The organism is Streptomyces sp. CA-210063 (assembly GCF_024612015.1).
Classification (GTDB): Bacteria; Actinomycetota; Actinomycetes; order Streptomycetales; family Streptomycetaceae; genus Streptomyces.
In genome coordinates this window covers 173015-227563 of record NZ_CP102512.1, presented here as the reverse complement: position 1 = coordinate 227563, position 54549 = coordinate 173015, and the positions used below count along the sequence as shown (strand labels likewise).

Below are 54549 nucleotides of genomic sequence, written 5' to 3'. Positions count from 1 at the left end.
CCATCCGGGCGTTCGCGGCCGAGCGGCGGGAGGCCGGCGAACACCGCAGCCGTGTCGCGGATTCCCGGCGCCTGACGCTGAGGTCGTGGGACTACGGCAATCTGCGCGTCGACACCCTGATCGCCCCCATGTCCGTGCTGACCAACGTGCTGGGTCTGTTGGTCGCCATCGTCTTCGGTGGTTCGGGCCAGGGAGTGGAGGAGGTCGTCGTCGCTTTCACCTACTACTCCAACGCGACCCAGATCATGTTCGAGTTCAACCAGATCTACCGGCGTCTGGAAAGCTCGATGACCGAGGCCGCGCAGTTCACCGAGCTGCTGTTGGATCCGCCCACCGTGCTCGACCCGACGGATCCCGAACCGCTCGCACCGCGGGACACCGGCGTCTGCTTCGAGGCGGTGACCTTCGCTCACGGGGGCGCGAAGCCGATTTTCCAGGGACTCGACCTGGATGTGCCCGCAGGCGCACGTATCGGTCTGGTCGGCAGGTCCGGCGGCGGCAAGACCACACTCACCCGGCTCCTGCTGCGGATGTCGGACGTCGACGACGGACGCATCCTGATCGGTGGGCAGGACATCAGCCGGCTGCGCCAGACCGACCTGCGCTCACTGATCGCCTACGTCCCGCAGGAACCCGCCATGTTCCACCGCAGCCTGCGGGACAACATCGCCTTCGCCCGGCCCGGCGCCACCGACGAGGAGATCCACGCCGCGGCCGCGGCCGCGCACGTCACGGAGTTCGCCGACCAACTACCCGATGGCTTCGGCACTCTGGTGGGGGAGCGGGGAGTGAAACTCTCGGGCGGCCAGCGCCAACGCGTCGCCCTCGCCAGGGCCATCCTGCGCGACGCCCCGATCCTGCTGCTCGACGAGGCGACCAGCGCGCTGGACTCGGAGAGCGAGCTCCTCGTCCAGGACGCCCTGTGGCGGTTGATGGACGGACGTACGGCCCTCGTGGTCGCCCACCGTCTGAGCACCGTAGCCGGCATGGACCGTCTCGTCGTCCTCGACCGCGGAAGCGTCGTCGAGCAGGGCACTCACGAGGAGCTGCTCACGGCGAACGGTGCCTACGCCAAGCTGTGGCAGCACCAGTCGGGAGGCTTCCTCGGCGAGAGCACCGAGTCGGCCCTCGGACGCCCGGTCCCAGGAGCCGGTCCCAGCGGGTTGCCCGGACCGGCCGACCCGGCGCCGGACGAAGACCGCAGGACGTCGTCGCCCGCCCGTACGAGCACCGGGTCCACGTGACCGAGCCGACGAGCTCCTTCAGCGTGGCCACTGACCACCTGATCACCTGATCAGGTGACAGCGTCGGTGCCCGCAACGCAAAGGCTCCCGTCTGCCTGTGGCCCCTGCAGGAGATCGCCGACCGATACCACCCGCTCAGCCGCATCGCCCAGTCCCGCCTCGACCGCTCACCGGTTCTGCCGGACTCTCCCCGTCCGGGAGTCGTCTTACGGACGGCTCGACAAGAACCGGGCCCTCGGCCAGTCGCGCAAGACGCTGCGGGTGGCTGACGGCGGCGCCGTGCACCAGCCGGGCGGCCTGATCCGCCTCGCGATGCGGCTGACCGCTCACGGCCGCCGTCTGGTCGACACGGACCTGCTGTGCGCTCACACGCTGCGCAGCGGCGAGGTGATCGCCACCTTCGGCCGTCACCGGGCCACCCCCCTCGGCCCGGTGAAGCAGGCATTCCTCGAACGCCACCACCTCACCTCCCTCTTCGAGGCATCCGGCGAAGAGGCGTCGCTGAACCTGCGGCGGCTGCGCAAGACCTACAAGTCGTGCCGCTACCAGCAGACCGGAGGAGTGCTGGAGGACTTCACCGAGGGCCACAGCCCTCGGGTAGCGGCCAAGCACTGCGCCGACATCGAAGCGCACCGTCCGCTGCATGAGGAAGCCGTCGAGAAGGGCCTGCGCGAGGCGTTGGAAGCCGCGCTGGAAGCGCCCGTCGTTCTTGACGACCAAGGCCGCCGACTGGAATACCTCTGCGGCCGAACCGCCCCCCGAGGAGGTCGCGGTGGCCTTGTCCGGGGACAGCGACGTGTGGTTGGCGTCCTGCCGCCCAGCGCCCGCTCGACGCCCGGCATGGCTGTCCCGCCTCCAGACCGCCTCGCTGACCACCCACATCGCCGACCTCGACCACGCCATCGCAGAACTCACCGCCACCGGCAGCCTCGACGCATGAATGACCCCGCGGCATTGAGGCTGCGGCACGCCCTGGAACACGCCGGCATTCCCGTGCGGCCGGGCACTGACCAGGCTGTCGTGCACCCCTTCGAGCGGATCGTGACCGGCAGCCCCGAACACACCAGCAGCGCCCTGACTGTCTCCACGCTGTGCACGGAAGCCGGTATCTCGCGCGCCACCTACTGCCGCTCACCCCTGGCGAAGATCATTACCGGACTGCTCCGGACACCGGACGCGCCCGCCCGCATACGGACACCCTGACGGCGGACATCGCCCACCTCAAGAAGGCCGACCGAATGCTGCGCTCCCAACATGCGGCCGAGCAACGGGAGGCACGCGCCACCACCGCCGCCTACGCCGACCACATCCAGGCGCTGAGCCTGCGAAACGCCGAACTCGAAGCGGAGAATGCCACCCTGCGCGAAGCTCTCCACCACGGCGGCTGCGTGGCTTCCCTCCCCGTGACGCCTTGAATGCTGCCGCCGGAATGACTGCCGCGCCTCTGCTCCTGCGGTGGCTTCTATGCCCTTGATCAGGGAAAACAGGGTGGGGCTGCCTTGAGCCCGGGGACCTGGAGGGCTTCCGCGACCGGTACACCGACGGCCTGAATGAGCTGCTCGCGGCCAAGCGCGAGGGCCATGCGCTGCCCGAGTCCCCGGTGCCCGAGCAGGTCGCCGGGGCAGGTGGCGGACCTGATGGACGCCCTGCAGGAGACGGTCGCCCGCACTTGGGCATCCCGCGGCGAGGACACCGAGGCCGACGTGCACGAGATGCCGAAACCCAGGAACAAGGCGGTGCCCAGGATGACCGCGAACCTGGCAGCGAGGAAGCCGGCCGCCAAAGAGACGGCGGGGCGGAAGCCGAAACGCAGGGCCTGAGCCCTTCCGGAGTCCACTGATCCCAGCCATCTCACTGAGGTCGACGGCAGCTACGCGCTCACCGTGGGAGATGAGTCCGAGTACCACTTCCCGCCCGATCCCGTTGCCGCCGCCGTGGGGACGGAACCCTTCTCCGCGGTCTGCGTGTCCATCTGCCTTCATTTTCGGTCGGCACTCACAGCGCGCCCTTCAGCGCTCGTGCCTGCCGGCGCCAGAACTCCCGCGAGACCTCGGCCTTGGGAAACACCAGGTCGAAGCCGTGGAAAGCGCCGGGGACGACGTCGAGGTCGCAGAGGACGCCGCTGTCACTGAGTCGGCGCGCGTACTCGACGTCTTCGTCGTGGAAGAGATCGAGGGTGCCGACGCCGATCCAGGCCGGAGGAAGACCGGTGAGATCCTCGCGGCGGGCCGCGGCCGAGTACGGGGAGACGTGGGGGCCCGCGACGGCGTCGCCGAGGTAGGACGACCAGCCGTACCGGTTGCTCTTGGGCGTCCAGACGCGCACCTTGAGGGTGTCCAGGTCGGTTCTCGTCGTCGTGCGGTCGTCCAGCATGGAGTAGAGGAGCAGTTGGAACGCCGGGCGGATCTCGGCCCGGTCATGGGCGAGCAGGGCGAGGGCCGCGGCGATTCCGCCGCCGGCGCTGGCACCGCCGATCGCGATGCGTTCGATGTCGATGCGCAGGTCGCTCGCGCGCTCGACCAGGCCACGCAGCGCGGCGTAGGCGTCCTCGACCGCGGCGGGCGCGGGGTGGTCCGGCCCCAGTCGATAACGGACCGCGGCGACGGTGATGCCGAGCTCGCGGGCGAAGGCGATGTTCGTACGGTCGTCCTGCTCGGGTGCGCCGAAGATCAGCCCGCCTCCGTGTACCCAGAGCAGCGCCGGAGCCGCTGTCTTCAGGCCGGTCGGCTGGAAGACGCGAAGCGAGACGGACGGCGCGCCCTTCGGCCCGGGCACGACGATCTCCTGGACCGTGACGTCCGGCCCTGGATCGGTCGCGCGCCACTTCACGCTGCGCACGAGGCGCGACGACAGACGTCCGTAGGACACATTGGGGATGAAGCGACCTCGTTTGAGATCGGGGTGGAAGGTACTCATCGGGTCCTCGTTCTTTCCCCTCATCGAGGGTGTAGGGAATCGTCTGGCCACCCGGCGGGTGGTCGGCGTCGAGAGCGGGGACGGTTGTGAAGCCGGTGCGACACCGACGACGGGAAGGCCGGCGCACAGCTGCGTGAGACTCTCGCGGACCGGATCGGGCAGTGAGACGTCGGTATCACCCGTTGCCCGCATCTCGACGGGCGTCCGCAGCGCGGCGGATACCACGTCGGCCATCAGACGCGGAGCCGTGTCGCGTGCGGCGTCGGTGCGCTCGGCGACGAGTTCGGTGAGCTGCCGCGTCACGCGCCGAACTCTGGCGTCGCCTTCCGACCGCGATGTCGTCGGCGAGGCTGGCCCAGAACCTCCGGGCGACTTCGCCGGCCGGTCTCCGACCCACCGCAGCGAGCTTGGTCGCGCGGCGGTGCGCGCGTAGCTGAAGCCGCCGTCGTGGTCGGCCGTCCCGGCCACGCGCCTGCCGGATCGGGACGAGCTCGCGGGCGATGCGGACCTGCCCGCCACCGCAGGCCACGTTCGCGTCCGTTCCCCCCGTCCCGGTCCGGCAGGCGTGCGGCTCTTGCGCCTGCCGGACCGGGACCGCTCGGTCAGATCTTCGTCTTCTCGCGGACCCACGCGCCGATCTGTGCGATGGCGGCGTCGGTCTCCGGAATGCGGCCGGCGCCGTAGACGTACGAGTGCTGGCCGCCGGGGACCACGACGGTCGCCGTGTCGATTCCGGCGTCCTTGACGCGGGCGGCGAACTCCTCGTCCTCACCGGCCAGGACCTCGTACGTTCCCCAGGAGACGAGGGTCGGGGGAAGACCGCTCAGGTCCGCCCGATTCAGGTTGATCCGGGTGTCCGTGAACTCGATGCCCGTGCCGCCGATCCAGGACTCCCGGAAGAACTCCAGCAGACCCTTGCTGAGGATCTTGTCCGTCCCGGCGTTGGCCTCGATGGTCTCGTTGGCGATCTCGAGGTCGCACCAGGGGGAGATCGACACGATGGCGCCGGGCAGGGGCTGCTTCTTGTCGCGGAGGCGAAGCGCCAGGGCGACGGCGATGAACCCGCCGATCGAGTGGCCGATCGTGATGATGTTCCCCGGCTCGTACCCTTCGGACAGCAGCCAGTTGAAGGCCGCCTCCGCGTCGTCGACCTGGGCCGGGTACTTGTGTTCCGGTGCCCGCCGGAAGTCCATGACCAGTACAGGGGCCCCGGCGGCCTTGGCGATGTGGCCGGCGAGCTTTCGGTCGACGTGTGCCGACGCCACCACGGAGCCCCCGGCGTGACTGTGCAGGAGGACGTAGTCGGTGTTGGCGTCGACGGGTTCGCACCAGATTCCCAGAACGCCGCCCGCGTCCACCTCCCGATAGGTGACGCCTTCCGGTTCCCGGGCCGCGAGATGGACCTGCTCCGCCTGGATGCGCGCCGCATCCAACTCGGACGGGGGATTCGCCCCTGTGGCCAGCCATTCCGCGAATTGGATCGCTTCCGGGCTCAGTTCGACTGCAGTGCGCTCAGACATTTGTCACCTCCATGGGGCCAATTGGCATACCGGCCCGCCAAGACCGGTATGGCCGGGGTTTGTCAGGCGGTGTGGGTGGGGTGGTCGGTGTGGCCGATCTCGTCTGCCACGGCGGTGGCGATCTCGACGGCGAAGCGGATGCGGCTGTCGAGGGAGCCGCCGGCCTTGTTCGACCGGACCAGCTTCTGATCGGTACGCGGATGGCGTCTCAGTTGTGCTGCTCGGCATCCAGGAGTGCGAGGGCGTTGCGGATGCCCTGTTCGAGGAGCTGGTCGGCGAGTTGCCGGTCGGTGAGGGCGCGGGAGAGCTGCAGTGTCCCGGCCATCATGCCGAGGAGGCTGAGTGACTTCAGACGCGCCGAGGGCGGATCGTGGGGTGCCAGTCGGGCGGCGAAGTCGTCGATGAGGACGAGTACGCCGTTGGTGTATGCCTGCCTGGTGGGATCAGTGGACCGTGCGATCTCGTCGAGCAGGGCGGCGTTGGGGCAGCCGTCCTCGACGGTGTCGCGCTGTCCGGTGGAGAAGTACCAGCGCACGATCTGTTCGAGTCCGGCACGGCCGGGGGCCGCGTGCGCGACGATGTTCGCGTGCTGTGCGCGCATCTGGTCGGCGACCGCGGTGGCGACGAGTTCGTCCTTGGAGGCGAAGTAGGCGTAGAAGGTGCCGTTGGTCAGGCCCGCGTCCTTCATGAGGGTCGCGACTCCGGAGCCGTCGATGCCGTTGCGCTTGAGCCGGCGGCCGGCCGTCGTGATGATCCGCTGCCGTGTCTCCTGTTTGTGTTCTTTTGTGTACCGCACGATGTGTTCCTCCATCGCAGCCGGGGCCTGCGCCCTGGCTTCCGCTGGTCGGGTCAGTGGGCTGCGCCTGCAAGGAGAGCCGGGAAGTTGATCCTGGCGGTCTGCAGTTTCGGGTCGTGGGGCTCGGGGACCCCGCCGTCGGTGATGTACAACTGGTCGCCGCGGACCGCGGTGGCGGAGGGCGAGGTGAGGCCGTCCGCGCTGGTCAGGACGGGCTTGTAGGTGCCGTCCGGGTAGATCACCAGGACCCTGTCCGGACCGTTCTGCGAGGAGGATCCGTTCTGCGCGGCGAAGACCACATCGGAGCGGGGGGTCAGGAAGCTGAGGTCGTCGATGTTGGGCAGGCCGCCCGCGACCTGGCGGACGGGGCCGGGCGCGCCGGTGGTGGTGATCGGTACGCGCAGCAGGGTGCCCTTGTTGAAGTTGCTGACCCACAGAGCGCCGTTGTGGAACCTGAGCCCGTTGGCACCGATCGGCAGGGCCTCGGTCGGCACCGGCGCGAGCGCGGCATCGGTCAGCCACGGGGTCACCGCTCCGCCCGAGACGGGAACGGACCAGATGGTGCCCTTGAGGCTGTCCGCGATGTAGAGGGTGCGTCCGGCCGAGTCGACGGCCAGCCCGTTGGGGCCCGCGTCGGCGGGCAGAGCGGCGATGCGCTGCGGGGTACCGTCGCCAAGCAGCTTGTACACGCCGTTCCTGGCCGCGTTGCCCGGGGCCCACAACGCGTAGTAAACGGTGCCGTCACTGCCACGGGCGTTGCCGCTGATCGCCTCACCCACCTGCCCGGTGACGAGCACCGTGCGCTCTCCGGACGCGTCTATGCGCATCAGCTGCGGCCCATGGGTGCGCTCGCACACCGCGCAGCTGCCGAGCATGGACAGGGTCACTGAGCCGTCGGGGTTGGCGGTGATGTTCTCGGGGATCTCGCCGGCGGCGTAGTCGAACCTCGCCGCCGTCGTGATGTCGGTGACAACGGATGTGCTGTACGCGTGTCCCGTCCCTGCGGACGCGGAGGGCGCCGAGACCAGGACGGCCGCCGTCGCGGTGACCGCCACGGCCATTGCGACGTTCCTCTTCACAAAACGCCTCGCGCCCGATGCACTGCGCCGGGCCGTTTGCTGGCGTTGCTGCTGCATGACTCTCCTCGGCAAATCAACGAGTGACTGATCAATGGACTTTCGGGAACATCAGGGATGCCAGTGATGTCGGGGGCATCAGAGACGCTCGGGCGGAATGGGCGCCCTTGTGGCCCGCCGGGGTGTCAGGTGGGCAGGCGGTTGTTCTTGCGAATCTGCTCGTCGAACGTTCCGGCGGGGACCAGACGGTGCACGGTGGTGACGCGTGAGGCCGGCGGGCCGGCGGGGACGAGGCGGCGCACGGTGGTGAGGCGTGAGGCCGGCGGGCCGGCGGGGACGAGGCGGCGCACGGTGGTGAGGCGTGAGGTCGGCGGGCCGGCGGGGACGAGGCGGCGCACGGTGGTGAGGCGTGAGGTCGGCGGGCCGGCGGTGTAGCGCGGCTTCGATTTCTTGTCGGTGGCCGCGGTGACGATCGTCTTGGCGACGACGGCGGGGTCGTCACCGTCCTTCACCGCATCCCCGATCACCTCGTCGAAGACGCGCCGTCGCTTTCGGACGGGTTCGGGCACGCGAAACTGAGCGTCAGTTCGGCATCCGGTTGAATCTGCGGACGATGCGGTCGAAGATCCGGGCCGGAAGGATGCGGTGGAGCACGCTGATGCTTGCGGCGGTCGCGCCGGCGGTGCGCCGTAGCTTCGGGTTCCGGTCGGTGGCCGCCGCGACGATCACCTTGGCCACGGCGGCGGGATCGTCGCCGCCGCTGGTGTTTTTCGCCAGCACCTCGTCGAAGGTGCGCCGTCCCGACGCGTAGAGCGGCAAGGGGGTGTCGCCCTGCACGCTGTGGTCCCCGAACGGGGTGTTGATCGGGCCGGGCTCGACGAGCAGGATCCGGACGCCGTGCTCGCGGACCTCGTGGTCCAGCGACCCGGAGTAGCCCTCGACCGCGTGCTTGGTCGAGGTGTAGATGGCCATGAACGGGCTGGGGACGAACCCGCTGAGGGAAGAGACGTTGATGACGCGTCCGTGCCGTTGAGTGCGCATATGCGGCAGAACCGCCTTGGTCATCCGCATGATGCCGTAGACGTTGACATCGAAGACGTCCTGCGTCCGGGCGACGGAGAACTCCTCGGCGGCGCCGTTGGCGCCGACGCCGGCGTTTTTGACCAGGACGTCGATGCGCCCGAACCGGTCGATCACCTGCTTGACCACGGAGGCGACCGAATCGTCGCTGGTCACGTCGAGGTCGAGGTAGGTCACCCCGGCGGGCGCGGTGACTCGCGCGGTGTTGCGAGCGGTTCCGATGACCTCGAAGCCCGCCGCGGCGAAGGCGCGGGCCGTCTCCTTGCCGATCCCCGATGAGGCACCTGTCACGAGTGCCACCGGCCGAGTTGTCGCCATCACGAGCTCCCTTGGTTTTGGCATACGACCGTATGTCTTACGTTCGTATGCCTTACGTTCGTACGACCATAGGGGTGTCGTCGGTCGATGGCAAGTGGTCACGTCCTGGATTCGAGAAAGATTCGGGAAGCGTGGGGTGCGGTATGGGAAAGGCCACGAGCGGACGACGAGCCGGAACCGCCGACTGGCCTCCCGCGCCCAGACGGGGGAGCCCAGGCAGGGTCAGAAGGCACCGTTCAACTCGGTCGCCTGATCGGGGTGCCAGTCGGGCGCGAGGACGGGGGCGTAGCGGCCGCGGTGGTGGGGGTGGACGAGAGCCAGAATGTCTGGGAGCGCGGTGAGGGGGTCGGTGTCCTCGAACGTGAGGCGGATGAGTTCGTGGAAGATCGCGGTGCCTTCCCAAGCCGCGCGGTCACCGTGGGTGAGGGCAGCGATGCGGCGGCCGTGTTCGTGGTGGCTTCTTGGCCGGCGGCCGCGAAGTGGGGCGCGGAGGTCGATGCCCGCATCAAGGAGCCGTTTCCGGCTGCTCGTTGGTCGACCCCACCGGCTTGGACCGCGGCAGGCCGATGCGCGGATCGCGACTCCTGACAGAGCTCGCCATCCAGCGTTTTCGGCCGGCAGCGGCGCAGCCCTGCCGGGACTCGGCAACACGTACTCCTGCGCCGCGCCCGCGGCCGCCGACTCTCTTGCCGGTGGGGTGCCGGGATGACAAGGTCTCCGGGACCCGCCGGGGTTTCCAAGGCGTCAGAGCATGAGCAGTAGCCGCGTGTTCGGTACGAGCTTGCGGTTCACGCTGGTGCTCTGCACGAAGATCGTGAAGTCGTCGTTGTGGTCCGGCTTGACGCGGACTTCCGTGTTCGGCAGGCCGAGCAGGGCTCGGGCCTCGGGCCCCGTGTACACCCGGTCCGTCTTCTTCTCCAGCACCGCGATCTGCTTCCTTGCCTGGACCTTCTCCGACTTGCTCAGCTGGTAGAACGCGCCACCGGTGCGGTAGGTGTGCCCGCATTCGATGACCCAGTCCCGGATCGCCGCGTCACGGGCCACCGGGATCAGCTGGTACTCCGACGGATTCACCGGGGTGAGGCCGGCCGCCTCGATGGTGTCCTTGTTGACCGCCTCCGCACCGGTGGAGAATACGGCCCGCGAGCCCCGGATGCCCTGGGTGCGGCCCACCATGAAATTCTCGGTGGCCTGCCGGATGACCTGTCCGGCCTCCTCCAGACCTTGCGTGCTCGTGGCGTCCCAGATGGCGATGTTGTCCTTCGGGAAGCCGCACTGCATGGCTTCGCGCTTGCCCATCTGGTCCGGCACAAGGACGGCCAGCGTCCAGTTGTCCTCCTGCGTCGCGATCATCTCGGCCACGGCCTTGACCAGTTCACGCGGATCCCTGGCAGGGGCATCCAGGCAGCGATGGCTTGCGTTCTCCTGTCCGTCGGTCAGTACGAACGTCAGGAAGCTGTGGTCGCCGTACAGTTGAGCCGTCTGCGCCAGCTCCCGCTGTGACTTCAGTGCGGCCGCCAGCAGAGCAGTCATTCCACCGGCGCGATACAGCTGCTTCAGCGACGGCATCCGCAGCACGTCCTTGTCGTAGATGACGCACTCCACCTTGTCCGCGAAGACGTACACCGTGACGCGGGTTTCCTGGTCCAGTTCCCCCGACCGGCGGGCAAGGTAGGCAATCTGCTGGTCGGCGACTTCGACGACCTTGCGGCTCAGGTGCGACATGGACGAACTGGCATCCAGCACAAGAGCAACGTGATTGATGTAGTTCTGGCTTCCGGACATTAAAGCTCCCCCTCTTTCCGACTCGATGCTCCTACCGTCTCACCCACCACTGACAATCGATCTTGGCTCCCCGACTGGATGAAGGGTTGCGCGAGCCCTCCAGGTGTCTGGAGTTGGCAGTGCGCCGAAGGCGGCTTCCGCACCTACAACGGGAAGGTCCAATCGTGGCGGCCATACAGGAGCTGCTGCGCGAGCACGGCCCGGCCGGACCCGCGTTCTGGCGCTTCGGCCGCGAGGACCGACAGAACCTCGGGGACGCGATCGGCAACCCCCGCCGGGATGCCGCCCTCGCCCGCCGCGCCGAAAATGGGCGGCGCCGCCAAGCGCAGGAGGCAGCCGAACGCGAGGCTCAGCGCCCGGTGCGCGGGAACTGCGGGCAGAAGTTCACCGACGACCGGTGGAAGGCCGGCATCGCCGTCGACTGGGGCTGCCGGGACAGCCACCCGCACCTACTCCGGGAATGGCCAACTCCCGGCCTCGTCCTGCCCGGGCTGCGCTCGTGGGCCCGCTCCGTGCGCGACGACCTCGCCAGTGAGGGCATCTGGACCGGCCCCCTGTCCATCGGCTGCCAGGTCGGGCCGGGCCCGGGCGACGGGGACCCGGACGCCCTCGCCGAGCGCTGGTACCGGCTCGCCCAGGCCCGCGACACCTTCGAGACCACGGTCGGCTTCTGAACCAGTCCAAGGCTGCAGCAGGGTCTGCCCACGGCCCTCACAGCCGAACTGACACATAGCCACAGGTCACAGCCCACTTTCGGCAAGACACTTTGACGCGCGCATACTCACGCGCCAGTCCTTTCCCACCACTGAGCGGCAGCTTATGGCTCTGCTTCACGCCTGCGCGGTGCCCGAGCGGGGCTGGGGGACTGGGTGCGCGCGTGGAAGAAGGTGCACCGGGCGCAGGACCGGAAAGAGCCAGCGATCACCCCGGCCCGGAAACTGGCAGCCCGTGAGGCGGAAGCAGTGCTGGCCCGGTACGAACTTGAATCAGTGGAGCCGTTCCGGCGTCAGACAGAGGCGTGGAGCGTCCGCTGCTGCGTCTGCGGTGATCTCTTCCGGGTCCGGCTCGGTGACCTGGGCGCCGGTTGGGCCGGATGTCCCAACCGGCGCCCCATCGCACTCGTGCGGGATGTGGCCGATGCCCTGCTGAAGCAGCTCGATCCCCTGTCATGCCTCCGTTGCAAGAGCCCCCCGGTCGCCGCGGCGCCGCACACCACGTCGTCGGAGAGCTGCGCCCTCTGCGGTGATGCGCTGCTTCCTGGTACAGACCGCCATCCTCGGGCATCAGGTACCGCGACACCGCCTCCCTCTGAACCCGTCGTGATCACAACACGGACCCCCAGTACGCCGCCCGCAGAGATGTCGTGAAGGGCATCGCAGCGGCATGCCCGCCACGGCTACGCCGCCTCCCGGCCCTCGCCGCTCCCGCTGCCGAGGGCGTCCTTGAGCTTGCTGCGGACGTCCAGGGCTCGGGAGCGGCGACCTCGCGCCAGAAGGCGTGTGTGACGATCAAGGTCGCGAGCTCAAGCTCCTTCTCCCGCAGTGCCGCGACCTCGTTCCGCTCCTGGTCCGACCAGCCCGGCGAGTCCGGCCAGGCGGAAGACGTATCACGCCAGTAGCCGTCAGGGCGCCGCCATGCCGTGGCCATCGACTCATTCATCTGGTGCTGAAGGTGACATGAAGCACCTCAGTCCCCCCATGCATCACGACGGCGCCGGTAGCCGCATGTCACGTCACGCGAATGCCCTCGCGGTCTTCGAGGGCGCTGATGGCGGTGGCGGTGAGGCTGTGGGTGATGTGGCCTCGCATCAGCTGGGCGGCTTCGGCGGCGCGGCCGTGCACGATGAGGGAGACAAGTTGGTGGTGTTCCTGTAGGTCCCGGGTGCGGGGTTCGTCACCGGGCGGGAGTTCGAGGCCGAGGCGCCGGTAGCGGTCGGACTTGTCCCACAGGTCGTCCAGGAGGCGGATGAGGACATCGTTGTGCGAGGCCCGGTACAGCGCTTGGTGGAAGGCGCGGTGGGCCGTGAGTGCCTCTTCCCCCCATTGGCGGGTGACGGGGAGGAGTTGGTCGACGGCGGCCTGCATCGTGGCGATGTCGTCGTCGGTGCGTCGCTGGGCGGCAAGTTCGGCGGCGGTCGGGTCCAGGGACAGGCGGACCTCGAAGAGCTGGCGGGCTTCGTTCGAGTTCATGACGGAGACCCGGACGTCGCGGTGCGTCTCGACGGTGACGAGTCCCTCGCTGCTGAGGCGGCGGATGGCCTCGCGCAGAGGCGTGATGCTCATGTTGAGGGACTCGGCGAGGTCGTACTGGGCGAGCCGTGACCCGGCAGGAAGAGTGCCGGAGAGGATCCGATCGCGGAGTTCCGCGTAGGCGAGGTCGCTCTTGCTCAAGAACAGGTTCGGTCCTGCCATGGCCCCCTGACCATTCCTTTCCGGAGCTTCCCCACCCCTTGACATCCCGCATCGGACCAGCCGACTCTAACAGGCGTCACATCTTATAAGATATGAGAAAGGCCTCGACAGTGAAGATCACCAACGTCTACGAGGGCGTCGTTCCGATCAGCTCCTCGATCCGCAACGCCTGGATCGACTTCAGCTCCATGGACTGTTCGATCGTGGCGATCGAGAGCGACGTCATCCGCGACGGCAAGCCCGTGGTGGGCTACGGCTTCAACTCCAACGGCCGCTACAGCGCCGGAGAGATCCTCCGCCGCCGGGTCCTGCCCCGCCTCCTCGAGGCCGAGCCCGGCAGCCTGCTCGACGAGCAGGGCGGCCTGGACCACGCCAAGACGTGGCACGTGATGATGAACAACGAGAAGCCCGGCGGGCACGGCGAGCGCTCGGTCGCGGTCGGTGTGGTGGACATGGCCCTGTTCGACCTGGCCTCCAAGATCGAGGGCAAGCCGCTGTACCGGTATCTGTCCGAGCGCTACGGCGACGGGCAGCCCGACGACTCCGTTTTCGTCTACGCCGCCGGCGGCTACTACGCCCCGGGCAAGACCCTCACCGACCTTCAGGACGAGATGCGCGGCTTCCTCGACCTGGGCTACGACGTCGTCAAGATGAAGATCGGCGGCGCCGACCTGGCGGAGGACCTGCGCCGTATCGAGGCCGTCATCGACGTCCTGGACGGCGACGGCTCCCGGCTGGCCGTCGACGTCAACGGCCGCTTCGACCTCAGCACGGCCCTGGAGTACGGGCGGGCCATCGAGCCCTACGGGCTGTTCTGGTACGAGGAGATCGGCGACCCGCTCGACTACCACCTCAACGCCACCGTCGCCGAGCACTACACCGGCTCCATCGCCACCGGCGAGAACCTCTTCTCCCTCCAGGACGCCCGCAACCTGGTCCGCTACGGCGGCCTGCGCCCCGACCGCGACACCATCCAGGTCGACCCCGCGCTCTCCTACGGTCTGGTGGAGTACCTGCGCATCCAGGACATGCTCCGTCAGCACGGCTGGTCATCGAGGCGCTGCATCCCGCACGGCGGGCACCAGTTCTCCCTGCACATCGCAGCCGCCCTCAAGCTCGGCGGCAACGAGTCCTACCCGGGCGAGTTCCAGCCCACCGGCGGCTTCGCCGACCACGCCGTCGTCGAGAAGAGCCGCGTCGGCCTGACCGACACCCCCGGCATCGGCTTCGAGAGCAAGGCCGCCTTCTACAAGGTGCTGCGCGCCCTGCACAGCTGACCGCCACCACACCGCAGACGCGCCCGCAACCGCAGACGCGCCCGCAACCGCAGACGCGCCCGCCACCGCAGGCGCGCCCGCCACCGCAGGCGCGCCCGCCACCGCAGGCGCGCCCGCCACCGCAGGCGCGCCCGCCACCGGGCGGGCGCCGTCGGCCGGCGCCGCCGGATACGGGCGCCACACACGAGATCGGGGGCGCCGCGAGCCGCGTTCGCGTCCCCCGCACCCCCCACGGGACAGGGCTACACACGATCGTGGTGCAAGGGAGCACCAACGATGACAAGCATCACCACCGTCGGCCGCCCGCGGCGGTCACGGCTGAGCCGTCTCATACGGGAGCTGTGGTTCCAGGTCGTACTGGCCGCCGTCCTCGGCATCGCCGTCGGCATCCTCGCGCCCGGGCTGGGTGAGGACCTGAAGCCGCTCAACGACTGGTTCATCGCGCTGGTCAAGATGATCGTGATCCCGGTCGTCTTCTGCGTGGTCACCACCGGCATCGCCTCCATGGACAACCTGCGCAAGGCGGGCCGGATCGGCGTGAAGGCGATCGGCTACTTCCTGGTGCTGTCCCTGATGTCCATGCTGATCGGGCTGGTCGTCGCCAACATCTTCCAGCCCGGCTCCGGCCTGCACGTCGACCCCTCGTCACTGAACGCCGACGACGTGCCCAAGACCGCCACCGAGCACGCCACCTTCACCGGCTTCCTGCGGCCTGCAACGCGGTCTCCCAGCTGATAGCGCCACCAGGGAGGCGCCGGGCGGCTCGGTCACCGACCTCGACGTCGCCTCAGCCGACGCCGACCGTCTCGCCATCGACGTCACCATCGCCACCACCTCCACCGCCCACGACACCGGATCCGCTGCGCGGGGCCGCTTCACGAGGCAGAGACCGCCGATCCATGGATAAACCTTCCTCTCCCGCCCCTGCGTGGGCGCCCCTACGGTCGAGGCTGCGGGCGCTCACCGGCCCGCCGTACCGAAGGAGCAAGACCCTCATGAAGATGACTGGCAACACGATCCTGATCACCGGCGGAACCTCGGGCATCGGCCTCGGTCTGGCCCTGCGTCTGCACGAGGCCGGCAACAAGGTGGTCGTCGCCGGCCGGCGCAAGGAACTCCTCGACGAGATCACGGCCGAGCACCCGGGCATCGACGGGCTCGTCCTCGATGTCGCGGACCCCGACTCGATCGCCCGGGCCCGTGAGACCGTGGCGGCGAGCCACCCGGGGCTGAACGTCCTGGTCAACAACGCGGGCATCATGCTGCTGGAGAACTTCCTCGACCCGGCCGGACTCCAGGTCGCCGAGGATCACGTCGCGACCAATCTGCTCGGCACGATCCGGATGACGTACGCCTTCCTGCCGCTGTTGGTGGGCAAGGCCGACGCGGTCGTCGTGAACGTCACCTCGGCGCTGGCGTTCGTCCCGTTCCCGAGCACCCCGACCTACAGCGCGACGAAGGCCGCGCTGCACTCCTTCTCCGAGAGCCTGCGCGTCCAGCTCGCCGGTGCTGACGCCGGCGTCCAGGTGATCGAGGTGGTCCCGCCGGGCGTGCGCACGACGCTGCTGGGCCAGCAGGACAGCGACCAATCCATGCCGTTGGACGACTTCCTCACCGAGACTCTCGACCTGCTGCGCGAGAAGCCCGACGCGAAGGAGCTGGTCGTCGAGCGCGCCAGGTTCCTCCGCGACGCGGTGGCCACCGGCTCCTACGACGACGTCCTCGCCATGATCACCAGCAGCTGACCGACCTGAAACGCCCGACGCGGAACAACAGCACGCGGGCGGGTCCCGTTGGGCGACATCATGGACGAACGCGAGCTCGACCCGCCTCGGGAGGGCCTCGCCCAAGACGCGGAACGGTCAGGAAGCGCCTTCGGCTTCGCCCCGGTCGTCGTCGCACTGGAGACGACCGGCTCCGTCCTGAGTGCCGACGGCACGTCGAGCGCCCATCACACGACGGACATCGCTGTGTCGGCCAGGGCGAGCGGCGAGGCCCGGGGCCGGTCCGAAGCGTCGGGCCTCCTCGACGGTGGACTGGCGCCGCAGGCCGTCTTCCAGGCCGACGGCCTGCGGCGCACCGCCGACAGCAGGCGAATTTCCCAGCCGGGTCATGCGGGTCAAGTGACCATCGGGTCGTCTCGCTGCAAGCGCCCGCGGCGTCGGCCGTACAAGCGGCTTCGCGCTGGGGACAGGAGGGCTCAGCCATGGATCGGCGGTCTCTGGATAGGCGGGCGGGATGCGGCGAGGATGGGGACATGGACAAGAAGGAACTGGCGGAATTCCTGCGCCACCGGCGTGAGATGTTGCGGCCCCGCGACGTCGGGCTGGTCGAGGGGCCGCGCAGGCGTACGCAGGGGCTGCGCCGCGAGGAGGTCGCGCAGCTCGCCGGCATGTCCACCGACTACTACGCCCGGCTGGAACAGCAGCGTGCTCCGCAGCCCTCCGTCCAGATCACCGCGGCTCTCGCCCGGGCACTACGGCTGACCCTGGACGAACGCGACCATCTCTTCGTCCTCATCGGCCACAACGCCCCGGCCCGCTTCCACCGCTCCGAACATGTCAGCCCCACGCTGCTGCGAGTCCTGGACCGCCTGGACGACACCCCGGCCCTGGTGACGACCGACCTGGTCGACACCCTCGCGATGAACCCCCTGGCCATCGCGCTGCTCGGCGACCAGACCCGCCACGCCGGTCTGGCCAGTAGCGGCTACTACCGCTGGTTCATGGACCCGGCCGAGCGTCTGGTGTATCCCGAGGAGACCCACGAATCCCACGGCCGCGCCCAGGCGGCACGCCTGCGGGCCGCGCTGACAGCCGGCAGCGACACCCCCCGAGCCGCCCGGATCCTCGCCGAACTCCAGGAACACAGCCCCGAGTTCGTCCGCATGTGGGACCTTCAGGAGGTCGCCCGCTACGGCGACTGCAAGACCCTCCTCCATCCCGAACTCGGCCGCATCGACGTCGACGCCCAGCTCCTGTACACCGAGAACCGCGCCCAAACTCTGGTGGTGCTGACCACCCGCCCCGGCACGGAGAGCCACAGCAAACTCGAACTGCTCTCCGTCATCGGACACCAGCAGCTCACCCCCTGACGTCCTGGACCGGGGACTGGGGAGCGGGCCGGGCTCGGCGCGGGAGGGGCCGGACAAGGGCGCCCTGGAGTGGTGCAGCCCGCACGGCATTTGCCCTGCGCTCTGCGGCCAGGCTAGTCGGCCCGCTGCGCTGTCCGGGCTCCGCGCTCAGGCCGCCCGTTTGACCGGACGCTGCCTCCGCTTTACTCTCGAACATGTACGGAGGCAGCATCCGTTTTGATGTGGCCGCAGGATCACGGCAGGCAGGAGGGCGCATGAGCGCCGGTGACCAGCGGGGACGCAAGCCGCGCGCGGACGTCCAGCGCAACCGCGCCGCCCTCCTGGAGACCGCGCAGCGTCACTTCCTGCAGCACGGAGTCGGCACCTCCCTTGAGGCGGTGGCCAAGGAGGCGGGCGTCGGGCCCGGCACGCTGTACCGGCACTTCCCCACCCGGGAGGCGCTGCTGGCGGCCGTGCTGCAGACGCGCTCCGAGGAGTTGGTGGCCCGTCAGACGGACATCGATCAGCTCGGCGACCCGGCCGAGGCGCTGGAGCAGTGGCTGCGGGCGATGGAGGAGTACTTCAGCGCCTTCAGCGGGCTGCCGGACCCGCTCATGGCCGCGGCCAGGGCGCAGGAGCCGGACAACCCGCTGACGATTCCCTGCGACATCCTCATCTCCGCCACCGATCAGTATGTGCGAGCCGCGCAGCTCGCGGGGCGCGTGCGCGCGTCGGTGCGGGGGCACGACCTGTTCCTCGCGGCCTGTTCCGTTGCCTGGATCAAGGGCACCGGTACCGAGGAGGAGTCGCTCGACCGGCTCCGCACGCTCATCGCGAGCGGCTACCGCCAGCAGGACACCCAGGCGTAAACCGCCAGGCACCCCGCCCCGGCCCCGCAACGCCAGGCGGCACCACCACCACACGGCCGTCACATCTCGCTGCCCTCAGGGGCCGCACAACCTCTCAAGGAACAAGTCATGAAAATTACTGTCATAGGCGCCGGTGCCATCGGCGGGAACCTCGCTGCCAAGCTCAGCACAGCCGGTCACGACGTCCAGGTGGCCGACGCCCGCGGCCCCGAGGCCGTCCGGGCGGAGGTGCTGGAGTCCGGGGCCCGCGCGGCGGACCTCTCCGACGCCGCCGTCCAGGGCCGGGACGTCATCGTCCTGTCGATCCCGTTCGGGGTGGCGGGCCAGCTGGCGGACCTGTTCGCGTCGGTGCCCGACGAGACGGTGGTCATCGACACCTCGAACTACTACCCCGGCATGCTCAGCGAGCCGATCGAGGCGGTGGACAACGGCCAGGTGGAGAGCGTGTACACCGCCGAGCTGCTCGGCCGCCCCGTGGTCAAGGCGTGGAACGCCGCGCTGGCCGAAACCCAGCGGACCAAGGGCGTCCCGGCCGGAACGCCCGGCCGCCTCGCCATCCCCGTCGCCGGCGACTCCGAGGAGGCGCGGCGCGTGGCCATGAGCCTGGTGGACGACACCGGCTTCGACCCCTACGACGCCGGCACGCTGGCCGACTCCTGGCGCCAGCAGCCGAACGGCCCCGCCTACTGCACCGAACTGACCCTGGACGAGCTGCCGGCGGCCCTGGCCGCGGCCGACCGCGTCAAGGACGCGGCCATCCGCGACAGCCTCCCGGAACGCTTCGCCGCCCTCGGTGCCAATCCCACCGTCGACGACGTCGTCGAGATGAACCGCGCCGCCCACCGCTGAGACACCCGACGCCGCTCTCGTGCACCCCACGGCACGAGAGCGGCAACGCCGGCACGCCACGAACACACACGACGAACACGAAGAGCGGCGCTCACTTCGGCAAGGTCGTCATTACCCACTGACACCGCCGCGTCCGGGGTCGGCCTCAGCCCCGGTAGCGCCGCAGGGACCAAGCCCCGGAACCCCGGTCACCCAAACCGGGGTTCCGTTCCGGACAAGGAGTTTCACCATGAGGATCGGCATTCTCGGCACCGGGCACATCGGCAAGACGTTGACCAGGCGGTTGAGCGCGGCCGGGCACGAGGTAAAGGCGGCCAATTCCCGCGGCCCGGAGACGATCGAGGCGGACGTGCTGGCCTCGGGCGGACGAGCGGTGACAGCGGCGGAAGCCGTAGTGGACGTCGACGCCGTGATCCTCTCCATTCCCTTCGCCCGCATTCCGCAGGTCGCACCACTGATCGCCGAGGTGCCGGCTGACACGGTTGTCATCGACACGTCGAACTACTTCCCGCATCGGGACAACGGAATCGCGGCGATCGACGCCGGCCAGGCCGAGAGCGTGTGGGCTGCCGAGCAGCTGGGCCGGCCCATCGTCAAGGCGTGGAACTCGATCGGATCCGAGTCGTTCGCGCACAGGAACAAGCCGGCGGGAAGTGCGGACCGCATCTCGCTCCCCGTCGCGGCCGACAGTCCGCGAGAGCGTGACCTGGCAATGGCACTTGTTGAGGACACCGGGTTCGACGCCTTTGATGCGGGGCCGCTCGCGGAATCGTGGCGGCAGCAGCCCGGCACACCCGCCTACTGCACGGATCTCACGCGTCAGGAGCTGCCGGACGCACTGGCGACGGCCGACGCGGCGCGATCACCGAAGCGGCGCGACCTCGGGCTCGCCGTGGTCCAGGAACGCTTCGGGGCCGGCACGCAACCGGACGCGGAATACCTTGTCCGCCTGAACCGCGCAATTTCCATGTGAGCAGGGACGGGGGCTGACGCGGTGACCCGTGAGAAACCCTCGTATCTCGCCTCCCGTCTCCAGCTGCTCCGCGACGAACCCCGGCACCCCCGGCGCCACGTCGGCCGGCGCCGACATGAAGGTGCCCAGCATCCGTACGGTGCCCCACTGCACCACCCAGCCCGGCCGGTTATGAGACCGGCGCTTGGCCCGGGCCTGTTCCAAGGCCACCGCGTCCAGCCGGAAAAGCTCCTCCAGCTCCCGAACGGACGGCTCGCCCTCCAGCAGGGTGTTGCCCTGCACGACGCTCCGGGTGTCCTCGAAGCCACCTGAACGGAGACGGCTTCTGCATGTTCGGCCAGGACGGCACCGGTGGCTACACCGCGTTCTGCCTGAAGGGGCGCCATGACGGTCTGCTGGACGACAGGTGAACCGCTGACCCTCAGAGATTGGGACATGCGGGGCCAGGGGAGCGGTGTCGCACCCTCTTGAACCGCCATCATCGACCTCGACCGGGTCTTCACGAGCTCACTGACAGCAACTGACGCACACCCCGGCACGCCTGTCACCCACTCAGGCGACGGTGCAACACATGTGGCGCCAACTACCCTTCCGGTAGCGCTGTTGAGCTGCACTTTTGCGATCCTCGGCCGGCGCACCACTCTCCGACCCCTAGAGAAGCCGGGGGAGTCGTACGTTGTCGCCACGGCCCAAACGGTAGTTCGACCCGGCGGCCGCGCTGCCTGTACGACGCGGCGGCACTACGCGCCCGGCAGCTTCTGCCGATGACGGCTCGAGACTGGTCGGGCGGGCGTCCTGCAAGTACCAGCCGTGGGCGGCCATGCACTCCTTCGTCCACTCCATCAGCAGGTGTGAGCCCTCCTTGACGCGACTCTCGTCATGACCGCCGTCGTTGGCGACCACTGGACGAGAAGGCTGGCCGCCGGGCGGTCCACGTCGCCGGTGTCGCACACCGGGCACAGCTCCAGGTGGATCGGCCGCCCGTGTTCGTCGTCCTGTGGCGCCACCCCGCTCATGATGAGGTTGCCCCGGCAGCGTGAACACTGCGGCAGCCGGTCGGAGAACTCCAGCAACGCCGTGGCCAGCTCCCTTTAGTTGGCAAGAGCGAAGCAGGTCAGTCGTCAAGCAGTCACTTCAAAGGCACGTGCCCTCCTGCGGGCGTGTGACCGACCGCGGCAGTCGGCCCGTCCCGCCAACTAGAGCGTTCAATTCGAAAGCCACTGACCTGCGGTGATGCTGGGGAAGCGAACGGCTCGTCCGCATCCGGTCCTTGACCGGCAGCGGGCAGCGGACGGCCAGGTGTCGAGAGCGGCCCGACGGCGTCAGTGCCCGGACGTTCCGAGGATCTGGTCGGCCGTCGCGAAGCGGTGCTCCGTCGGTTTCAGCACTTCGTAGAGGTAGTCGAAGTACTCCGTTTCCGCCGTTCCGGTGAGCACCGCCAGCAGGAAGGCGAGGCACCCCATGTCGTGGGGCTCCCACAGCGGGCCCTGCCCCTCGTTGTAGAGCACGGTCCACTCGTCGGGGTGCTGACCGGGCCGTACCAGCCAGTACAGGAACGCCCCCGTGAGCCCCTCGAATGCCCACGGCAGGATCCGCGCCCCCGCCTCCAGCAGGCCGGCGGGCTTCTCCTCGCCCACCTCCCACAGTCCGGCCAGGACCCCGTCCCGTTCCGTCGTCTGCGCGTGCAGGTTGCATTTGTCGTAGGCGGAGCCGGGGACGAGCAGCCAGATCGTCTCGTCGAAGACGCCGTCGCCGTATGTCTCGACGAGCTGCCTGTAGTCGGCGGGCAGAGCCGCACCGAGGGCGCGCTCGGCCTGCGCCCAGTCCACCGCGGGCGGCGGATCGGCGGGGGGCGGGCAGAGACGGACGAGGGCATTGAGGGCATTCATGGAACGGACGCTACTGAAACCCTGGCCGGTGCTTGTGGGCGGGGCGGGCAGAGCAGCCGAAGATCGGCATCGGCCAAGGCCCAGGTGGCCGCTCGCCGGGGGGGGGGAAGACCTCTGGACGCCGAGAGGGACGTCCGTCGGGTAGCCGATGAGCGCGCACTCGGCCGGTGGGGCCCATTACGGCGACCGACCACATCAGGGCACCTACCTCGAGGTTTGCCGACCAGCTTGCTGATTTGCCTGGATCACTGACGAGATGCCGAGTTCCTTGCCGGCGATCGACCAGGTGCTGGCTCCACCAGTGGTTTGAGGGCGCAGTAGGGCTGGTGGTCAACTTTGCGGAGCCAGTGGAACACGTTGTGTCGCTCCCGCGTCCAGACGGCGTAGTTCGGAGTCCCTCCAGGAGTTACAGGGCCTGCCTGAAGACCATCCGGCCTATGAGGCGCTGTTCGCGCAGCTGGTCAACGCCGGATCAGCGCTGCTGATACGAAGCCCAGGCCCCGGCGAAAAGGGAAGAGCCGCACCGGCAGGTCAGCAAGACCGCCCTCACACGGTCAGCGCGGATGCACATGCTCGGGGCCGTGCTGCTCGCGGTGGCGCCGCTGATCGGCTGGGGCTGGGTCGCCCTCGCCGTCTTCCAGCTGCTGTTCGGTCTCCTGGCTACCGGGATGGACGCCCCGGTCCAGGGGCACCGGGAGCTGCGCTTCGCGGCCGGCGTCCTGGGAGTGGTCACCCGTGCTGGTGCCCCTGCTCGTCTTCGGTGTGCTGTCCGGATGGTTCTGGATCGCCGCGGCCATCGGCTGGATCGGCAGCCCCGCGGTCGCCCTTGGCACCCCGCCCGACGGCCACCGCGCGCCGCGCCGTAAGGCGTGGCACCAGGAGCTGACGCGGGAGCTGCGGCGCTGGGGGAGTGTCCGCCGCCCCGAGACGGGACTCGGGCCATGTCACGCTGACGGAGCGTGAACGTGACATGGCCTGTCAGAGGTCGCTATGAGGCTTGATGCCTGTTTCGCCTGTGAGGTTGGGTGAGGTGTGATGGTCGCGGGTTCGTAGCTGGTGCTACGGGTGGGGACGGCGGCATCCGGCGACCATGCGACCACGGCGTTCGAGGCGGGTGCGGAGGGTACCGGTCACCGTCGTCGGCCCGGCTGGCCCCCCTTCACCTACCCGTTCGATATGACCCAGCAGCCGGCCGCGACGTCCGCATCGGCGCGGCCGGGGCCGACCGCCCGGTCACCTTCCAGCCCGTGGCCGCCCAGCGCCGCTGCGACGTGGTGCGGCGCGCGGCGCACGCGCTGTACGAGGCGGGGTGGTGCGGCGCGCGGCGCACGCGCTGTACGAGGCGGGGTGGTGGGAGTCAGGCCGGGCGCGCCGTAGTCACCATGAGCCGCCGCCCCCGCCACCGTCTCCGCCGCCGGCCCCTCCGCTGTCGCCTCCGCCGCTGTAACCGCCAGACGAGGAACCCGAGAAGGAACCCGAGCCGCCGGACGACGGGTCGGTGGCGGCGGAAACGGCCGCCAGCGGCAGGTATGTGGCGAGGTGGGGCCGGAGCGTCGCGTCGTCCCCGGGTATGGCCGTCCGTGCCCGGGTGCGGGACGCATGCGCGTTCGCCGCGTCGGCCGCTGCCGCCGCTGCCGTCCATGCCTCGGCCTCGCCGAGGGCCACGGCCCACGCGATCTCGTCCTCGGCACGCTTCTCCCAGCCATGCCGCTCGGATTCGGCCAGATGGCGCCGGTAGGCCTCCGCCTGGCACCACAGGTGGGAGCCGCGCACGGTGCGTGTCCGCAGTTCCCAGGCCCGCACGAGGGCCGCGAGCCCGGCGCCGGCCAGTGCCGCGCCGACTGCCAGCGGCGTCCGCCAGTCTGCGCCAGGATCCGCCACGTCCGTCGCCGTGACCCCCACGACGACCGTTCCGGCGGCCGCGGCCACCGCGCCGCCCCACAGGGCGATCCGGCGGCGCCGCTCCCCGGACGGCTCCCACAGCCCGTCGCCACCCGTGCGCCGCCAGTCCTCGAGCCGGTGCCGCAGCAGGTTCCAGGCGATGGCGAACGCCCCGTTGTACTGGCCCAGCGGGACGCGCGGCTTACGGGCGAACACGGCCTGGAGCACCTCCGCCGTCAGCGGGTCGGCGGAGCCGGCCGACCGCTCGTCGGCCTGGTGCAGCACGGGCTTCTTCTTGCCGCTGATGGCCAGATGCCCGTCCGCCGCCGCGGTCAGCAGCCACGCCGCCAGGTGTTCCTGGCGCACCCGGTCGGTGAGCAGGATGCCGGCGTGGGCGGGAGCGATGCCCGCGGGCGGCTCACCGTTCGGTGTGACCGAGGCACCCAGCCGGCGAACGTCCATCCGCCGGGTCCGGCCGTCCGCCCCCTGGACCCGCTCTCGCCCCGACAGCCGCACCAGCTCCGCGACCACGGCCGTCGCGGCGAGGGCGATCCCCGTGGCCCACAGCCACCCGGCCGCGACGCCGTCCCCCGCCTCGGCGGCAGCCGCCCGTCCGCCGGGCGCCTTCGGCAGCGCCGCGGCGCCGCCCCCGTCGGCATCTCCGACCTCCGCGTACAGCGTCAGACCCTCTTGCGCCTCCAGCGCGTCCTGCGCCACGTCCAGTTGTCCCGGTACGGGCTGCCGCTGCGTCGCACAGTCCTCGTGCGAACCGGACGATCCCGACATGCAGCTCGGCCGTTGCAGGGCGAACGGGGCGGCCAGGTGCACGTCGACGTGCCCGACGGGCACGTCCCACTTCGTGCCGACGGCATCCCACGCCAGCCACTCCTCGTCCCCTAGGTGCGGCAGGGTGTACTCGATCCGGTACCGGTGGGTCCCGGTCACCGTCGCATCGGGGTCACCGATCACGATCCGTGCGTCCAGCCCGTCCTCGACGCGGTAGGGCACCGGCTCGCCGTCCGCCGTGACGGACACCTTGCTGACGTCTCCGGGCTCCGACCCCGGAACGTCACGGTAAATGCCGTGCCGCTGCTCACCGTTGAAGTCGTAGTCGATCACCTCGGTGATCCGGGCCGTCCGGTCGGTACGTATCTCGGCGCCGACCCACATCCGGGTTATCCGTTCCCCGGGCTCCCCGAGCACCGCGCCCAGCAGCCCGACCAGCCCCACCAACACCGCGCCCACGAGCAGCAGAACGGCATCCCGCCGCCTGCGCCACCCCACCGACCTGGCCCTCACCCGGGCCCTCCTCACCGTCACCCGTGACCGTCAGGGGAGGACGATACAGGCCACGTCTTAGGCAACAGAGGCGCGCGAGACCGCAGTCGGGCGTCCGCGATCCATCCGTCGCCGAGACCGAGCCGAGGCTGAGCAGACCGGCTTGAGTAACGGGACAGGGGCGGTCGAGGTGCGGGCCGGCAAACCGACCCTGTGCACGCTCCGCCCGGCTACACGACCCCCGGAGCAACGCGGCCTGCTCACATCCCGTCAGCGGTCCAAGTGCCGCAGGCGGTGGGGCGTGTACTTGCGGCCTCCAACTGGCGATCCGTCAGGAGGATGCAGAAACGACCCAGTAACGGTGCGGATAACCAGGAATCACCCTCCTCGTCCCGGGGGGGGGGGCGACCAGAGTTGTCGGACCCCCGGGACCAGGAGGGGAAGTCATGCCGGACCCGAAGGCCGGAGGCCCCATCGCGGAGCCAATGAAGACGGTAACGGGGGGGAACGGAGCCCGGGCTACCCGTCGTTGGGTCTCACCCCCTACGCTCGTGATCATGACAAAGAGATTCAGCGACCAGTTCCTGCTCGAGGCGGAACGGCACTCCGTCTGGGGCGCCGCTCAGCTCGAGGCGCTCATGGAGTTCCTGCCTGAGGCGCCGTGGAGCGCGGACCTGCCGACGTGTTCGTACCAGCAGGGGGAGGTGCAGCTACGGGTCGGTGTCCTTGGGACGTACGACATGGAGGGGGGTTCCTGGCTGTGGGGCTGGGCAAATCCGGGGCTCGGCGGGAGTGAGGTCGTGGCGTTGTCCGCTGCCGTGGCACGGTATGGGCAGGCGCACGGGATTCCTGAGTTCACCGCTGAGGAACTCGACCTGTCCGGGTTCGACGATCCTCGGCGGGCCGCCGAGATGCTGGCCTTCGCGGGGATGGGGGTAGCCAACGCTCCCGGGTACATCGGGCAGCCCGCCGGGCCCGGCACTCAGGTGTACTTCCTGCCAGACGACCCGAAGGTGCCGAGCGCCCTGCTCGATCCGGTCGCCCTGCCGCGCGTGCTCATGGCCGGGGTCTCACTCATCGGGCGTTCGCCGCTACAGGCCGTCACGGGGTACTTCGAGCACCACGGCGTGCCGCAGCGCGTGGAAGGCGACCGGTTGATCGCCGATCTGCCGACGGGGAACGCCGCCGTTGTCTCCTTCGACCGGATGGGGCGGATCGGCAACATACGGCTCACGGTCACCGGCTGACCCGAACCGTCCGTCAGGCTGGCGCGAGTTCCTGGGTGAGGACGTGTTCGACCAGGGAGATGAGGACGTCCTTGCCGGATTCGCGGTCGCGGACGTCGGGCGCGGAAATTCAGTTTCCGAGCGCCGCCTTGCCCAAGGATCGCTCCGCAATCCGGGCAGCCGCTGACGCGGGCAGCAGGTGGCCGAAGACGAAAGTCTGGAAAGTAAAGTGTTGAGACGGCCGTCGACGATCGCCGGACCCAGGCCGCCCAAGGCGGACATGACAGTGTCCGCTGAGACGGCTGAGCGCCGGAGCCGATGACACCGTCATGCTTCGCGCGCTCCTGGTGAAAGGAGGCCACATGAGCGAGGCGTACTCGCCAATCCCGGAGCTGAACCTGCTCAAGGAGTTCGAGGACCGGATCGGTCCGGTCTACTACTCGGAGGGTTTCGAGCTGCGCGAGTACGGCGCAGACGCTGGCCTCCACACCTGGTCGGAGCATCCGGAGTTCCTGAGCCGGTTCATCCCCTTCGCGCAGGCCAACGGCTCCGGCTCCGACTACGCGCTCTGGCGGTGCGACGATCGGACCGACCTTGCCGCTCTGCCCGTCGTCTTGGTCGGCGATGAAGGGCATCTCTATGTGATCGCGCGAAACCTGATGGAGCTGTTCCAGCTTCTGGCCATCGACAGCGAGCCTGTCGCTGACTTCGGGTTTCTTGCCTCTGGAGACGTCGAGGAACACAGCGATGGCCACCATGAGTTCCTCACCTGGTTGAACCAGAATTTCGGCCTTGAGCCACCGGAGGACCTGCACGCGCTCTGGACCGGGCGAAAGAAGTCTGACGATCGGTTCAGGGAATGGGTGAGCCAGTTCGTTGAGTTGGACGATCACTGACAGTCCATCGCAGTTCGTGATCTTCATGGCTGTGCGGCTTGTCGCCGGTAGTGGCTTACCTGGGCTCGGGTCACGGCCGGCGGCGTCGCTGACCACCTGCTGGCCGCCACCCCAGCTGACGGACTCGCGCCCGTCTCGCGCCTCGGCCTTGTGCCACGTACCTGATGTCAGGACCCTGGCAGAGTCACTTTTGGTAGTCACCAGTTTGAGCCGTCGCGGCGCAGTTGCGTCGTGCTGTCTGCGTCCAGGGACTCCCTCCGGTTGTGGCCGGAGGGACGGTGCGGTTCGCCGAGGGAGCAATGCTCAGTACCTGTGGATCGGCCTCGGGGAGGCGTGCGAAGGGCGTACCTTCCCGAGTGATCGATTGAAGGTCACCGAGTAGACCGGCGTGCGCAGCGCCGGCCGGGAAGGTACGCCCATGCTCACGGTAGTCACCGAGGACGGCTCGACGCGAGAGGGGTCCCTGATCGACGGGATCGTCCGGGAGGGGGCGAGGCGGATGCTGGCCGCCGCCCTGGAGGCCGAAGGTGATGCGTATATAGCTGAGTTGGCCCATGAGAAAGACGAGCGTGGGCGGCGGCTCGTGGTCCGCAACGGTCATCACCAGTCGAGGAAGGTGGCCACCGCTGCGGGAACCATCGAGGTCAGGGCCCCGCGGGTCAAAGACAAGCGCGTCGACGAGGAGACGGGCGAGCGTAAGCGGTTCTCCTCGGCGATCCTGCCGCCCTGGGCGAGGAAGTCCCCGAAGATCAGCGAGGTGCTGCCGCTGCTTTACCTGCACGGCCTGTCGTCGGGTGACTTCGTGCCCGCGCTGGAGCAGTTCCTCGGCTCCTCGGCCGGCCTCTCGCCCGCCACCGTCACGAGGCTGACCGTCCAGTGGCAGGCCGACCACCAGGCGTTCGGCGAACGCGACTTGTCCGATTCGGACTACGTCTATGTCTGGGCCGACGGCATCCACCTGCGCATACGCCTGGCCGAGGCGAAGTCGTGCGTGCAGGTGCTGATGGGCGTGCGCGCCGATGGCACCAAGGAGCTGATCGCCATGTCCGACGGCTACCGCGAATCAGCGGACTCGTGGGCTGACCTGCTGCGGGACTGCCGGCGCCGGGGCATGCGGGCACCGGTCCTGGCGGTCGGTGACGGCGCCCTCGGCTTCTGGAAGGCCCTGGCCGAGGTGTTTCCCGAGGCTCGCCATCAGCGGTGCTGGGTTCACAAGAGCGCCAACGTATTGAACGCGCTTCCGAAATCCGCCCAGCCCGGAGCGAAGAAGGCCCTGCAAGAGATCTGCAACGCCGAGGACCGGGAGCATGCGCTGAAGGCCATCGCGACGTTCGGGAAGACCTACGGGACGAAGTTCCCCAAGGCCGTCAAGAAGATCACTGACGACGCCGACGAGCTGCTGGCGTTCTACGACTTCCCCGCCGAGCACTGGATTCATTTGCGCACCACGAACCCCATCGAATCGACCTTCGCCACCGTCCGGCTGAGGACGAAGGTCACCCGGGGCGCCGGCAGCGCAGCCGCCGCGCTCGCCATGGTCTTCAAGCTCGTTGAGTCCGCCCAGCAGCGGTGGCGGGCCGTGAATGCGCCCCACCTCGTCGCCCTGGTCCGCGCCGGAGCCCACTTCGAACGCGGGCAATTCATCGAACGCCCCCAGGCGGTTGCGGCGTGAGCACCATCGCGGAGGCCCAGACCATCAGCACCGGGCGACTGGACCTGTTGCCGCTTCACGTCGAGCACGCCGAGGAGATGGCCGCGGTGCTGTCCGATCCGGCTCTGTACGCCTTTATCGGCGGCACCCCGGACACCCCGCTAGGCCGTGTTTTAGGTAGCGGGTGAGTCTTGGGCGGAGAGTTCTTCGGCCAGTTCCATACAGCGCAAGCGGGCTGGGGAGAAGTCGTAGGGCATCTTGCCGGTGGCTTCGAACGCGCTCATGGAGTCAGCCTCCCGCCTGCCAGAGCTGAGGTCGGCCTCGTCCTCGCCGTCATCGGCGGTGGCAGGGTGCAATGTGTCCCAGGCGTCGAAGAGGTCATCGTCGCCCTTACCCAGACCGGACTCCTCGATGACGGCCTGCAGGGCGCTTTCGAAGGTGTGCCGCTCGACGGCCACTTGAGCCACCCGTGGATCATCGACGGCGACACTGTCATCGAGGGCCTCCTCGGCGTCATCGATGCGGTCGGAATCCTCCCGCAGAGTGGGATGCGTGGCCAGGACGACGAAGCGGGTGGCCTGGACGGCCGCGCCGAGCGGGCCGAATACCCGCTCAGTGACCAGCAGACTGTCCAGGTCCGCCTGACGCAGGGAGCCCTCGGGCAGGCTCTTGAGGCGTTCGGTGACGAAGTCGGAGAGCAGGCCCATCCGGCTCCCTTCGGTGCGCATCCGCTGCACGGCGGTCCGTTGCCGCCGCAATTCCGCCTCCTGCTCGGCGAGGGTTTCCTCCAACCGCTCCAGGATGCCCGCGATACCGTCTCCGCTGTCCGCACCGGCGGAAGCCGTGCCGGTGGTAAAGGCGTCACGGATGTCGTCCAGGGCGATCCCGGCGTCGGCCATCTTGCGAATCCACAGCAGTCGGATCATGTCCTCGTACCCGTAGCGGCGGCGGTCATCGCCGCCCCGCTCAGGCTCGGGGAGCAGCCCGATCTCGTGGTAATGGCGAATCGCCCGTGGCGTGGTGCCGGCGAAGGCCGCCGCGTCACCGATCTTGACCTGGCGGGGTGGCATGAAGGACGAATGCATGAGCAGGGACCTTTCCTCAAGGCATAGGGACGTAAGTCCACCGGACCACATGCCGCTACGGAAGGTGCAACCCCATACACACCGCTCCGCCCAATGCCAAGAAACGCGCCCTTCCTCCGTAACGACCGCAGGGCCGTCCTTTCCTGCTGTGGCATCCGCACGACGGCAGGCTGAGGGGGCACAGCCACTGATGAATCGCCGCGACCTGAACCGTCGCCTCGAACCGAACCGCAAGTTCATCGAACCGGGTCGCCACGGCCCGGTGCTGCTTGAGACGGCTGATCCCGCATTCGACCGCGTGCCGGGCCTTGTAGTCCTCGCGGTCGAAGACGGGCGGACGGCCACCGCCACGTCCGCGGCGCCTGCGGTTGCGGACCTGATCGACCGGCTCAGGAATCGTGCACCTGATGCCACGTCTGCGCAGGTAGGCGCGATTCGCGCGTGAAGAGTACGCCTTATCGCCTCGCACCCGCAGCGGGCGGCTTCTCGGCCGACCGACACCAGGCCGGGGCACCCCGATCGCGTTCAGGACCGGCTCGAACTGCGGACTGTCACCGCGCTGCCCGGCGGTGATCAGCAGCGACAACGGCTTCTGTCCCTGCTCACACGCCAGATGAATCTTCGTGGTGAACCCGCCTCGCGACCTGCCCAGTCCATGGTCTTCAGGTTCGGCGCTCACTCCGCCCGGCGGTTCCTTCTGCACAGCACCGCGCCGGCGGGCACCGGCAGCATGCTGGTGTGCCCGGCAGATGGTGGAGTCGACATTGACCTCCCAGAAGATCAGCCCGGCCGCATCAGCCCTCGCCTGCAACAACGTCAGCAGCCGGGCCCACACACCCCGACGCTGCCATCTCCGGAACAGCCCATACACCGTCTGCCACGGTCCGTACTCGAACGGCAGGTCCCGCCACGGAACTCCGGTCCGAACCCGCTACCGCACACCGTCTATCAGCCGCCGACAGCCAGGCCACCTGCGACTTATGCCCACCGCAGGCAGCAACGACTCCAGCACCGACCACTGCTCATCAGAAAGATCCCCTCGCCCCACATCTTGATCATCAGCATGCAGGGCGTGCACAGGAAGCCGAACCTAAAACACGGCCTAGCTCTGCGCTCGCGCTACCAGCGCATGACCGCAGGCTCTCCCGATCCGGCCGTCTCCTGGCTGAATTGGGTGATCCGGCTCCGTGATGAGGCATGCCTGACGGGCACGGTCCAGGCGACGATCAGTTCCTGCGGCCACGGCCCCCTCGCCGAGATCGCCTGGGTGATGGGAACTTCGTGGCAAGGAAGAGGCATCGCCACCGAAGCCGCCCGAGGACTCGTCGACTGGCTCAGCCAGCAGTCGGTGCAGACCGTCATCGCCCACATCCACCCCGAACATCAGGCATCCGCCGCCGTCGCCACCGCCGCCGGGCTCACGCCCACCAACGAATGGCACGAAGGCGAGATTCGATGGCACCGGAGCGTCAGGCGATAACTTCACCGATCCACAGGTCTTGACTATTACTCAGTGACCCCAGCCCACGCACCATCACCTCATGGATCATGCGCCCGCAGCAGACACTCCGGCCCTCGGAGACCGCGCAGCTGGAAACCGCACGGAACGCCTGCCCAGAGATCGCCGCCGCCTGCGACCTCGCACGGGAGTTCACAGACATGGTCCGTCACCGTCAGGGCCACCTACTGCGGGACTGGATTCAGAAAGCTGAGCTGAGCGGCCCCGAGGCCATCGGCATCTTCGCCGGCTCCGTCCGTCAGGACCTCCCGGCCGTCACCGCGGGTCTCACCCTGTCCTACAGTTCCGGCGCCGTTGAGGGGCACGTCAACAGAATCAAGACGATCAAACGGCAGATGTACGGCCGAGCCTCCTTCACCCTGCTCAGAGCCCGCATCCTCCTGCAGTCGTAGTCATCACGGAAGAGCGGTCACAACCCCCGAGTTGACCACTGAGTGCTTCATCTGGCCGCGCTCGCGACCAGTTCTGCGCCGGTCGTGGCGTAGCGGCCTTCTTGCTCTCTGTAGTTCTCCGGAGGGGTACCGGAAGTCTGTCGGCGCTAACCGTGATCTGTCGGCGGTATGTCGGTGGAGGTTGCGACCTTGGTCGGGTTGGTGCTCTTCATGAGCACGCTGCCCAAAAAACGCAAGGAGCCTGTCATCGTGTCTTCCGCATCCCCGAGCCGAGCGTGGGACGTTCACCGGCTGCCGTCTGCCGAGGGCAGGATCTTCCTGGTGACTGGGGGTAACGCCGGGATCGGCTACTTCGCCGCGGAGCAGCTCGCCGCCACCGGTGCCGTTGTCGTACTCGGCAGCCGGGACGCCGCGAAGGCCGACGCCGCCATGGCCTCGATCTGCTCGCGCGTTTCCGGTGCGCGTGTGCGGCACTTGCAACTTGACCTCGCCGACCTGTCGTCCCTGAAGACCGCCGTGGACAGGCTGGACCTCGATCATCTCGACGCGGTGGTCTACAACGCAGGGGTCGCTCTCGACAACCCGCCGCGTCGAAAGACCGGGGACGGTCACGAGCTGATGTTCGGCACCAACCACCTCGGCCACTTCGCGCTCACCCAGTGGCTGGCCCCCCTGCTGTCCGCGGCGTCGGCGGGTCGCATCGTGACGGTGGGAAGCTTCGCGGCGCGGTCCGAGCGACTGGACATGGGCGATCTGCAGTCCACCCAGGACTACCGGCCCAAGCGCACCTACGGCCGATCGAAGCTGGCGCAGATGTGCTTTGGTTTCGAACTCGATCGCCGCCTGCGTGCCGTAGGCAGCACGGTTCTCAGTGTGGTGGCCCACCCCGGCGGCGCACTGGACTCCCTCACCCCGTCCCGCCCGCCGGTAGGCGTGACAACCCCCGGCGAGCGGCTGCGCGCCTTGCCCTCCGCGCTCTTGGTGCAGGGCAAGGACGCCGGAGCATGGCCCGTCGTCCGCGCCGTCCTCGACTCGGAGGTGCAGGGAGGGCAGCTATGGGGGCCGAGGGTCTTCGGCCTGCGTGGCATACCGCGGCGTGAGCCCGTCCCCTCTCATATGGCCGACCCGGCCGTCGCCGCTCGCCTGTGGGCCGTCAGCGGTGAGCTGGTCGGCACCGATCCGCACCTCGGCTTTCGATAGACGCGGAGCCGCGCCCAGGACGGCCGCCCTGTGGCAAGCTGCCATGTTCAGCCCGGCCAACCGGGCTCAGTCACAACCAGTTGCCTGCAGGAGGTCGTTGATCCAGATCATCGAGATCATCGAGGCGCGGAGGTGGAGGCCAGCGAGGTAGCACTCGGGCGTCTTGTCGTAGCGGCTCGCGATGCCCCGCCAGGCCTTCAGCTTGTTGATCAGGCGTTCGACGGTGTTCCGCTCCTTGTAAAGACCGGCGTCATGGCTTGTGGGCCGGCCGTCCCCGCTGCCCTTCTTCTTCCGGTTGGCGGCTTGGTCCTTCTTCTCCGGGATGACCGCCTTGATGTTGCGTTTCCGCAGGTAGGAACGGCTACCACGGGACGAGTAGGCCTTGTCTGCGGCGACCGCGTCGGGCCGGGTGCGGGGACGGCCGACGGGCAGACGGACCCGCACCTTCTGCAGCACGCGGACGAACTGCGGGCTGTCGGCGGCCTGGCCTGCGGTCAGGACGAGTGACAGCGGACGGCACTTGCGGTCTGCGGCGAGATGAATCTTGCTGGTCAGCCCACCCCGGGACCTGCCGAGCAGGGCTTGCTTCAAGCGGAGTTTGCGCCGTCGCCGGATGTGTCGCCGCTCGTCCTGCTCGGGGTCTTCACTGCTTTCCTGCCCGTTCTGCTCCTGCGGGCCGCCCCCTTTTGCCGGGCCTGCTCCTGCTCGGCGGCGGCTTCCTCAAAGGCGTCCATGACCTCCTTGCCGATGCGCATCCCGGCGGCGTCGTGGTGGGCGCGGGCGGTAGTGGAGTCGACGCTGACCAGGGACAAGTCAGTCTTCCCCTGGCGGGCGGCCTCGGCAATCAGGCCTTCCAGCAGCGTGGCGAAGACGCCGGCGTCCCTCCAGACCCGGAAGCGGCCGTAGACCGTCGGCCCAGGACCGAACTCATGGGGCATCTCCCGCCACTGAGCGCCGGACCGGAACCGCCAGATCACCCCCTCGAACTGCTCCCGTAGCCGCTCGAGGTACGGGCCGAACCCGCCGACCGGCAGGTAGGGCTCGATCAACTTCCACTGTTTGTCGGTGAGTTGCCTGCGCGTCACGCGCAGCGTCTTACCGGATCCCGTCTGTGCACGGGGACGGGAACCCGAAGACTGATCGCAACATCACACATGCCCTAGCTCAGTTACACCGCTCTTTTGACGGATCCTCAGAACTGCTGGGTGCCGGACAGCGAGCGGGGTTCAGAGCTGGAACGGTTGCGGACACCGCCGGCGAACTCGGCGGGCACCGCGGTGGTGAGGGCCATGGAACCGGGGGGAGGGTACATCCGCGTATCCGCTGTCTATCGGCGGTCGGCACGGGGGCGTCCGTCTGAAACCGGATAACGGCGCGAACTGGCGAGGCTTCTCCCTCTGGACCGCGTCCGTTCGACGTAACCGAACTCGAACAGGGCAAGCCGTGGCGATCGTGGGCCCGTCGCCGGGCCATCGTGGTGCGGCAAGCTGATGGCGCTACGGATGGGATACGCGGATGTCGGAATCGACCCAGGCCATGAGTCGGCGCAGTCTGCTCATCACCGGTGGGGCGGTAGCGACCACCGTCGCTGCCACGGGCGGGTCCAGTGCTCTGGCCAGAGGGGAAGCGGTACTGCCGGGAGCGGTGAGCGGTGATGACGCCAGCCGGGCAAGGATTGACGTCCACCACCATTTCACCGCTCCGGCATGGGTTGACTGGGCCGAGCGTGAGGGGCTGGTGCTGCGGCAGGAGCTGCAGTGGTGGGCGCGTTGGGATCTGGAATCCACTCTGGCGCTGATGGACCGGGTGGGAATCGCAACCGCGGTCCTCAACCCGACCATGCAGGACCGGTACCGCTCCGCGGCGCAGGCCAGGGAGGGTCTCACTATCGTCTTCGAGGCACTGACCGACTTGGTGGCCGTACACCCGGACCGTTTCGCCATCCTCGGCCCTGCTGTCCTGGACTATCCCGAAGTGACCACGTGGGCTCTCCAACGCGCCTTCGACGAACTCGGTGCCGTTGGAGTCAGCGTGAAAGCCAACTACAACGGCGTCTACCTCGGTGATCCCTCGTACGACCGTTTCCTCGCAGAACTCGACGAACGCGCCACGGTCCTTTTCACCCACCCGCTCGACCTCCCGGGCGGACCACCCGGCGCCCCCACCGTCCCGGGAATTCCGAACTTCATGTGCGATTTCCTGCTGGATACCACGCGTGCCGCTGTGAACCTGATCCGTACCAGGACACTCGACCGCCACCCGCACCTGTCAGTCGTCCTGCCACACGCCGGCGGATTCCTCCCTCAGATCGCCACCCGCATGAAGGCCTTCGGCGACTTCTGCACCCCGCCTCTCGATGCCGCCCGTGTACAGGACTATCTCCACCGCTTCTACTACGACACGGCGGGCCCGCTGGCCCCCTCGGGCACTCTGGTGGCCACCGCCGGTGCCAACCGGATCCTCTTCGGCACCGACTGGCCGGCCGCCTCCGCCGACATCATCACCGACTTCACGGTACCGGCCATCGAGACCGACCCCGTCCTCACCGACCGCCAACGTCGCGGCATCAACCGCGACAACGCGCTCCGCCTCATGCCCACGCTGAGGCGCGCCTAGCCTGGCCACGAGCGCGCCACACCATCCGCACGTCGCCATTGGCAAGATGACGGACAGCTGGCCGACGGACGCGATGCGCACGTCTTCGCCCTCGGTGTCGCTGGCATCGGTGCGGCCGGCGTCGCGGGCGAGCGCCGCGATATGGGTGATCAGGGTGCTGCCACGCCGTGCGCGCGCTTTCCTCGACGTACAGTCGCCGGCGGGCGTCGCAGGCGAAGGCGTGCCCGGCCGCCGATGGGCCCCGGAACACGTAGCTCTCGAAGTCGACCTCGGCCGCGCTCAGGGCCGCGTCGATGGCCGCGGCCTGGGCGGCTGGGATGGTGGGTCGTCTGAACCGACGTGCAGCAGCATGGGAGCGTCGATCTTCGCGACCCGAGCGCGGGCCTGGGCGCACTGCGTCCCATCGGCATGGCCCTGTACGTCCTCAGCTGCTTCCACGCCTGGCAGCTCCTGGACTCCTGGCTCACTCACCACCGCCGACCGAACGCGAAGGTCCGCCGCCTGCTCATCGAGCAACTCCTGACCTGCAACCCCGACGCTTGACTCCCCCAAGACACCGGCTAGGCAGCTTGCTGCCGTACCCGCTACTCACGCCTGTCGGCCAAGTCGTGGGGGCGGGAAGGGAAAAGAGCCAGCCTTCGCGTACAGCCCGGGCAACAGTCGCGCCGTCATACTGTGCGCATGCGTCTCGGGGTGGTCGTAGCGATCCTTTACTGCCTGCAGTTCAGCCGGGAGTTGAGCGACGAGGAAGTCGAGCGCATCGCCCGCATGATCTTTGAGCGGCCTCTCTACGACCTCACCGTCGAGAAGCAGTACGCGGGGATCGAGGCGGCCCTCGCCGCGGTTGCCTGGGCGGAAGACCTGTCCTGGCAGCCGCATGACGAGCCGTCGATCCGGGACTTCCTGCGGCGTCTGCTGGAGCGTCTGGACGCGCTGCGGCCGTGGCAGTAGCCGCCGTTCCGCAGCCTCGGCTGCGGCCGCTGGGAGAGCTGCAAGCGTGGGGACAGCCGGCCCACGTACGGCTGTAGTCCCCGTCGCAGGACCAATGTACGTGCGTTTGCGCACCGAGCCCGGGGAAGAGGACCAGCGCGAGAGCCGGTGCGGCGTATGCGGTCCAGGGACGAAGTCGCCCTGGTGGCACCGCCGCTGCCGAACGGATACGACGTGGTGCTGATGACCCGATCGAGTCGATCTTCGTCACCGTCCGCCTGCGGATCAAGGTCACCCGGGGCGCCTGAAGCGCGGCGCCGCCGCCCTGGCGATGGTTCCACCACCCTCGACGGCTGGAGCCTGGAGGTCGTCAGCCCCGAGTGGCCGCACCATCGCGTGCTGCTGTCCGCCGATGGAGGGATGCCCCACAACGGACCGCACGCCGAACGCTGGTGGCACATCTTCGATTCCAACTACTCCGGGCCGCCGGCTTCTCGCCGACTGGGCGAACTCTCGCGGTTGCCACCAGCAGCGAACTCACGCTCTGGACCCGTCCAGCACCCGACGCGGAGCCTCCAGTCCAGGCCGGCGCATGAGGTTGTCACTGGGCAACGGCACCATGTCCGCATGAGCGACAACCCCGAAACCCCTCGTCATGGGCGTGATCTGGCCTGGGTGGGATCCATGGGCGGCCCGCTGGTCGTCATCCCGGTATCCGCGTTGCACTTGTGGGGCGGCTGCACCGAGGACGGCGTGATCCTCGGAGGCTCGGACGAGCCAGACGACTACGACCGCGCGTGCTCGGTCGAGGAATTCGCCGGGGTGACCGGCCTGCGCGGCGGCGGCAGGTGCGCGCTGGTGCTGGGCGATGAGCCTGCCACGACCTGCTACCTGCCTGAGCAGAGGGTCTTCCTGCGATGGCTCGCTGCCGACTCCGACGTCGAACTGTTCGCTGCCGCCGAGGCCCTGCTGGGTGACCCCGCCACCCCGTGGGAGGACTGCGGATCGTGGGAGACCGATGGTCAGGCCGTTCTCATGGACTCAGCCGAGGCGGGGAGCGATCTGGGCGTGCCCTACCCTGCTGGCGGAGGCCAGCCCGATGAAGCTCCGGTCCCCATTGCCGCTGGACGATGGCGGATCCGCGCATTCCACAAGCGTGACGAGTTCCCTTGGGTGGGCGTGGTCCAACTCCTTCCGGAAGCCGATCGCGACGGCTCCTGACGCACACCCCGGTGTTCGGACACGGCCGCGACTCGCCATCGGCCGCTGCCCGGGGAGCCTTGCGTCAGCTGTTCCGGAAGCGGCGAGCCTCGGCGATGAGTTCGGCGGGCAGGGCGGGGCCAGCACAGGCGTGGGAGCAGGCCCCGGTACGAGTCGTTTGGTAGGTGCGGCGCCAGTGCGATGAGTTCGCGCAGGTCGTCGGGGGAGCCCGTGAACCGGGCGCGGTAGGCAGCCCCTGCCGCTCGAAGGGTGATGTCGGCGCACCGAGAAAAGTGCTCAGGCGTGTACAGACGAACGTGCTCAGTCGTGGGATTGGGAGGACAACCCTGCGGCCGTGGGGGTGTCCGCGAGCGTCCATGACTCGACGGCGGTCTGAACCTGGAGCACGCGGGCGTAGGCTCTCAGGGATGCGGATAGGCGAGTTGTCCAAGCGCACGGGCGTGAGTCCGCGCTCACTGCGGTACTACGAAGAGCAGGGCCTGCTGACCAGCTCACGCTCCGACGCGGGGCAGCGTCACTATTCCGATGCTGCGGTCCAGCGCGTGTCACTCATCCGACAGCTGTTCGACGCGGGTATGTCCAGCAGGGTGATCGCGACTGTGCTGCCGTGTGTGGACGTCCCGGGTGACCTGGGCGTCGCCGAGGAGACGTTCACGGCGATGATGCGCGAGCGCGACCGGATCGACGCCGACATTGCGCACCTGATCGAGACCCGGGATGCACTCGACGTGCTGATCAGGGCCAACAGCCGACACCGGGCGGAGCTGTCCACGGCCCCGGAACCGGTGGCGCAGTCGGCCTGATGCTGTGATCTGCATCTCAGCCGGTTGCCCCTCACATCAATGTCAGAGGTGAGGATGGCGACTACGCCCGGAATCACCGGGTCGGTCATACGAGAGGCGGCGGAAGATGGGGCAGGCGTGGGGTTTCGGCAGGTATGGCGGGCCCGAGGTGCAGGAGTTCTTCGATCGTCCCGATCCCGTCCCCGGTCGCGGCGAGGTACTGATCCAGGTCGACGTCGCCGGCGTGAATCCCCTCGACCACCTTCTGCGCTCGGGTCTGGTCGACGGGCTCGACGGTGGGCGTCCGTTTCCCCGCGTGCTGGGCATGGAGGCAGCCGGAACCGTTCTCGCCCGGGGCGAGGACGTCAACGGGCTCGAGGTGGGTGACGCGGTCTTCGGCTTCGCACTCACCGGTGGCGGCACCTACGCCGAGACGACGGTGCTGTCCGCGCCGAACACCGCGCGCATCCCGGAGGGTCTGTCCGCGACCGTGGCGGCAACGCTGCCAGTAGCCGGGACGACCGCGGTGGACGTGCTCGACCAGCTCAGCCTCCCGGCCGGTGCCACGGTCCTGGTCAACGGAGTCGGGGGCGGGGTCGGCCTCGCCGTCGCCCGGCTGGCTATCGGGCGCGAGCTGCGTGTGATCGGCACCGGGAGTACCGCCAAACGCGAGCACGCCGAGGCCATCGGGGTGCGGTTCATCGACTACACCGCCGAGGACGTCGCCGCCGCGGCACGCGAGCTGGTTCCGGACGGCTTCGACGGGATCGTCGACCTGGCCGGAGGCACCTCGCTGCGGACGGTCGCTCCGCTGGCCCAGGATCCCCGCAACGTCATCGCTGTGGGTGATATGTCTGTGCCCGATCTCGGTGGGCGTTTCGTCGAGCGTCGCGTCGACCGCGAGAACCTGGAGCGGTCGGCCCGGCTGGCCCTCGACGGACTCCTCGCACCCGTAATCACCGCGGTCCATCCGCTCTCCGACGCCCCGGCCGCCCTTGCCACCGTCGAGAACGGTCACACCTCGGGCAAGGTTGTCATCAAGGTGGCATGAGAAGTGCTCGGCCGTCTGACGCTGTCGACCGTCCATTGCGGACTGACGAGAACCCGTGGTCAGCGCATCATCAACTGAGCACGTTCACCTGTACGGGGTTGAGCACGTTCAGTCGTACGCCGACAGGTGACCTCGGTCGGCTCGTGCTCCACCCCTGGTCGATGAGCTGGACCGCGGTGGTGAAGTCGCCCTGTTCGGCACGTAGGTCGGCCAGGTCGAGATGCAGCGACCAGGCGGTCGGGTCCAGGGTGAGAGCGCGCTCGAACGCCGCTGCGGTCTGCCCGGGATCCCCCAGCTTGCGCCATGTCCTTGCCCGCACGACTTCCGTCAGCATGATCCGCTGAATGGCATCCGCCTGGTCGCAAAGGTCGAATGACGCATCGGTGAGACCGCAGGCCCGCAGGAAGATCGCCATCTTGGCCATCAACGGCAACAAGGAAGTTGACGGAAGACTGACCGCGGTCAGTCGCCGACGAACCACAGATACAGGTGCGTCCCGCGCTCGACGACCTGGCACAACTCGCGGGCCTGCCCGACCCATTCGCCACCGCAGGCAGCGGGAATCCGGTCGAGCTCGGCCAGCAGCAGCGGAATCTGCCGCTGGTTGAAGACCGCATCGCCATAAGGAGTCAGGGCCCAGAGCATCGGGAAATCCAGCGCACTCAAATCCGGGAAGCCGACCATCCAATCCACGCCGGCCTCGGCGCGGGCCACGGCCTTTCCGCTGTCTCCACGCACTTCCAAATTGATCACCCGTCGAGCCTATCGGCGCCCTCCATGACCCGCGAAGGAATTTTCGACCATGACGTTTCCCCAGGCTCCGGCACTGCCCGAGGCCATCGAACGAGAGCGGGACGACGCAGCCTGACAACGTGGTCGACAATGACTGCATGGATGTCACCGAGCTGCTCGAATCGGCTTCCCTCCTCGTCCCGGAAGAGGTCGCTACCGAGAACGACATCTCGGTGCCAGACGTCTGGGACTACCTCGCCCACGACGAATGGCAGATCGCTCTGAGCCTGCTGGAGGAGCTCGGAGACGGGCAACCGCTGCCCTTGACGTTCTGGGAGCAGCTTGCCGAGGCGGCTGAGCAACTCGGCCTTGAGCGGAGCGCGGCTTGGTGCCACTGGCGGCGTTCCGAGATCCGAAACGGAATGATCCGGGCGGATCTGACGCTTCGTCCACCCACGGAGGCCCGACGCAAGACACCAATCTCCGGTCACGGTGTTCTGCGACCCATGTGGGACATCGGGAACCTCTCACCCACCGGGGCCGCTTCGGTGAGTATCGCCGGGCTCTGGGTTGAGGACATGCCCGTTCTGGAGCCTGGCGGCCGAGCCACTGTCCGCCTCGTTCCCCTCACTCCCACTCACTGGACGCACGTCAAAACCGGCCAGCAGATCAACATGCACGAGGACCGGACCGTGGCCGGCACCGCAGTCGTGCTGGAGGTTCACCTCCCCACCCCCGCCATGCCCGCGAGATGACCTGACCGTCCCGCCCTCACGCTGGTGCAGATATCTCCGTACCCGGTGGAGCAGTCACAGGAGTACGTCGACAGTCCGGCGTCCAGCTCGTCATCTCCGACGCGCACGCCGGCCTGGTGGACGCCATCGGCGCCGTGCTGCCCGGCGCCTCGTGGCAGAGATGCCGCACCCATTACGCCCGCAACCTGCTCTGCCGGGTTCCCAAGTCGGCTCAGCCCTGGGTGGCCACGCTGCTGCGGACCGTCTTCGAACAACCCGACACCGAGGCAGTCCAGGCCCAGATGCGGCACGTCCTTGACGCCCTGGAAACCAAGTTCCCCCAGGCCGCTGAACACCTCGACGCCGCCCAGCACGAGCTGCTGGCGTTCACCGCGTTCCCGCGCGAGATCTGGCGGCAGATCTGGTCGAACAACCCGCAGGAGCGGCTGAACAAGGAAATCAGGCGTCGCACCGACGTGGTCGGGATCTTCCCCGACGACTCCTTGAACCTGAGCAATACACGTCTATCAAGCTCACAACACGCCTGGTCAGAGCAGGAGTTCAGGCGTCCATGGGCTCGGTCGGCGACTCCTTCGACAATGCCCTGGCGGAGAACCTGTGGATGCTGATCAAGACCGAGTGCATCCGCGGCCGCGTCTTCGTGACCAGGGCCGAGGCGAATCTCGCGCTCTTCGAGTACATCGACGGCTTCTATAACCCCCGCCGCATCCAGAAGCGGCTCGGCTACCGCAGTCCCATCGAGTTCGAAGAGAAGCACTACGCCGACCAGGCAGCGGCCGAACCAGTGAACCTGAAACCACGTCAACCCGCCCTGACCTTCTAGTCAGCCACTCCCGCACAGCGGGGGAACCTCAAGATCCGATACAGCCAACTCACCCTCTACCAGATCCTCGACGCCATCCAGGACCTGCTGAACTGCTGGACCGGCACCTGCACCACCTGCCACCGCCCCCTGCCAGAACGTCCACTACCAGCCCGAACCCACGAGCCAGAGCAACTTAACGGAGTCCTATTAGAGCCCCTAACGGAAAGCCACCGTGCCGCCCTCCGTTTCCTGGTGGCTTGGTCCGGCCGCGTATGTCAGCGGAGGTGCGATTGCTTGCGCATCCGCTCCCTCGCCGACCCACAGGGCGATGAACAGCGCGGCGGTCGCTTCCAGGAGTCCCGCACGTTCGAGACCGCCGCCAGCTACGGGTTCGCAGCCCACGTCCTGCACCAACTCGCGTACACGCACGAGGGCCGTCTCGTCGTCCCCGCAGACCGGAACGGCCAGTGGCCGCCCATCGAAGACGGGCGGCCGCATGCGCCACACGTCCTCGTGGCAGAGGTTGAAAGCCTTGACCACGTGGGCTCCCGGTGCCGCCGCGGCAAGTTGCTGCGCGGCTGAGGGGCCTCCTTCCGTCAGCAGCCGGAAGCCCGGCCCGACCGGGTTGGAGCAGTCGAGCAGCACCTTGCCCTCCAGGGCCGCGTGCAGGCCCCGTGCCACGTCTACTCCCGCCCCGAAGGGCAGCGCGGCCAACACCACCTGACCGGACTCGGCCGCCGCGCGCAGACTGGCAGGCTTCGCGCTGCCTCCAATGCGCGTCGCGAGCCGCTCCGCCTTGTGTGCGTCCCGCCCCCCGATAATCACCTCGTGCCCGGCCCGCACCCAGTGGGTGGCGAGCGCGTCGGCCATGTTGCCCGTTCCCAGTACACCGATTCTCATCACGTGGTCCCTCTCCGTGCCTGCTTCGACCGTTCACACCGACGCTAGAAGGCCGTTCGGGCACCATTTGGTACGTGACGACCGACGCCTTCCTCGCCGACTGCCGCGCCCGCCTCGCCTTCGACCTGCTCTCCAACACCTGGAACGCCGTGGTGCTCTGGGCACTGCGCGACGGCCCCAGGCGCCCGGTCGAATTACGGGAGCGAATCGGGGGCATCAGCTCCAAGGTCCTCACCGAGACTCTGCGCCGGCTGCAGTTCAACGGACTGGTCGACCGGCAGGCAGACCCCGACGCACCATCGCGGGTCGAGTACCAACTCACCGCTCTGGGCCGGACCTTACTGGCGCCCATCGACGCCGTCGGCGCATGGGCCTTCGAGTACGGCGATGAGGTTATGGCCGCCCAGGAAGCAAAATGCACTCCCGACCCGCGGTCCCCTCGTCCAACTTGCTAGAGATCTTCAATGGCTGAGGTTACGGCGGTTGGATAGCGCGGCGCACCCGTCTCTGTAGAGCTTCTGCGAAGCGATCGAGAAAGCGGAGCAATGCTCAAGACCTGAGAAAATCACTGACGATCAAGAGGAACTACTGGCGTTCTTCGACGTCCCAGCCGAGCACTGGATCCACCTGCGGACCACGAATCCGATCGAGTCCACGTTCGCCACCGTCCGCCTGCGGACCAAGGTCACCCGAGGCGCCGGCTCCCGCACCGCCGCCCTGGCCATGGTCTTCAAACTCGTCGAGTCCGCCCAGCAGCGGTGGCGGGCCGTGAACGCACCCCACCTCGTCGAACTCGTCCGTATCGGAGCCGGCTTCGAACGCGGCTGGCTCGTTGAACGGCCGCAGACGACCGCGGCATGAATAGGGTGGCGGGCCTGCCTCGAAGTTCGAGATCATCCGATCATGTCGGATGACACGCCAGGACAGGACCTTCCGGCCGGCTTCGGGTTCCGGCCGTATCGCGGGTACGAAGACCACGGCGCCATGGCCGCGGTGCGGCTGGGGTGTGCCGAACGGGACCGGGTCGACGCCCATTCGGTTGTAGAAGGGCTCCCGACGGCGGCCGAGATCGCCGAAGCCTCTGCCGCGCTGGAGGAGCCGTCCAAGAACCAGATCCTGGTAGTGCACGGCGGAAGCGTCGTCGGCTACTCGACGATCCGGTGGTGGCAAGAGCGGGACGATACGTGGCTCTACCTGCACCGCGGCTACCTGTTGCCTGAGCATCGCCACCAGGGCATCGGGTCAGCCATGCTGAGCTGGGCCGAAGAGCGAATCCGTCAACTCGTCGAACAGCATGGAACGGCGCGGACGGCAGTGATCGGCGCGAACGCCATGGCCTCCGAGCAGGACGCCACGGCGCTTCTGCTGGCAGCCGGCTATCGACGTGTTTTCAGCCTGGTCGAGCTGGAGCTGGGCGATCTGCAGCAGTTGCCCGAGCCGGCCAGCGAACTGCCGGCCGGGATACGGACGGGGCCGATCGGGACCAGCCACTATGGTGCAGCCTGGAGGACGGTCGTCGATTCGTATGCGGACACCGGTTTCACTCAGAAGTGGCCTTTCCAGGACTTCGTCGACACCGCTGACCCGGCATGCTGGAGGGCTGCCTGGAATGGGCGGGATATGGTCGGCGTCGCCCTCTGCTCCATCCGCCGTCACGACCACACTGTGGGCGAGGTCGAAGAGCTGAGTGTCCGGACGGACCAGCGACGCCTCGGAGTCGGCCGGGCCCTGCTGTTGGACGGGCTACGAAGCCTTCGCGAGCAGGGTGCAACAACCGCCCGGCTGTACACGGGCACGGCAAACCCGCATCGGTCCTACGATCTCTACGAGAGCGTGGGGTTCCGGCGGCAGAACGAGTACGTCCGTTACCGCAAGCCGCTCGCTTGACCGACCGGTCATTGGGCTGTTCGGTCAATCCACAGGATTTGACAATGCCTCAGAAAGCGGAGGCCGTCGGACAGCTCCTCTGTGTAGGGTGATCGACTATCGCCCGAACGTGACCTGTTGGAGGATTCGCGGTGTCTGACGCTGGCGACACCGCACCAGTGACGGTGAGGGCGGAAGGACCGACCGCAACCACCGCACACCGATCATTGCGGCAGTTATCACTGGGGCGGCCACTGTCGTAGCCGCGGTGATCGCGGCAGTGCTTGCGGGTGGTGGCACCCCGAAGGAGTCCCCCGCTGCTGCGGTCACGGCCTCGCAGCAGACGTCCGCAGCCTCACCCACAGCGCCTCCGGCCACCTCACAGCCTGTGCAGACCCTTCCTCCGACATCATCGGCCCCGGAGCTGTCCCCAACAGCCGCCCGCATCGTCGTCAGCCCTGACTCGGCCGCCGAAGGCGCTGTCATCACCCTTACGGGCTCTGGCTTTGCCGCTGGAGAACAGGTGCGCATCGTCTTCAACGGGACGTACGGCAATATGATTGATCTCTGCGACGTCACGGCCGGATCCGATGGCGGCTTCGCTGCACAGATCAAGGTTCCAGACGACAGCGTCAACTCAGATCAGCCGCAGTCGTTCGAGGCCCGTGGCTTGGAAAGCCAAAGTCGCGCCGACACCCCCTTCCACATCACGGGCTAGAGATCTTCAATGGCTGAGATTGCGGCGGTTGGAAGTCGAGGCCGGTCTTGGCGATGAGGCCGGGTCGGTACTGCATCCGTGAGTTGGCGATTCCGCTCATCGCATGATGGACGCCGTCGCCGTTCAAGCGGCAGTCGCGGAGGACCTTCCAGGTCTTTTTGCGGGTGAAGGCGTGCTCGACGCGGGCACGGACCTGACGGTGGGAAGTGTTGTGCTCTTCCTTCCAGGCCGAGCTTGCTCTGCCCGTGCTCGCGGCGATGCGGCATGACGAGGCCGGCACCCCGGTGGCCGCCGTTGAGGCGTACGCCAACGACCAGGACGACGAACGCGTGCTGATTGCGGTGTCCGCGGCGAGCAACCGCTCCGAGTCGGACCAGGACCCCAGCACATGACTCCCTCACAGGGAATCCGGAGCCTCCATCAGAACCGGAGCGGTTCATAAGCGCGACACCGTGAAATTGAGCGGCCCGAAATCGTCCAGGCAGAAGACGACTTCGGGCTCGCCTCCTCGGGTAGACCTCGCCGTCGGCGATCGCGTGAAGATGCTCGACCCCGCCCTTCTTGGAGGCACCACTGGCTTGATTCCAACCTGAAGTAGCAGGTCACAGATCTGGTGTGGGCGGTGAGTGGGGCACTCCTGCTGGTGAATACGGTGATTGTTGCGGAGGGATCGTCCGTCACCGGGAGATTCGGCCTCGCGGAACTGCCTGAACGCCACCTCGGCGGGCCTCCAGCCGAGCCACCTCCGCGTCGATCTCTACCGCCGCTGCTCCGTCGGCGAGCACCGCCACCTCGTCTGCCGGGTCTGCGGCAAGGCGGTCGAGGTCGAGGGCCCCGCGGCCGCGGCGGAGGACTGAGAAGGGGGTTCAGACGCGGGGCAGATGGCGGCTCACGAGGGCCCGCAGCCGCTCCGCGTCCTGCGGAGAGCGCAGCCCGCGCTTGGGTAGCACCTCCACGAGCAGGATGTTCGGGTCGCGGCTGAGCAGCACCACGTGGTCGCGGGTCTCGCGGAAACCGCGGAAGACTGACCAGCGCTGTACGAGCGTCGCGTGCGCGGTCTCGGCCGCGATCCCCGTCTCGCTCACGGACGTGCGGTACTCGCCCTGCCAGGAGACTGTGCGCAGCGCGTGGTGGGCCTGGAGGTGGGGGATCGACCAGATCATGGCGGCGCAGAACACGGCGGTGAGGAACGACTGCGCGGAGCTTTCCGGTGCGGTCACCACCAGCACGGCGCCAGCCCCGAACAGCCCCGTGAAGCCCCACCGGACCAGGTGGAGGCGCCGACGGCGCTCACGCAGCCGAACGCCCGTGAGGATGTCGGCGCGCGTCGGCTGGTAGACCAGCTCGACCGTGTCCTGTCTTCCGTCCCGCCCCATGTCCACGACCATGAAACGGGATCGTACTGCCCGTGCCGGCTGCCGTGATCAGCTACGTCCGTCAACGCTGGATCTCGGCGTTGGTCAGCACGAGGAGAGCCCGCAGGAGCATGGTCGCGTGGCGGGCGTTCATGCGGACCTTGGTGAGGATCTGCCAGTTCTTCAGGTCGGCAACCCGATGGCCGCCGCCCGCTATCGCGACCGTCACTCCGTCTCCCGCAAGAAGTCCGACCCCGGCGACGCCCTGGTCCTGGCCAACATCCTCCGCACCGACATGCACGCCCACCGGTCCCTGCCGCAGGACAGCGACCTCGGCCGGGCCGTCGCCGTCCTCGCCCGCGCCCAGCAGGACGCGACCTGGAACCGGCAGCAGATCTCCAACCAGCTCCGATCCCTGCTGCGCGAGTACTACCCCTCCGCACTGGCCGCCTTCGAGCCCTGGCGCAACGGTTTGTGCCGACGCGAGGCCCACGAACTCCTCAAGGCCGCACCCACGCCGATCCGAGCGGCTCGACTGACCCGCTCCCAGCTCCAGGCCGCGCTCAAAAGGGCCGGCCGCCAGCGTGGGATCGAGGCCGAAGCCGAACGGCTCCGCGAGGTCTTCCGGGCCGACTGGGCCCACCAGCCGGCGCTGGTCGAGGACGCGCTCGGCAAGCAGATGCTCGCCCTCCTGGTCCAGCTGGAGGCTGCCTGCGCCGCCGCCGGCCAGCTCGCCGAGGCGGTGGAGGAAGCATTCCCTCAGCACCCGGACGCTGAGATCATCCTCAGCTTCCCTGGCCTCGGCACCCAGCTCGGCGCCCGGTTGCTCGCCGAGATCGGAGACGACCGCAGCCGGTTCGCCGACGCCCGCGGCCTCAAGGCATACGCCGGCTCCTCGCCCGTCACCCGAGCCTCCGGCAAGAAGTCGACCATCACCAGACGGTGGGTGAAGAACGACCGCCTGAACGCCGTCGGCTACCTCTGGGCCTTCTCCTCGATCACCGCCTCACCCGGCGCCAAGGCCCACTACCGACGCCGCCGTGACCAGGGCGACTGGCACGCCTCAGCCCAGCGCAACCTCTTCAACCGCAGGATCGGACAGCTCTACCACTGCCTCCAGCATGGACAACTCTTCGACGAGGTCGTCGCCTTCCCCGCATCACCACCCACGGTCGCGGAAGCGGCCTGAACGCGGGAACTCACACGAGTCCGGCAGCCTGTCGAAGCTTCGCTCGATCGCCAGGACGGGTCAGTTCCTCCGCCAACATCGCCACTACGCTCGCGTTCTCCGTGAACACGGCCCGGCACTGTTCACGCTCGGGATGATCGCTGTCACTGCCGAACCAGCGCACCATAGCTTCGTTGCGTCCGTCGATCGGCTCGGAGAATCCAGCGATCGAGACCAGAAGACCCAGCAGGCCAGACTGCACAGGAACCTGCGGGTCGCTTGCAAGGCGCAACAGGAACGGCAGCACTGTCGGCATGGCCGGGTTCATCTCTCTGACGCTGTTGAGAATGGAGTTGGTGAGTACGCGCTTGGCCTCGGGCGCGGCAGTCTGATCGAGAAGACCGTGCAACAGAACCGGGATCGCCGCCGGGCACTCCGGGAACGCGGACCAGCGGACATCTTCACACCCTCGGAGGGCGGGATGGCCGCGGGCAGCCTCAACCGCCTGCGGGTAGTCCTGGAGGAACCGAGTTATCGCCGTCTCCTTGGCGGCCAGATCCGTGCTGCACACTTGTCTGTCCCCGTCCTGCCGCAACAAACCTTGAACTCCGCGTTAGGCCGAACTCTTGCGCGATCAGAGATCCACGCGCAAGCCAAGACAACGAACCGATGGTGTTCGATTCCCCAAGCACCCACACGAGCGCGGCTTGACGAGTTGGGCGCCTGAGGTGTCTGGATAGCCCCGTTCACCGGGCTGAGCCCGCGTGCTTTCGGGAAGCTGGTGACGGTTCTGCGGCGCGAGGGCGCGGACGCGGTCCGCAAGGGCCGGCAGTGGAGTCTTCCGCTGGAGGACCGGGCACTGCTGGTCGCGGCGTACTGGCGCACGAACCTCACGATGCGCCAGCTCGCTCCGCTGTTCGGGGTGTCCAAGTCGGCGGCGGACCGGATCATCGACCATCTCGGGCCGATGCTCGCCCTCCAGCCCCGCAAACGGTTCGCGAAGGACACCGTGCTCATCGTGGACGGCACCCTGGTCCCCACCCGGGATCACACCATCGCCGAGCGGTCGAAGAACTACCGGCACTCCACCAACCACCAGGTCGTCATCGACGCCGACACCCGACTGGTCGTCGTGGTCGGCCGGCCGCTCGCCGGGAATCGCAACGACTGCAAGGCATGGGAGGAATCCGGCGCCAAGGCCGCCCGTCGGCAAGACCCTCACGATCGCCGACGGCGGCTACCCGGGCACCGGACTCGTCATCCCGCACCGCCGCGAGCGCGGCCAGAGCGAACTCCCGGCCTGGAAAGAGGACCACAACAGGTCCCACAAGCAGGTCCGGGCCCGCGTCGAGCACGTCTTCGCCCGCATGAAGACCTGGAAGATCCTCCGCGACTGCCGCCTCAAGGGCGACGGCGTCCATCACGCCATGCTGGGCATCGCTCGGATGCACAACCTCGCCATCGCCGGATAGGCAAGTGGGCCGCACGGCGGCCCACTCCCGCAGTGGCTCGGAGCGCCTCGCCGCCGTCGGCGAGCATCACCGCCAGGTCGACCGCCACTCGGCCGGGGTCGTGGCCGGTGCTGCGCGGCCCCAACCAGTGCAGTGCGTTGGTGAAGGAGCCGGTCAGGCCCGTGGCGTCGGCGAGATCGGCCAGCAGGCGGGATCCGGCGTGGCTGACCACTCCGCGGCCGTCGGCCGAGACGACAAGCTTGGGACGCGATTCGGTAGGGTACACGCAGAAAATGCCTTCCTGCTGTGGTGACAGAAGCCCTAGACAAGCCTCATGATCCCAGCTCAGCAGGCACTTTCGTGTTTCCGCTCAAGATCCGGACGCGGCAGCAAGTGAAACGCGAAGGCTTAGCGCACGATCTGGCACGGATGTTCCTCAACTCCCGATTCGTCCGCGGCAGGGACCGGATGCATCAGGGACTCGCGGCGGGCCCGGGCCACGGCCACCATCCTGTCGAGGGTGTCCCTGGCCCGCAGGAAATCGTTGATCTGCGCCGTGATGCGCTCGCGTTCGCGGGCCATCCGCTCCAGGCTGGCGTCGAAATTGTGCTCGTGGCACGGAAAGAGTTCGGCGATGGTGCTGCTGGAGAGATTGGCCGCGTACAGCTCCTGGATCAAGTGGACGCGGTCCACGTCGTCTTCCGTGTACTGCCGTTGTCCGCTCGGCGTGCGGGTGCTGGTGAGCAGTCCCCGCTGCCCGTAGTAGCGCAATGACCGCACACTCACTCCGGCGCGTGCCGCGAGATCCCCGATCCGCATGACTGCCTCCCGTCCACAGCAGGCGGGGCCTGTGGTGCACCCCACATGGATCCGCGGTGTTCTCCCGGTTGCCTCTGACACTGGTGTCAGGTTTTAGCGTACCCATGCGCTTCGGCAGTCCGGAGCACATCGGTACGCGAGGAGAACCGACATGCCGTCCCTGTTCAGCAGTTACCGCCTCGGCGAACTCCCGCTGCCCAACCGGACCGTTATGGCCCCCATGAGCCGCGCCCGGGCCGCCGCCGGTGGTCTGGACACCCCCTCGATGGCCACCTACTACGCGCAGCGCGCCACGGCCGGACTGATCGTCACGGAGGGTGTCCCGCCCAGCCGCGTCGGGCAGCCCTACCCGGGCACGCCCGGCCTGCACACCGACGAGCAGACGGATTCCTGGCGGCAGGTGACCGACGCGGTCCACGCCAGCGGCGGACGCATCTTCGCCCAGATCATGCACGGCGGCCGGGCCTCGCACCACGAGACCACGGGCCTTCAGCCGATCGGCCCGTCGGCCGTTTCCGGCGAGGTCAGCGTATTCACCCCGAACGGCCCGCAGCCGATGCCCGTGCCGCGGGCCCTGGAAACCGACGAGGTCCCCGAGCACGTCCGGTCCTACGCACACGCCGCCCGCAGCGCCGTCGACGCGGGCTTCGACGGGGTCGAACTGCACGGCGCCAACGGCTACCTGATCTCCCAGTTCCTGTCATCCAACGCCAACCTGCGCGACGACCGATACGGCGGCTCGCTCACCAACCGGATCCGTTTCGCCGTCGAGGCAGCCGCCGCCACCGCCGAAGCCGTGGGCGCCGCCCGCACGGGCATCCGCCTGTCGCCCGGCGGCGGTTTCCTGGGTGTGACCGAGGACGACCCGGCCGAGGTGAACTCCGCTCTGCTGACGGAACTGGCCCCCCTCGATCTCGCTTAGACGTCGTTTCTTTTGGTGGTTCTCGGGTCGAGCTGTGCAGGGATACTGCTGTGGTGTTGTTGACGTGGATCGCTGAGGTGGCGGACGAGCCTTTGGTGCTGGAGCCGGCTGACCGGCGGGTGGAGTGGGAGACCAACACCTGGTCGCTGGGTGCGGCTGACGAGGACAGGAGTTCGTTGTCCGTCGCCGAGGTGGTGGCTGCCTTCGAGCGGACTGCTGTTGCCATCCGGGAACGCATTCGCGATCTGGGCTTCTCTGGGGTAGCGACGTTCTACGTGTGGCACGACAAACAGGCAGGACAGCTCCGGTGCTCGACCGGTTCTGTGCCCCCGGATGCGTTGCCGTTCAGCGGTACCTATGTGGCTTCCGACGACCTCGGTCCGGTCGTCGAGGGATTTCTGGCCGACAGCGAGCCGGGCTTCATCGCCTGGTCGGGCCTGGACGACGCGCAGAGCCTCTCGGAGAAGACCGAGACCGAGCCGGACATCAGGCCCTTCGGTGTCTGGGTCAGCAGGGTCGGAGCCTCACGCTGACTGGTTATGCCCGTCCACACGGACGAGTCGGCGGTGACAGATGAGGGCTGCGGCTATGCCGGCGAAGGCGAGGAAATGTTCTGCCTTGCGCTCGTAGCGGCGGTGGAGCCGGCGGCAGCCGGCGAGCCAGGAAACGGTCCTCTCGACAACCCATCGGTGGCGGCCGAGCCGCTGTGAGGACTCGATCCCTTTGCGGGCTATGCGGTGGCGGATGCCTCGCTTGCGGAGCCATCGGCGCAGGTGGTCATAGTCGTAGCCCTTGTCTGCGTGCAGCTTCGCCGGGCGGCGGCGACGGGGTCCGCGGGGAGAACGAATGGGCGGGATGCCACGCACGAGCGGCTGAAGGCCCTGGCTGTCGTGCATGTTGGCAGCCGAGATGCCCAGCGACAGTGGGAGTCCGTTCCGGTCCGTGATCAGGTGGATTTTCGATCCCAGCTTGCCGCGGTCGGTCGGATTCGGTCCGGTCAGTGGCCCCCTTTTGCTGCCCGGAAGCTGACGGAGTCGATCGCGCACCGCGACCAGTCGATCTCGCCGCGGGCGCCGAGTTCGTCGAGGACGACGCGGTGGAGCCTTGCCCAGACGCGGGCCCGGCCCCACTGAGCGAACCGTCGGTAGGCCGTCTGCCAACTCGGACCGAACACCGGTGGGAGTTGCCGCCAGGTACAGCCCGAGGTGGCCACGAAGATGATCGCGGCCAGGGTCTCGCGATCACCGGCCCGCCGCCGGCCCCCACCCTGCGGACGTACCACCTCCGTTGGCGGCACCACCCGCCGAAACAGCACCCACAACTCGTCCGGTACCAGACGCTCAACCAAATCCGTCATGCACGGTTCAACGAACGATCACACCAAAAGAAACGATGCCTTAGGGGATGACGCCGCAAGAGCTCCAGCAGCAGGAACAGACCCTGGAGTGGCTAGGGCGGCGTTCAGCGGCCCCACCAGGGCGACTCCAACTGGCTCCGGTTCTGGGGTGATTGGTGAAGATCAGGCGTCTTGATTTGGGCTCTGGCAGCGATCACGAGGAGCCGTCACGGTGGGTCACATGCTCGCTGGCCCGGTGTCTACCTCGGGTGGGCGTGCCGATTATGCGAACTCTGCCCATGTTGTGTCTGGCCATCGTTTTCAGCCGTTGCCGGTGTCCACGGGGAACGTTGCTTCGTCGAGTGCAGCTCGAGCTGTTGTGGCGAAAGCGCCGATGCGTTCGGAAACCCTGGTCACCTCGACTGCATGCCGTTCCACGAACTTGACGTTATGGTCGGGTGCTCCCTCTGCGGAGTCGCGCCATGCGAGCAACGTCGTGTGCATCGAGTGCAGCGCAGTCTTGACGCCGTTGGCTGCTTGTTCCACAGACTCGGGCCCTTCGACCGCAAGAGCAGCCCAGGTTGCCTGCACTTCTCCTAGTTTGTCGTGTGCTTCATGGAGATGGTGGTCAGCCCCTTCCGTATCCACGTCGCCGATCAGGGCGCGTGCGGCCTGCTTCAGGGCGTTGCGCGTCTCATTGGCGGGAGCGAGAAAGGCGCTGTAGGCGTCGCGCCGGGCCTGTCTGCGCCAATGCGCGTGGTCAACTCTGGCCTGGGCCCCAATCTGCTGCCGGCTCGACCACCCGGATATTGCCGATGCGGAGACGGTTCCGAGGACGCCTACCGTTGCCCCCAGCAGTGCTGCGATTCCCTGATCCACAGAGAGATTGTGCATGCGTCGGTCCGCTTGTGTCCGGAAGGTGGCGGCTGTCAATCACGGGGAGCTGTCACGATCGGGGTTGTGTGTTTGGGTCCCCGGCTCGTGCCGGGGCGCGCTGTACCTCACCGAGCGTATTTGACGCTCCATCATGTCTTTCGGGATCTGAATGGAAGGCTTGGCACAGTCGACGTCCTGGACGTGGATGGACGTGCACTCTCTTGGCAGGACGTGCTGTTCGCGGGGATCGCGGTGTTCGCCGAGGCGACCGTGTGCGACACAGGGGAGGTGATCGTGCGGGCTCGTGGCCGGGCCCGGGAAGGAAACTGTCCGAGCTGCGGCCGACCGTCGTCTCGGGTGCACGATCGCTACCGACGGCAGTTGCAGGACGTGCCGCTGGCCGCCCGGCCAGTACGCATCGTGCTGGAGGTCCGCCGGTTCGTTTGCGTGAACACGGAGTGCGGGCAGAGGACGTTCGCCGAGCAGATCCGGGGCTTCACCAGCCCGTTCACCCGCTGCACGGACCGGCTGGGAGCATTGCTGAACGTGATCGCACTGGCGCTGGCCGGCCGTGCCGGAGAGCGCATGGCCATGGCGCTGGGCATCACGGCGGGGCGGATGGGGCTGCTGAACCGGGTGCGGGAGATGCCCGACCCGTCGTACGGCACTCCGCGCGTGTGGGGGTGGACGACTTCGCGATCACACGCGGCCACACCTACGCCACCGTGCTGACCGACGGGGAGACGCACCGCGTCGTCGACGTGCTGCCCACCCGGGACGCCGCACCGCTGACGACCTGGCGGCTTGCCCACCCCGGCGTCGACGTCGTGTGTCGTGACCGGGCCGGCGCCTACGCCGAAGGCACCACTGCCGGGGCGCCCGGCGCCCAGCAGGTGGCTGATCGCTTTCACCTGTGGATGAACCTTGGTCAGGCCGTCGAGAAGTGCGTCGCTGCGCATCGCGCCTGTCTGCGTCCATCGTCGGCACCGGCTCCGCCGGTGCCTCCACAGGCCTCGTCGCAACCCGCGACGTCGCACGGCGA

56 protein-coding genes and 16 pseudogenes (2 of these 72 only partly in view) are annotated in these 54549 nt (G+C 68.3%); 44 read left to right on the top strand and 28 right to left on the bottom strand.

Annotated features, from left to right (window positions below):
• From JIX56_RS00920 to JIX56_RS00905, 4 genes are all read left to right on the top strand, one after another.
• Positions 1-1244 carry the 3' portion of an ABC transporter ATP-binding protein gene (locus JIX56_RS00920; RefSeq protein ID WP_257536821.1) on the top strand. Its footprint begins 676 nt before the window's first position, so 1244 of the gene's 1920 nt are visible here — the last part of the coding sequence; the start codon falls outside the window, past its left edge; its stop codon occupies positions 1242-1244.
• Positions 1245-1505: 261 nt separating this feature from the next.
• Complete coding sequence (locus tag JIX56_RS00915; protein WP_257536820.1) at positions 1506-2447, top strand: hypothetical protein; 942 nt, start codon at positions 1506-1508, stop codon at positions 2445-2447.
• 35 nt (positions 2448-2482) lie between these two features.
• Positions 2483-2659, top strand: coding sequence for a hypothetical protein (locus tag JIX56_RS00910; RefSeq protein WP_257536819.1), 177 nt, complete (start codon positions 2483-2485; stop codon positions 2657-2659).
• A gap of 222 nt (positions 2660-2881) precedes the next feature.
• Positions 2882-3064, top strand: a complete 183-nt coding sequence (locus tag JIX56_RS00905; protein ID WP_257536818.1) for a hypothetical protein — start codon at positions 2882-2884, stop codon at positions 3062-3064.
• A gap of 175 nt (positions 3065-3239) precedes the next feature.
• On the opposite strand, the gene JIX56_RS00900 is transcribed toward JIX56_RS00905, so the two are convergent.
• From JIX56_RS00900 to JIX56_RS00865, 8 genes and pseudogenes are all read right to left on the bottom strand, one after another.
• Positions 3240-4463, bottom strand: coding sequence for an alpha/beta hydrolase (locus JIX56_RS00900; RefSeq protein WP_257536817.1), 1224 nt, complete (start codon positions 4461-4463; stop codon positions 3240-3242).
• A gap of 299 nt (positions 4464-4762) precedes the next feature.
• A complete protein-coding gene (locus JIX56_RS00895) occupies positions 4763-5680 on the bottom strand; it encodes an alpha/beta hydrolase (protein WP_257536816.1) in 918 nt (305 codons plus the stop codon).
• 208 nt (positions 5681-5888) lie between these two features.
• Positions 5889-6479: a TetR/AcrR family transcriptional regulator gene (locus JIX56_RS00890; RefSeq protein ID WP_257550689.1), complete on the bottom strand. Its 591-nt coding sequence runs from the start codon at positions 6477-6479 to the stop codon at positions 5889-5891.
• A 50-nt stretch (positions 6480-6529) separates the two neighbouring features.
• Complete coding sequence (locus JIX56_RS00885; RefSeq protein ID WP_257536815.1) at positions 6530-7537, bottom strand: SMP-30/gluconolactonase/LRE family protein; 1008 nt, start codon at positions 7535-7537, stop codon at positions 6530-6532.
• Positions 7538-7737: 200 nt separating this feature from the next.
• Complete coding sequence (locus JIX56_RS00880; protein ID WP_257536814.1) at positions 7738-8121, bottom strand: hypothetical protein; 384 nt, start codon at positions 8119-8121, stop codon at positions 7738-7740.
• 13 nt (positions 8122-8134) lie between these two features.
• Positions 8135-8950 (bottom strand): oxidoreductase, encoded by an 816-nt coding sequence (locus tag JIX56_RS00875; RefSeq protein WP_257536813.1) that lies wholly within the window; start codon positions 8948-8950, stop codon positions 8135-8137.
• Positions 8951-9106: 156 nt separating this feature from the next.
• A pseudogene (locus tag JIX56_RS00870) lies at positions 9107-9489 on the bottom strand (ADP-ribosylglycohydrolase family protein); the annotation flags it as partial.
• Positions 9490-9694: 205 nt separating this feature from the next.
• Positions 9695-10735 (bottom strand): vWA domain-containing protein, encoded by a 1041-nt coding sequence (locus JIX56_RS00865; protein ID WP_257536812.1) that lies wholly within the window; start codon positions 10733-10735, stop codon positions 9695-9697.
• Between the two features lie 164 nt (positions 10736-10899).
• Here JIX56_RS00865 and JIX56_RS00860 point away from each other — a divergent pair, with 164 nt between their 5' ends.
• Together JIX56_RS00860 and JIX56_RS00855 are read left to right on the top strand one after the other, a co-directional pair.
• Positions 10900-11409: a hypothetical protein gene (locus JIX56_RS00860; protein WP_257536811.1), complete on the top strand. Its 510-nt coding sequence runs from the start codon at positions 10900-10902 to the stop codon at positions 11407-11409.
• Positions 11410-12098: 689 nt separating this feature from the next.
• A complete protein-coding gene (locus JIX56_RS00855; protein WP_257536810.1) occupies positions 12099-12353 on the top strand; it encodes a hypothetical protein in 255 nt (84 codons plus the stop codon).
• A 109-nt stretch (positions 12354-12462) separates the two neighbouring features.
• Here the strand turns inward: JIX56_RS00855 and JIX56_RS00850 are convergent, their stop codons facing one another.
• On the bottom strand, positions 12463-13146 hold the full coding sequence (locus JIX56_RS00850; RefSeq protein ID WP_257536809.1) for a GntR family transcriptional regulator: 684 nt from the start codon (positions 13144-13146) through the stop codon (positions 12463-12465).
• A 92-nt stretch (positions 13147-13238) separates the two neighbouring features.
• Between JIX56_RS00850 and JIX56_RS00845 the strand changes: the two genes are divergently transcribed.
• The 7 genes from JIX56_RS00845 (at position 13239) to JIX56_RS00815 (ending at position 20187) form a co-directional block, all read left to right on the top strand.
• Complete coding sequence (locus JIX56_RS00845) at positions 13239-14423, top strand: mandelate racemase/muconate lactonizing enzyme family protein (protein ID WP_257536808.1); 1185 nt, start codon at positions 13239-13241, stop codon at positions 14421-14423.
• A gap of 276 nt (positions 14424-14699) precedes the next feature.
• Entirely contained in the window at positions 14700-15158 is a 459-nt protein-coding gene (locus JIX56_RS00840; protein ID WP_257536807.1) for a cation:dicarboxylate symporter family transporter, read from the top strand.
• A 260-nt stretch (positions 15159-15418) separates the two neighbouring features.
• Entirely contained in the window at positions 15419-16168 is a 750-nt protein-coding gene (locus JIX56_RS00835) for an SDR family oxidoreductase (RefSeq protein ID WP_257536806.1), read from the top strand.
• Positions 16169-16680: 512 nt separating this feature from the next.
• On the top strand, positions 16681-17517 hold the full coding sequence (locus JIX56_RS00830; RefSeq protein WP_257536805.1) for a helix-turn-helix transcriptional regulator: 837 nt from the start codon (positions 16681-16683) through the stop codon (positions 17515-17517).
• Between the two features lie 254 nt (positions 17518-17771).
• Positions 17772-18365: a TetR/AcrR family transcriptional regulator gene (locus JIX56_RS00825; protein ID WP_257536804.1), complete on the top strand. Its 594-nt coding sequence runs from the start codon at positions 17772-17774 to the stop codon at positions 18363-18365.
• A gap of 108 nt (positions 18366-18473) precedes the next feature.
• A complete protein-coding gene (locus tag JIX56_RS00820; RefSeq protein WP_257536803.1) occupies positions 18474-19214 on the top strand; it encodes an NADPH-dependent F420 reductase in 741 nt (246 codons plus the stop codon).
• Positions 19215-19443: 229 nt separating this feature from the next.
• Positions 19444-20187 (top strand): NAD(P)-binding domain-containing protein, encoded by a 744-nt coding sequence (locus tag JIX56_RS00815; RefSeq protein ID WP_306819812.1) that lies wholly within the window; start codon positions 19444-19446, stop codon positions 20185-20187.
• Here the strand turns inward: JIX56_RS00815 and JIX56_RS47895 are convergent.
• The 3 genes from JIX56_RS47895 to JIX56_RS00805 form a co-directional block, all read right to left on the bottom strand.
• Positions 20077-20469, bottom strand: coding sequence for a DUF4158 domain-containing protein (locus tag JIX56_RS47895; RefSeq protein ID WP_443031724.1), 393 nt, complete (start codon positions 20467-20469; stop codon positions 20077-20079). The genes JIX56_RS00815 and JIX56_RS47895 overlap by 111 nt on opposite strands.
• Before the next feature lie 560 nt (positions 20470-21029).
• Positions 21030-21203 carry a DUF6300 family protein gene (locus JIX56_RS00810; protein WP_257550688.1) on the bottom strand — a complete coding sequence of 58 codons (174 nt, stop codon included), beginning with the start codon at positions 21201-21203 and terminating at the stop codon, positions 21030-21032.
• A 306-nt stretch (positions 21204-21509) separates the two neighbouring features.
• On the bottom strand, positions 21510-22076 hold the full coding sequence (locus tag JIX56_RS00805; RefSeq protein ID WP_257536801.1) for an SMI1/KNR4 family protein: 567 nt from the start codon (positions 22074-22076) through the stop codon (positions 21510-21512).
• A gap of 735 nt (positions 22077-22811) precedes the next feature.
• Between JIX56_RS00805 and JIX56_RS00800 the strand changes: the two genes are divergently transcribed.
• Both JIX56_RS00800 and JIX56_RS00795 read left to right on the top strand, forming a co-directional pair.
• Positions 22812-23039, top strand: coding sequence for a hypothetical protein (locus tag JIX56_RS00800; RefSeq protein ID WP_257536800.1), 228 nt, complete (start codon positions 22812-22814; stop codon positions 23037-23039).
• A 135-nt stretch (positions 23040-23174) separates the two neighbouring features.
• A pseudogene (locus JIX56_RS00795) lies at positions 23175-23386 on the top strand (amidase); the annotation flags it as partial.
• 67 nt (positions 23387-23453) lie between these two features.
• Here JIX56_RS00795 and JIX56_RS00790 read toward each other — a convergent pair.
• On the bottom strand, positions 23454-25256 hold the full coding sequence (locus tag JIX56_RS00790) for a DUF2207 domain-containing protein (protein WP_257536799.1): 1803 nt from the start codon (positions 25254-25256) through the stop codon (positions 23454-23456).
• 536 nt (positions 25257-25792) lie between these two features.
• On the opposite strand from JIX56_RS00790, the gene JIX56_RS00785 reads away from it, so the two are divergent.
• The 4 genes and pseudogenes from JIX56_RS00785 to JIX56_RS00770 form a co-directional block, all read left to right on the top strand.
• On the top strand, positions 25793-26482 hold the full coding sequence (locus JIX56_RS00785; protein WP_257536798.1) for a DUF6882 domain-containing protein: 690 nt from the start codon (positions 25793-25795) through the stop codon (positions 26480-26482).
• A gap of 341 nt (positions 26483-26823) precedes the next feature.
• Positions 26824-27357, top strand: coding sequence for a hypothetical protein (locus tag JIX56_RS00780; RefSeq protein ID WP_257536797.1), 534 nt, complete (start codon positions 26824-26826; stop codon positions 27355-27357).
• A 418-nt stretch (positions 27358-27775) separates the two neighbouring features.
• Entirely contained in the window at positions 27776-29029 is a 1254-nt protein-coding gene (locus JIX56_RS00775; protein WP_257550687.1) for an IS256 family transposase, read from the top strand.
• Positions 29026-29169: pseudogene (locus JIX56_RS00770) on the top strand (GNAT family N-acetyltransferase); the annotation flags it as partial. The gene JIX56_RS00775 and the pseudogene JIX56_RS00770, both read left to right, overlap by 4 nt.
• Before the next feature lie 12 nt (positions 29170-29181).
• Here the strand turns inward: JIX56_RS00770 and JIX56_RS00765 are convergent.
• Complete coding sequence (locus tag JIX56_RS00765) at positions 29182-30093, bottom strand: MerR family transcriptional regulator (protein WP_257536796.1); 912 nt, start codon at positions 30091-30093, stop codon at positions 29182-29184.
• 181 nt (positions 30094-30274) lie between these two features.
• Positions 30275-31141: pseudogene (locus tag JIX56_RS00760) on the bottom strand (IS5 family transposase); the annotation flags it as partial.
• A 15-nt stretch (positions 31142-31156) separates the two neighbouring features.
• Here JIX56_RS00760 and JIX56_RS00755 point away from each other — a divergent pair.
• The 3 genes from JIX56_RS00755 (at position 31157) to JIX56_RS00745 (ending at position 33204) form a co-directional block, all read left to right on the top strand.
• Positions 31157-31573 (top strand): GNAT family N-acetyltransferase, encoded by a 417-nt coding sequence (locus JIX56_RS00755; RefSeq protein WP_257550685.1) that lies wholly within the window; start codon positions 31157-31159, stop codon positions 31571-31573.
• 68 nt (positions 31574-31641) lie between these two features.
• The gene (locus tag JIX56_RS00750; protein ID WP_257536795.1) at positions 31642-32004 is read left to right on the top strand and encodes a transposase; all 363 of its coding nucleotides are present in this window, start codon (positions 31642-31644) and stop codon (positions 32002-32004) included.
• A gap of 249 nt (positions 32005-32253) precedes the next feature.
• On the top strand, positions 32254-33204 hold the full coding sequence (locus JIX56_RS00745; protein ID WP_257536794.1) for an SDR family NAD(P)-dependent oxidoreductase: 951 nt from the start codon (positions 32254-32256) through the stop codon (positions 33202-33204).
• A gap of 66 nt (positions 33205-33270) precedes the next feature.
• Here the strand turns inward: JIX56_RS00745 and JIX56_RS00740 are convergent.
• Positions 33271-34289 (bottom strand): annotated as a pseudogene (locus JIX56_RS00740) (IS5 family transposase).
• A gap of 430 nt (positions 34290-34719) precedes the next feature.
• On the opposite strand from JIX56_RS00740, the gene JIX56_RS00735 reads away from it, so the two are divergent.
• Positions 34720-35820: an amidohydrolase family protein gene (locus tag JIX56_RS00735; protein ID WP_257536793.1), complete on the top strand. Its 1101-nt coding sequence runs from the start codon at positions 34720-34722 to the stop codon at positions 35818-35820.
• Here JIX56_RS00735 and JIX56_RS47890 read toward each other — a convergent pair.
• A complete protein-coding gene (locus tag JIX56_RS47890; RefSeq protein ID WP_443031723.1) occupies positions 35795-36214 on the bottom strand; it encodes a dienelactone hydrolase family protein in 420 nt (139 codons plus the stop codon). The genes JIX56_RS00735 and JIX56_RS47890 overlap by 26 nt on opposite strands.
• On the opposite strand from JIX56_RS47890, the gene JIX56_RS00730 reads away from it, so the two are divergent.
• From JIX56_RS00730 to JIX56_RS00705, 6 genes and pseudogenes are all read left to right on the top strand, one after another.
• Positions 36160-36363, top strand: coding sequence for a hypothetical protein (locus JIX56_RS00730; RefSeq protein WP_257536792.1), 204 nt, complete (start codon positions 36160-36162; stop codon positions 36361-36363). The two genes, JIX56_RS47890 and JIX56_RS00730, sit on opposite strands and share 55 nt — an antisense overlap.
• 138 nt (positions 36364-36501) lie before the next feature.
• Positions 36502-36771: a hypothetical protein gene (locus tag JIX56_RS00725; protein ID WP_257536791.1), complete on the top strand. Its 270-nt coding sequence runs from the start codon at positions 36502-36504 to the stop codon at positions 36769-36771.
• A gap of 315 nt (positions 36772-37086) precedes the next feature.
• A pseudogene (locus tag JIX56_RS00720) lies at positions 37087-37346 on the top strand (hypothetical protein); the annotation flags it as partial.
• A gap of 31 nt (positions 37347-37377) precedes the next feature.
• The gene (locus JIX56_RS00715; protein ID WP_257536790.1) at positions 37378-37971 is read left to right on the top strand and encodes an immunity 21 family protein; all 594 of its coding nucleotides are present in this window, start codon (positions 37378-37380) and stop codon (positions 37969-37971) included.
• A gap of 407 nt (positions 37972-38378) precedes the next feature.
• Positions 38379-38774, top strand: coding sequence for a MerR family transcriptional regulator (locus JIX56_RS00710; protein ID WP_189304622.1), 396 nt, complete (start codon positions 38379-38381; stop codon positions 38772-38774).
• Between the two features lie 106 nt (positions 38775-38880).
• On the top strand, positions 38881-39804 hold the full coding sequence (locus tag JIX56_RS00705) for an NADP-dependent oxidoreductase (RefSeq protein ID WP_257536789.1): 924 nt from the start codon (positions 38881-38883) through the stop codon (positions 39802-39804).
• A 70-nt stretch (positions 39805-39874) separates the two neighbouring features.
• Here JIX56_RS00705 and JIX56_RS00700 read toward each other — a convergent pair whose 3' ends face one another.
• Complete coding sequence (locus tag JIX56_RS00700; protein ID WP_257536788.1) at positions 39875-40228, bottom strand: tetratricopeptide repeat protein; 354 nt, start codon at positions 40226-40228, stop codon at positions 39875-39877.
• Positions 40229-40266: 38 nt separating this feature from the next.
• The gene (locus tag JIX56_RS00695) at positions 40267-40557 is read right to left on the bottom strand and encodes a hypothetical protein (protein ID WP_257536787.1); all 291 of its coding nucleotides are present in this window, start codon (positions 40555-40557) and stop codon (positions 40267-40269) included.
• A 137-nt stretch (positions 40558-40694) separates the two neighbouring features.
• Here JIX56_RS00695 and JIX56_RS00690 point away from each other — a divergent pair, with 137 nt between their 5' ends.
• From JIX56_RS00690 to JIX56_RS00680, 3 genes and pseudogenes are all read left to right on the top strand, one after another.
• Positions 40695-41291 (top strand): hypothetical protein, encoded by a 597-nt coding sequence (locus JIX56_RS00690; RefSeq protein ID WP_257536786.1) that lies wholly within the window; start codon positions 40695-40697, stop codon positions 41289-41291.
• A 65-nt stretch (positions 41292-41356) separates the two neighbouring features.
• A pseudogene (locus tag JIX56_RS00685) lies at positions 41357-41824 on the top strand (transposase); the annotation flags it as partial.
• Positions 41825-41892: 68 nt separating this feature from the next.
• The gene (locus JIX56_RS00680) at positions 41893-42114 is read left to right on the top strand and encodes an IS3 family transposase (RefSeq protein WP_331597473.1); all 222 of its coding nucleotides are present in this window, start codon (positions 41893-41895) and stop codon (positions 42112-42114) included.
• 198 nt (positions 42115-42312) lie between these two features.
• On the opposite strand, the gene JIX56_RS00675 is transcribed toward JIX56_RS00680, so the two are convergent.
• On the bottom strand, positions 42313-42996 hold the full coding sequence (locus JIX56_RS00675; protein ID WP_257536784.1) for an NADPH-dependent F420 reductase: 684 nt from the start codon (positions 42994-42996) through the stop codon (positions 42313-42315).
• A gap of 74 nt (positions 42997-43070) precedes the next feature.
• Here JIX56_RS00675 and JIX56_RS00670 point away from each other — a divergent pair, with 74 nt between their 5' ends.
• The 4 genes and pseudogenes from JIX56_RS00670 to JIX56_RS00655 all read left to right on the top strand — a co-directional run bounded on the left by JIX56_RS00670 (position 43071) and on the right by JIX56_RS00655 (position 45580).
• On the top strand, positions 43071-43451 hold the full coding sequence (locus tag JIX56_RS00670) for a winged helix-turn-helix transcriptional regulator (protein ID WP_257536783.1): 381 nt from the start codon (positions 43071-43073) through the stop codon (positions 43449-43451).
• Positions 43452-43554: 103 nt separating this feature from the next.
• A pseudogene (locus JIX56_RS00665) lies at positions 43555-43857 on the top strand (transposase); the annotation flags it as partial.
• Between the two features lie 42 nt (positions 43858-43899).
• Positions 43900-44883 (top strand): GNAT family N-acetyltransferase, encoded by a 984-nt coding sequence (locus tag JIX56_RS00660; protein WP_257536782.1) that lies wholly within the window; start codon positions 43900-43902, stop codon positions 44881-44883.
• 367 nt (positions 44884-45250) lie between these two features.
• The gene (locus tag JIX56_RS00655) at positions 45251-45580 is read left to right on the top strand and encodes a hypothetical protein (protein ID WP_257536781.1); all 330 of its coding nucleotides are present in this window, start codon (positions 45251-45253) and stop codon (positions 45578-45580) included.
• On the opposite strand, the pseudogene JIX56_RS00650 reads toward JIX56_RS00655, so the two are convergent.
• Positions 45570-45876: pseudogene (locus tag JIX56_RS00650) on the bottom strand (hypothetical protein); the annotation flags it as partial. The gene JIX56_RS00655 and the pseudogene JIX56_RS00650 overlap by 11 nt on opposite strands.
• Between JIX56_RS00650 and JIX56_RS00645 the strand changes: the two are divergent.
• Positions 45877-45969: pseudogene (locus tag JIX56_RS00645) on the top strand (HNH endonuclease); the annotation flags it as partial.
• 366 nt (positions 45970-46335) lie between these two features.
• Positions 46336-46419, top strand: a pseudogene (locus tag JIX56_RS00640) (transcriptional repressor); the annotation flags it as partial.
• A 27-nt stretch (positions 46420-46446) separates the two neighbouring features.
• Here the strand turns inward: JIX56_RS00640 and JIX56_RS00635 are convergent.
• Both JIX56_RS00635 and JIX56_RS00630 read right to left on the bottom strand, forming a co-directional pair.
• The gene (locus tag JIX56_RS00635) at positions 46447-46968 is read right to left on the bottom strand and encodes a YcxB family protein (RefSeq protein WP_257536780.1); all 522 of its coding nucleotides are present in this window, start codon (positions 46966-46968) and stop codon (positions 46447-46449) included.
• A 49-nt stretch (positions 46969-47017) separates the two neighbouring features.
• The gene (locus tag JIX56_RS00630; protein ID WP_257551540.1) at positions 47018-47164 is read right to left on the bottom strand and encodes a hypothetical protein; all 147 of its coding nucleotides are present in this window, start codon (positions 47162-47164) and stop codon (positions 47018-47020) included.
• Here JIX56_RS00630 and JIX56_RS00625 point away from each other — a divergent pair.
• Positions 47129-48124 (top strand): annotated as a pseudogene (locus tag JIX56_RS00625) (IS110 family transposase); the annotation flags it as partial. The gene JIX56_RS00630 and the pseudogene JIX56_RS00625 overlap by 36 nt on opposite strands.
• A gap of 10 nt (positions 48125-48134) precedes the next feature.
• Here the strand turns inward: JIX56_RS00625 and JIX56_RS00620 are convergent.
• Positions 48135-48674 (bottom strand): hypothetical protein, encoded by a 540-nt coding sequence (locus JIX56_RS00620; protein WP_257536779.1) that lies wholly within the window; start codon positions 48672-48674, stop codon positions 48135-48137.
• A gap of 165 nt (positions 48675-48839) precedes the next feature.
• On the opposite strand from JIX56_RS00620, the pseudogene JIX56_RS00615 reads away from it, so the two are divergent.
• Positions 48840-49575 (top strand): annotated as a pseudogene (locus JIX56_RS00615) (transposase).
• Between the two features lie 7 nt (positions 49576-49582).
• On the opposite strand, the pseudogene JIX56_RS00610 reads toward JIX56_RS00615, so the two are convergent.
• Both JIX56_RS00610 and JIX56_RS00605 read right to left on the bottom strand, forming a co-directional pair.
• Positions 49583-49870 (bottom strand): annotated as a pseudogene (locus JIX56_RS00610) (IS1380 family transposase); the annotation flags it as partial.
• 92 nt (positions 49871-49962) lie between these two features.
• Positions 49963-50373 carry a MerR family transcriptional regulator gene (locus JIX56_RS00605; protein WP_257536778.1) on the bottom strand — a complete coding sequence of 137 codons (411 nt, stop codon included), beginning with the start codon at positions 50371-50373 and terminating at the stop codon, positions 49963-49965.
• A gap of 151 nt (positions 50374-50524) precedes the next feature.
• On the opposite strand from JIX56_RS00605, the pseudogene JIX56_RS00600 reads away from it, so the two are divergent.
• Together JIX56_RS00600 and JIX56_RS00595 are read left to right on the top strand one after the other, a co-directional pair.
• Positions 50525-51292, top strand: a pseudogene (locus JIX56_RS00600) (oxidoreductase); the annotation flags it as partial.
• A gap of 53 nt (positions 51293-51345) precedes the next feature.
• Positions 51346-51828: a hypothetical protein gene (locus JIX56_RS00595; protein WP_257536777.1), complete on the top strand. Its 483-nt coding sequence runs from the start codon at positions 51346-51348 to the stop codon at positions 51826-51828.
• On the opposite strand, the gene JIX56_RS00590 is transcribed toward JIX56_RS00595, so the two are convergent.
• Positions 51820-52652, bottom strand: a protein-coding gene (locus JIX56_RS00590) for an IS5 family transposase (protein ID WP_443031721.1) whose coding sequence is annotated in 2 segments (ribosomal slippage) — positions 51820-52295 and positions 52295-52652 — 834 coding nt in all. Because the reading frame shifts where the segments join, the coding sequence is not laid out codon by codon here. The genes JIX56_RS00595 and JIX56_RS00590 overlap by 9 nt on opposite strands.
• 300 nt (positions 52653-52952) lie before the next feature.
• Complete coding sequence (locus tag JIX56_RS00585; protein WP_257536775.1) at positions 52953-53510, bottom strand: hypothetical protein; 558 nt, start codon at positions 53508-53510, stop codon at positions 52953-52955.
• 354 nt (positions 53511-53864) lie between these two features.
• Here JIX56_RS00585 and JIX56_RS00580 point away from each other — a divergent pair, with 354 nt between their 5' ends.
• Both JIX56_RS00580 and JIX56_RS00575 read left to right on the top strand, forming a co-directional pair.
• Positions 53865-54239, top strand: coding sequence for a hypothetical protein (locus JIX56_RS00580; protein WP_257536774.1), 375 nt, complete (start codon positions 53865-53867; stop codon positions 54237-54239).
• Positions 54185-54549, top strand: a pseudogene (locus JIX56_RS00575) (transposase); its annotated part runs 426 nt beyond the window's last position; the annotation flags it as partial. The gene JIX56_RS00580 and the pseudogene JIX56_RS00575, both read left to right, overlap by 55 nt.

Excerpts from the sequence above, each read along its gene's own strand:
- JIX56_RS00875 (WP_257536813.1), bottom strand. The coding sequence starts at position 8,950 with ATGGCGACAACTCGGCCGGTGGCACTCGTGACAGGTGCCTCATCGGGG.
- JIX56_RS00605 (WP_257536778.1), bottom strand. The coding sequence starts at position 50,373 with ATGCGGATCGGGGATCTCGCGGCACGCGCCGGAGTGAGTGTGCGGTCA.
- JIX56_RS00820 (WP_257536803.1), top strand. The coding sequence starts at position 18,474 with ATGAAAATTACTGTCATAGGCGCCGGTGCCATCGGCGGGAACCTCGCT.
- JIX56_RS00785 (WP_257536798.1), top strand. The coding sequence starts at position 25,793 with ATGACAAAGAGATTCAGCGACCAGTTCCTGCTCGAGGCGGAACGGCAC.
- JIX56_RS00885 (WP_257536815.1), bottom strand. The coding sequence starts at position 7,537 with ATGGCCGTGGCGGTCACCGCGACGGCGGCCGTCCTGGTCTCGGCGCCC.
- JIX56_RS00835 (WP_257536806.1), top strand. The coding sequence starts at position 15,419 with ATGAAGATGACTGGCAACACGATCCTGATCACCGGCGGAACCTCGGGC.
- JIX56_RS00735 (WP_257536793.1), top strand. The coding sequence starts at position 34,720 with ATGTCGGAATCGACCCAGGCCATGAGTCGGCGCAGTCTGCTCATCACC.
- JIX56_RS00910 (WP_257536819.1), top strand. The coding sequence starts at position 2,483 with ATGCTGCGCTCCCAACATGCGGCCGAGCAACGGGAGGCACGCGCCACC.
- JIX56_RS00755 (WP_257550685.1), top strand. The coding sequence starts at position 31,157 with ATGCAGGGCGTGCACAGGAAGCCGAACCTAAAACACGGCCTAGCTCTG.
- JIX56_RS00700 (WP_257536788.1), bottom strand. The coding sequence starts at position 40,228 with ATGGCCAAGATGGCGATCTTCCTGCGGGCCTGCGGTCTCACCGATGCG.
- JIX56_RS00805 (WP_257536801.1), bottom strand. The coding sequence starts at position 22,076 with ATGAATGCCCTCAATGCCCTCGTCCGTCTCTGCCCGCCCCCCGCCGAT.
- JIX56_RS00840 (WP_257536807.1), top strand. The coding sequence starts at position 14,700 with ATGACAAGCATCACCACCGTCGGCCGCCCGCGGCGGTCACGGCTGAGC.
- JIX56_RS00780 (WP_257536797.1), top strand. The coding sequence starts at position 26,824 with ATGAGCGAGGCGTACTCGCCAATCCCGGAGCTGAACCTGCTCAAGGAG.
- JIX56_RS00825 (WP_257536804.1), top strand. The coding sequence starts at position 17,772 with ATGAGCGCCGGTGACCAGCGGGGACGCAAGCCGCGCGCGGACGTCCAG.
- JIX56_RS00810 (WP_257550688.1), bottom strand. The coding sequence starts at position 21,203 with ATGAGCGGGGTGGCGCCACAGGACGACGAACACGGGCGGCCGATCCAC.
- JIX56_RS00705 (WP_257536789.1), top strand. The coding sequence starts at position 38,881 with ATGGGGCAGGCGTGGGGTTTCGGCAGGTATGGCGGGCCCGAGGTGCAG.
- JIX56_RS00850 (WP_257536809.1), bottom strand. The coding sequence starts at position 13,146 with ATGGCAGGACCGAACCTGTTCTTGAGCAAGAGCGACCTCGCCTACGCG.
- JIX56_RS00895 (WP_257536816.1), bottom strand. The coding sequence starts at position 5,680 with ATGTCTGAGCGCACTGCAGTCGAACTGAGCCCGGAAGCGATCCAATTC.
- JIX56_RS00775 (WP_257550687.1), top strand. The coding sequence starts at position 27,776 with ATGCTCACGGTAGTCACCGAGGACGGCTCGACGCGAGAGGGGTCCCTG.
- JIX56_RS00845 (WP_257536808.1), top strand. The coding sequence starts at position 13,239 with ATGAGAAAGGCCTCGACAGTGAAGATCACCAACGTCTACGAGGGCGTC.
- JIX56_RS00715 (WP_257536790.1), top strand. The coding sequence starts at position 37,378 with ATGAGCGACAACCCCGAAACCCCTCGTCATGGGCGTGATCTGGCCTGG.
- JIX56_RS00905 (WP_257536818.1), top strand. The coding sequence starts at position 2,882 with ATGGACGCCCTGCAGGAGACGGTCGCCCGCACTTGGGCATCCCGCGGC.
- JIX56_RS00815 (WP_306819812.1), top strand. The coding sequence starts at position 19,444 with ATGAGGATCGGCATTCTCGGCACCGGGCACATCGGCAAGACGTTGACC.
- JIX56_RS00680 (WP_331597473.1), top strand. The coding sequence starts at position 41,893 with ATGCTGATCAAGACCGAGTGCATCCGCGGCCGCGTCTTCGTGACCAGG.
- JIX56_RS00635 (WP_257536780.1), bottom strand. The coding sequence starts at position 46,968 with ATGGTCGTGGACATGGGGCGGGACGGAAGACAGGACACGGTCGAGCTG.
- JIX56_RS00675 (WP_257536784.1), bottom strand. The coding sequence starts at position 42,996 with ATGAGAATCGGTGTACTGGGAACGGGCAACATGGCCGACGCGCTCGCC.
- JIX56_RS00660 (WP_257536782.1), top strand. The coding sequence starts at position 43,900 with ATGTCGGATGACACGCCAGGACAGGACCTTCCGGCCGGCTTCGGGTTC.
- JIX56_RS00750 (WP_257536795.1), top strand. The coding sequence starts at position 31,642 with ATGCGCCCGCAGCAGACACTCCGGCCCTCGGAGACCGCGCAGCTGGAA.
- JIX56_RS00865 (WP_257536812.1), bottom strand. The coding sequence starts at position 10,735 with ATGTCCGGAAGCCAGAACTACATCAATCACGTTGCTCTTGTGCTGGAT.
- JIX56_RS00725 (WP_257536791.1), top strand. The coding sequence starts at position 36,502 with ATGCGTCTCGGGGTGGTCGTAGCGATCCTTTACTGCCTGCAGTTCAGC.
- JIX56_RS00710 (WP_189304622.1), top strand. The coding sequence starts at position 38,379 with ATGCGGATAGGCGAGTTGTCCAAGCGCACGGGCGTGAGTCCGCGCTCA.
- JIX56_RS00690 (WP_257536786.1), top strand. The coding sequence starts at position 40,695 with ATGGATGTCACCGAGCTGCTCGAATCGGCTTCCCTCCTCGTCCCGGAA.
- JIX56_RS00830 (WP_257536805.1), top strand. The coding sequence starts at position 16,681 with ATGGACAAGAAGGAACTGGCGGAATTCCTGCGCCACCGGCGTGAGATG.
- JIX56_RS00765 (WP_257536796.1), bottom strand. The coding sequence starts at position 30,093 with ATGCATTCGTCCTTCATGCCACCCCGCCAGGTCAAGATCGGTGACGCG.